Origin of the sequence: Liquorilactobacillus ghanensis DSM 18630 (assembly GCF_001435235.1) — a bacterium.
GTDB classification, from domain to species: Bacteria; Bacillota; Bacilli; order Lactobacillales; family Lactobacillaceae; genus Liquorilactobacillus; species Liquorilactobacillus ghanensis.
In genome coordinates this window covers 1-57,671 of the sequence record NZ_AZGB01000030.1, presented here as the reverse complement: position 1 = coordinate 57,671, position 57,671 = coordinate 1, and the positions used below count along the sequence as shown (strand labels likewise).

Here is a 57,671-nt window from a genome sequence, read left to right as displayed (position 1 = left end):
TGCTGTCGTCCATTGGTTTTTCCCCTCTTTCTAATGAAAACATTGACCTTACTCATCCTAATTAATTACACTGACCTATAATTAATAAAAATTACTTCTCCTTTCTTCCCAAGAATTTTGAACAAAGCAAAAAACGGTTCCCTGTTGATTACTCAACAAAAAACCGTTAACCAGTATTTTACAAATACACAGTGTCAACTTTAACGATTTATTCGTTGAGTTTTGGCACTATATAACGTAAAAAGAATATCTTTTAGCTGCTTTAAAGAAAGCCTTGTATCGACAATCCCTGTTCTACCAATTGGTGTCTCTCGACGTTTTTTTGGCAGCAGCCTATGTTTATATAGGAGCCTCACCTAACAAATCTACTTTATCCACGTGTAATCATAACTGCTTGGCATCTAAAAAGCAATTTAAAAATATCTTAAGAAAACTGGTAAAAGCTAAATTTTGTTTGATTGCAGCTTAATAAGTAAGTAACATCATCCCTAATTATTTGCAACTTAATCGCTCTACCTCAGGCTTAAAAGCGATTTTTTATCAAAAATAACAGCTCTGATTTGGACTGTTCACTAAAACAAAAAATTTAATTTCTGTAATTCATTGCTGATGGTTTTTTTTAACAAATTAAATTAACCGCTAAAATACTTTATTTAATTCGTTGACTTGCAACTGTAAAGCGACTCAAATTTTCGCGGTCAATTTGATAACCTAGACCTGGTTGGGTTGGAACCTTAACGTAAGTTCCGCTGAGTTCAACTAGCGGTTTGATAATATCAGCATCATAATATCTACCGGATGCCGCGATATCGTTTGGCAAAGTATAACCAGGTAAAGTTGCAACCGCAACATTAGCCGCGCGGGCTATTCCCGAATCAAGCATGCCGCCACACCAACAAGCAATGCCATTTGCGGATGCCAATTTTTGAATTTTTTTGGCAATTCCCAAACCACCAACCCGCGCAACTTTGATATTAATAATTCGACCGCTCTTTAATTCAATCATCTTGCGTGTATCTTCAAGCGAGGTAATGCTTTCGTCCAAACAAATGCTAGTCTTCAGCATCCCCTGCAAATGAGCATGATCTAACAAATCTCCCGGTTCCAACGGCTGTTCAATCATTATTAAATCCAAATCGTCTAGTTTTTGCAATAGCTTTGCATCGGCTAATCGATACGCAGAATTGGCATCAGCCATCAGCATTGCATCCGGAAATTTACTTCTAACAGCCGCTAAATATTCATAGTCTTTGCCCGGTTTGATTTTCATTTTGATGCGACGATAGCCTTCATTCAAATAACCATTGACTACTTCGACTAGTTTTTGCGGACTGGCTTGAACCCCGATGCTTACGCCCGTTTCAATTTCAGTTTTCGTACCTCCGAGTGCCCGCGATAAATTTAATTGCTGCTGTTGAGCATATAAATCCCATAGCGCACAATTGACAGCCGATTTTGACATATTGTTCATTCTAATACCGGAAAATAATTTATAAATGTCATCGGGATGAGCAATTTCTTTTCCAACAACTTGCGGTAACAGTTGTTCTTTCAGTAAACTCCAGCTGCCACTGCGAAATTCCTCATTATAAAATGGAATATCAAACGCTGATGATTCCCCAAAACCACTCCGACCAGCATCATCGATCAATTCCAAAATAATACATTTTTTATACTTCATTCTGGCAAAACTTGTCTCAAAAGGATTCCTTAAAGGCAAGTCAACTTTATATAATTTAGCTTCTGTTATCTTCAATTTAACAGTTCCTTTCATTATTTATTTTCGTTAATTACCCGTTGTTGATTTTTCTGCAGTTCTTCGGCATTAAAGGTCAATGAAATTACAAAAGAAAAAGCGGCACAAATGACTAGGAATAAAAAGGCAGCGCTATATGAATTGTTAAAATGTTCAACCAGTGCGCCAATTATGATCGGTGCCAAAAACCCAGCTAATTGACCACCAAAATTAACAATTCCGACCGCAGATCCGTAAGCTTCACCAGTAACTAATTGAGCAAACAATGCAAAACAACCACTAAACGCTAAACCTTTAAAGAAATAAGTCAAAACTTCAAAAATTATAACATTACTCAAACTAGTGGATTTATACATTCCAAACATAAAGATTGTTGCCAACAAACAACTAACGGCAATTAACCATTTTTCTTTCTGTTTGAAAAAATGGACCATTAAATAACCGGTTAAGAGTGCGGCAGCTCCGGCACTAATTGACGGTAATGGAACCAGCCAAGCAATGCCAGCCAAATTAATATGGCGCGCTCGCAATAAATATGTCGGCATCCAAGAATCAAGCCCTTTGGTAATAACACTCAACCCTAAAACTACTAAGAAAAATTGCCAAACAACTGGATTAAGAAGTGAAGCTTTCCAGTTAATTCGTTTAGCAGTCCCGGCAGCAGCTGCCCGTTTTTGTCTGATCGGACGCAACGCCAGATAATAAATGACCACAAAAATCAAACCCAAGATCCCCATTAAATGAAAGGCAACTCGCCAACCCAAACTGGCAATAATTGGTGCGATTATTACCGGTGCAATTGCTGCCCCAGCATAATTTGACGAAATAATGGCTGAGGTCGCTTCTGAACGTGCCTTAAAAGAAAACTCCTCACTGATTTGTTTTAAGCTGGCAGAGGGATAGGCACCTTCACCAATGCCAAAAAGAATCCTAATGACCAACAATGAAGCCAATGACCACGCAAAACCAGTTAAAATGGTAAAAAGAGACCACATCAAGATAGCAACGACTACTGTTAATTTTGAGCCGAACTTATCAGCTAGCCAGCCACCAGGAATCTGCATCAACGAATAGCTAAAAAAGAAAGCACTGGAAACAATTCCTAATTTGGTTGCATCCAGATGAAAATCATTGCCAATATATGACAATGCAATACTGATTGCGGAACGATCGATAAAACAAATAATAAATGCGATATACAATAAGATAAAAACTAATTTTGGCTTTTTTTGGTTACTCTTTTCCATTTATAAAATCCCCCTATGTCTATTGCAAACTAATCCTGATATATTTTGACTAACTGATAAATAATCTTAATTCCCTGCAAAAAGGCAGTTAATTTAATGTTTTCATTGGGTGCATGGTTATGCTGATCAAAATTGGCTAACGGAATCGTAAAAATCTGCGCCTGCAAGTTTTCCTGCCAAACATAATTAGGCACCGTTCCGGGCATGACCGGCTCAATAACCGCCTGCTGATCCACCTGCTGAATTCCCTGAATAACCTGCTTCATCAACTTATTTTCGACACCGGCGTAATACGGCGGGATAACAGCTAAATAATTGATCGAAAGCAGTTTATTACTGATCCATGGAGCTAACAAACGGTTAAGTTCCCGCTGAATTTGAGAAACATCTTGCCCATTTACCAACCGAAAATCAAAACGAACCTTGAGTTGACTTGGAATTATCGTCTTAATACCTTGCCCTAGAAAACCACTTTGAATGCCATTAATATTAAAAGATGGCTCAAACATCAGTCTTTTATAATATTCAAATTTATTTTCCGGTTCCTTGAAAAATTCCGAACTCTGACTAGAATTTAATTTAACTGGCGGCAACTTTTCTAACAAAGCCGCCTCGGTTTGACTCACTTGTTCAGTACCGTCATAAAAATGCGGGATAAGAACCCGTTGCTTTTTAAAATCATATAGTTGCTCAAGTATTTGGTGAAATACTAAAACCGGATTGGGCGAAACATTGCCAAAATTGCCTGAATGCAGATCTGTTTCATTCGTTTTAAAATTGACTTCAAATCCCAAAAGACCCCGATTTCCTAAGCGTAAAACATGCTGTCCGGCAAAACTAAACGACCCATCAATTACAAATACCGTTTTAATTTGCCGCAGCTGCTGTGAAGATAATTGCTTAACAACTTGGTTTAAGTGGACGCTGCCCTTTTCTTCTTCTCCTTCAATTATTAAGTTGATCTGACAAGGGAATTGTTGGTGAAGGCTTTTAAAAGCATATAAGCCAAAAATAACATCCAACAGTTGTCCTTTATTATCCCCCGCACCGCGACCAAACAAACGTCCTTCCTTCAGCGTCAGTTGAAAAGGATCTGTCTGCCACTTTTCAACATCTTCAGCAGCCATTACATCATAGTGACCGTAAAATAAGATTGGCTCCTCACTTGATGAAGCAGCAGCGAAATGACAAAAAATAACTGGAGAACCGGCAGTCGGCAAAATTTCAATTTGACAATCAAAAAGCTCTTTCAGCAAATTACTAAGAAAAGCAACTGCATTTTTTATCTGTGCTTCATCACCACAAATACTGGGGATAGCGACCAGTTGCTGGAAAATTTCAATAAAATGTTCCCTTTTTTGCTGTACAAATTGATCAATATCCGTCAAAAAACCACTCCCTGCTTTCATGAAATAAATTAAATGAATTTAATTTATTTTTAAGTATATTTTAAATTTTACTAATTGTTAAATACTAGTTTTGTGATATTATATAGTGAAAATGTTATGAACCAAGGGGGGATTATTATCAGATTATTACAACTTCGCTATTTTTTAACAACCGCTGAATTGCAAAATATCACTCAAGCTGCCAAAAAATTGCATGTTTCCCAACCTTCACTCAGCAGAACAATTATTGAATTAGAAAACGAATTAGATTGTAATCTTTTTATTAGAAATAGTCGTTCTATCATCTTAAGTGAAAAAGGCAAGTACTTTTATCAGAAAATTAAAAATTCACTGAATATTATTGATTCAGCTGTTCAAAAAGTAAGTACTGATAAAAATCCTTATAAGCAAGTGATCTCTCTTCGCTGCGAAAAATCATCGCAGATTATTCCTGCTGTCATGAATAATTTAAAAAGCAGCTTACCTAATGTAGATATTCAACTGGTGCAACGCGGACTGGAAGATGATTGGATGGATCACTGTGATTTCGAATTTTCTACTCAGAAAATCAAAAGTAATAAGAACTTTTTATTGTTAAAAGAAGAAATCTTTGTTGCTGTCAGCAAAAAGTCAAGCTTAGCAGCCCAAAAAAATATCGCCTTACAAGATTTGAAATATCAAAATATCATTATGTCCCAGCCTAATCCGTTAAGAAATGTCATTGAAAGCTTTTTTTCCAAAAATAATATTACGCTTAAGCCCAAATTTGTTACGAGCGATATTGCAACACAGCATGCTTTAACCAAAAGTAATTTTGGTGTCTGTTTCGTACCGCAGCATACTTGGTTATACAGTGACTTCTCTGATACCTGCTTGCTGCACTTATCCCCGCAAAAAATCTTTCGAAATGTTTATTTGAGTTTTTATCCAAGCAAGGCTAATAAAAAATATCATGCCCAAGCTCAAAAAATAATTATTGATTATTTTAAAAAGCTTGAACAATCAAAAACTGCCAGCCGCCCCTCAATCATAACGGTCAACGAATAATAGTTGGATATAAAAAACGCGGACTATTTCCGCGTTTTTTTGTTGCCCACATGAGGATTATCTTGTTGTTGACTTAGGCTAACTCTTCTTTTACATAATTAATGAGTGGTTGAATCGTCTCTTTATCTGTGTAATCAACATTCTTGCCAGATACATGCTTGATAATTTTCTCAATCTCGCTCAATTCAGAATCAGGCTTTTTTGCGACTGCAACTCTTAATAACTTTAGTAAATTACGATGGATAAATCCCAATTTATCCGATTGTAGTCCACCTCTAAAGTGAAATACTTTATCAGGCTGTATATTTGGGTCGGAAAAAGAGTTGGTCATTATATCTGCAAAATCAGTTGTTTGCGGATCAGTAAGACCAACCGTGAAAACCACTAAACATTTACTCTGATTTTTTGCCACAAATTCAATCCCATTGATCTTACTTGCATAAAGACTGCCACCATAAATAATAATATCGTACTGTTTCAGCATTTCGGAATCAGCAGCCGCTTTCTTGAACAAGTCCGCTCCAAGTGCTTCAGATATCCATGCAGCATACTTTCTCGTGTGCCCATAAGTTGATTTATAAATCACCGCTATCTTAGCTTTCATTAATACCTCTCCTCTTTTTATGTCTTCCACTGCTTAATCTTTAGCAACATTTTCTTGATCTTTGATGTTTTTTACTATCAGATAAAAATTAAACGCTACCACCAGTGTATATAAGGGGAAAATTGTTAAATCAGCAATTGCGACTTCTACTCCATTTGCAATCATAAAAATAATCATGGCATCTAGAGCAATTAACAATGTTAATCCTTTAAAAGTAATAATCGGTGTTAGTAAATACCCCCATGAATGTCTTCTCATTAACATAATCGCTGAAAAAATAATCGTTGGCAATACAATTCCTAAATCTAATGCTTGGATTGGTAAAGTCGTATAATGGTCCAAATATTTTCCGACTTCTGCAGGTGCCAACCGCCTGACCCAGTTAAGCCCAATCAGCAGCGCAAATATGATATTAGAAATTCCTAAATACTTAGTAGGTATTTTTTTATTAAAATTTTCGTTTATTCGGCCTAGTTTAAATGTCGTCATGCAACCAACAAACGCATAAAATGATAATCCCATAATAGCAACATAGCCGATAAACAAGAAATTGTAACTTTCGGCAAAACAATAAATGGTATACGTATAGAGAAAATATGCTAATGCTCCCGTAAGTAAAAATCTTCCCAACAAGGTTTCTTTCTTATTTAATTTTACTGAATATAGTAGAAAAGGCACTCCGAAAAATAACGTAACCAGATCTTGTCCTTTAGCTTGTACTGCCATTGACAGTGAATCATTTTTGTAAACGCCTCTCCCATACAAGTTTATCGTTTGACCGCTGATCGTTTTTATTGAATCACCTGCACTAAAATCTTTGGTATAAAAAAGACTAACAGTGGCAATAATCGTTGAGAGAAAAGCTATCAGGATTACTAAAAAATCTATTTTTTTATTATAAGGTTTCATATATAAGTCACCCAAAGCTTTCCATAAAATAATCGATATGCGTCACTACTGCCTTTTCAATACTAGCTTTATCTTCCGACTGATCATATAGGCCCATTAATAGATAAATCGGTCCAAAGTAATTCAAAGCTAAGATATTGGTATCTTTATGTTCATATTTTGTGCCCACAAAAATTCGCGCCATAATAACTTGGGCATTTTTGATGACACCGTTGGTCAAATATTTATTCAACAGCTTTGCCATTTGGGGATTACGATACTGTTCTAACGTCAATATTTTTCTAAAGTTTGCAGCAAATTCATCTTCTGTCCAATATTTAAAATTTGCGATACTAAATTGCTTAATTCCATTGATAATCTGTTGCTTTGTCAGCTGCTCTTGAGAATTTAAATTTCCAATTAAGGAGTTAAACTCTTTCGTCCTTTTAGCATCAATTTCTTCCATCCGGTTGACAATACTATCAAAAATATCTTGCTTGTTTTTGTAATGTTTATATAGTGCGCCCTTGGTAATACCAAGTTTTTCAGCTATCTTTCGGACAGACACGCCTTCATATCCATCTTTAGCAAATAAGCGAAGTGCAGCTTGTAGTATTTTTTCTTTAGTATCCATGTCTAAAACTCCTTAAACTGTAACTTGCAAAAAAGTAAACGATAGTTCACTTAGTATTTTAGTGAACTATCGTTTACTTGTCAAGTTGTAAATATATTAGTCAATAAATGATTTACATGACTTTCCACCAATAACATATTAGCAGTATTAGTACAAAATTCTCTGCAATCATGTTAAGGCATTCTTGAGCTATTCAAACAATTTAATCTCAGTTTCAAATTGATCATTTTTAAGTTCAATTATCCTAACTCCACGAGCTAAGACACCATAAGTGTTATAACCAGTGACATTTCCATAGCCTAATTTTATGCCATGATACTCACCAACAAAATTATTATCATGATCGTGCCCAGCAAAAAGCGCCTTAACATTTTGTCGCCGAAGTAAACTATAAAATAGTCCTGAGTTAGTTAATGATGAACAAATTTCTTCATTTTTTTCACCCTGAAAAATTTTTTTAGCTGCCAATTTATATTCCGGTAACGGAATATGCAGAAAAACCAAATCAATGTTTCCAGCTTTTCTTTTATATGGCAGCTTATTAAACCAATCTATCTGTTCCGGCTCAATAGCAGCATATTCTTCATAATTTCTCCAATGAGAATAGGCTCCACTATCCCATACATAAAGCAAGTGTACAACATATGTTTACCTAATCACTTGAGAATATCTGCAATATTAATTTTTTAAAATGTGGTATAAGTATATTTAAATGAAAATATGCCTTAAAAATTAAAGAATACTTTTTCAAAATAAGAGTTTGGTAATCATATAGTCTTTTTTAAATAACTATACATATCACCTGACTGAACAAAATAACATGGAATATCACTTTGCAGAGCTTTTGGAATGTAATTTACCATATATCTCATTCCAGCTTCTTCAGTATTGAAATGCCCTACGGTTACAATACACTTATTCTTTCCCAACATACTACTATCACGAATATATTCAGCAAGTGTAAAATCAATTAATTCTAAACCTATTACTAAATTAATATTTTGTTTGTCAATAAATCTAATCTCTTTTTTTGCATCTCCTAAGTTATGATAAGGGATAACCGCTTTCTTTATAATAGTTTCTGGATTTCCTTCAATTCTTGCACCATTTAAATTGAAGGTTTCTATCAATTTGTTTGCTACTTGAAGACCAGTTGTTTGAGGTAAATTAAATACAATCGGTAAAATATCATCATTTTCAGAATTTACCCAATATTTTTCCCATCCTAAATATTTAGCAAAGCCCCAAAAAATACCATCCTTGTAAGTCCCATCAGTCAATGGGATACCGGAATGAACATAATCATGGTTACGCCAGATGGTAACTCCTGTTTCATCTAACAATTTTTTCTTTTCAAAATAGGTTTGATTTTTACTTTCTATAAGCCAGTCTTGTTTATCACCATGATTCCAAAATAACGCTTCATGGCAAATAATCAGATTTGCCCCTAGTTTTACTGCCTTTTTAATAACATCAGTAGTTGCCCAAGTTGTTGTTACTATTCCGGTACACTCAATATCTGTTTTTCCATAAAGTATTTTATCACGAGTTTTATCTTCACTAATTGGTTCCCCATTTAAAACTCCTTTATAATAATTTTTTATTTTACTAACAACTTCAGCTATCTTCAATTAAGACCCCTCCTTAATACTCTATTCATCGCTTTTCTCATCCCATGGATTTACATCTTCATATATTTGATGCAAATGCATTAAAAGATATAATTTTTCAGACTTTGATATTCTATAAGAACAGTAATTATTAAAATATTCAGTAATTAAATTTTCAGATTCAATTAGTTGTGGATACTTATCTTTTATATCAGTATATAAATTATCATCTTGTTCAAATGATCTATCTTCCTCAGAATTCTTATTAAAACTTCTCCGTAGTAAAAAGCGTAGATGTATGGTTAAACGATCTAACACTATAGAATGCATTGGATAACCAATATTATTAATTATTATTGTCAATAAATTATTAATATGCTCATTCTCTATTATCGGATTACTAAGCTCTACTTTTTTATCAATAGGATAAAGTTCATTTTCTACAAAATGAATAGCAATAAAATTTGCTTCGTTAATATGCATTTTTATTTTTATATATTTTTCAATTATTTTTAATGCTTCAATCCCTACTTTATATTCATCTGGATAAATATGTTTCACATCATCCATAGTTACTACCGTTCTAATTTCTTTTTTTGAACGAAAAATAGCAAAGTATATATGATCAGCTAATGAAATTAACAAAAAGGGATTAAACTTAACTCGTAAATTAGCTTCAGCATTATTAATTATCTTTCGTGTTACTAAAATATATTCAAAAGGTATTTCATTAATTAAATTTAAAAAAGAATGCATCCACTCAGGATTTTTGCTCTCCTTTACAAATAATTCTATCCTGTTATCTATCCCAATTTCATCATCCTTACTTTTACCGTAACCTATACCTTTACCTGACAAAATTTTTTTTTCATGATTTTTATCTTCAGCAAGTATAACGTTATTATTGAAAACTTTAATTATTCTCATCGCTAATCCCTTCACAATGTCGAAAATTATTCATCGGATTCCGTATTATTGTTCAAGTAAGTATTCATTAAAACCATTTGTTTTTTTGCATCATTTATAATTTTTTGAATTTTCATCAATGGTATATTTCCTTCTGGTTCTAATACCAAGGAAAGTACTAATGCTAAATTAATGCCAGTAATAACAATTACATTTTCATTATAAACATATTGACTACATTTCTGATTAACACTCCCACCTAATAAATCTGTAAAAATAAATAATTGCGAATTATTAGGTATATTTTTAATGACACTTTCAACTTTATCTTTCGGGAAACTATTCTCTCCATTTTCATAAGATGAAATAGCTATGATGTTTTCCCTATTGTTAGTAAAAAAATTCAGTGTGTCTTCAAATCCAGCAGCTAATGTCTTATGAGTAACAATTAAATATTTTCTCTTCATTTTCCCCACCTATTTATGCCTTAAAAATTCCCAAGGCCGCTCCAATCATGGCAATTACTATAACCGTCAAAATCAAAGTTGTCATTTTAAATCCCTTTTTTAGCATATAATACAGAAATGCAACCAATGCTACCGGCAGAAGAGACGGCATCAATTGATTTAAAACATCTTGACCACTTAGTTTGACTCCTCCTTGATTAAATTCCAAAGCTAATTTGAAATTAATTGTTGATGAAATAATTCCCCCGATTACCGTTAATCCTAGAACAGAAATTGAATCTGTAAATGCATGCAACTTATCCCCCAAACTTGTTATCAGATTAACGCCTTGATTATAACCAAAAATATATAAGTATGATCTTAAAACAAACAACATGAAAAATATTATTACGAACAGCCACATTCCAAATGAATTGCCTTGTTTTCCCATTGACCCAGCAATTGCTCCTAGTATTGTCGGTAACATAACCCATGTTATGGTATCTCCAATTCCAGAAAATGGTCCCATTAGTCCAGCTTTTAGATTTTGAACTGCCTCTAAAGATTTTTTCCCATCTTTTTCTTCCATTGCTAAGGTTGCTCCAGTTATAATTGCTGATAGCCAAGGATGGCAATTATAAAATTTAAAGTGATTATTAATTGAAGCTATTAAATCATCATCATTTGAATAAATTTTTCTTAAAGCTGGATACTGTTCCCAAACAACCGTACTCGCCAAACCAGAATCATAATTATAGGTACTAATTCCAATGTAGTGCCTTAATGAAGCTATTATTAAATCTTTTTTTGTTAGAATACCTGAATTGTTTTTTAAATTTTCTTTTTTGTTACTCATCTTCCATATCCTCCTCATTTAAATTGTTTTTTCTCTCTGCCTTCTTCATTTCATTTTGAGCAACTAGCTGACGATATGTTGGAATTGCGGCTGCAATTCCTAATATACCTAAACCCAAAGTAGCCATTTTTAAATAAGCAGCCAAAACAAAACCGATTAACAACCAATAACCATACTTTTTTAAGGGCATGTACGTTAATAGCATTGCAATTCCGACAGCCGGTAACATCCCTCCTGCAACATTCAAACCAACGGTAAACCATTTAGGCATAAAATTTAAAATTGATTCAACAACTGGCTTACCAAAGACAATAGCCAAGAATACGGGAACTGCCGATTGAAGTGGATAAATTAAAGTCATACATGGAATTAATCGATTCATTTTTTTAAATTCTCTTTTGTTGACATACGATTGTGCTTTGCGAGCAAAAGCTGAATTAATTAATTTTAAAAGAACATCAAAATTAATACACAACATTCCAACTGGAACACCTAATGACAAACCTGCAGCCATACCTTTCCCTGTAGTAACAGCTATCGTAGTAGCAATTATTGCGGCAACAGGATAATCAGGCATAGATGCCCCACCTAAAGCTGCAACACCTAAAGACATAAGCTGCATAGTAGCACCGGTTTCTAGTCCTAATCTAAAATTCCCTAAAATCAATCCTGTAATTGCACCATAAATAATAGTATCAAATGCAAAAATTTGAGTAGTCGATAAATCGAGCGTTTTAAAGTAAGCTAGAGCCGTTATCAAAACTACTTGTAATAAACTTAGACCCATTACTATTCACTCCTTTTAATAAATTTAGATACATCAATTTTTTTATCATTAGGAACATATTGTGATATTATCGTACATTCTTTGTCCAAAATTTGCTGATAAACAGAAAGTTGTTCTTTTTTAATATATGCACGATTTGTTACCTTAATCGCACCTTCATAAGTTAAAGTCCCTCCCAAAATTAATTCTGAAATTTTAACACCAGAATTAATTAAATCCAGAAAGACTTCTGGTGTTTTAGAAACTATAAATACCCGCTGACGATCATACTTGTGTTTTTTAAAATTTTCTAGTGCCACCCTCCTACTTATAATGGAAGTTGCCATTCCCGTTGGTCTTCCAAGTCTCATAGCTTGCTTTTCAACTGGGTTATCTGCTACTTCATCGTCTATTACCATCACCCTATTAGCATTTGATCGTGGTGCCCAACTTGTCGCTACTATTCCGTGCAACAATCGATTATCAATCCTTGCTCCTACTACTGTCATAAAATTGCCTCCTTCATAAAAATAAAAAAACCAAAACCTAATAGTTTGAATATACTTCAAACTATTAAAGTTTTGGTTTCGCTCACTATAGGTGATTGCGATCCAAATACATGAATCATTTATTTACAACTAAAAGATATCATATATTCCATTCAATGTAAAGGCTTTCTTGCGTGCTGAAACTTAGAATTAAGAAAAGTATGCAGCTATGCTGACTGGCAAGCCGACCATTCATAATTGAACTTGTTTTAAACCACGTTATTTAAGATTGGTCACTTAGCCAAACTCCTAGTTTTCACTACAATTCAATAATCAAGAACCCTTTTACCCCCAGTAGGTGTGATACCTAAAGCAATATAAACTGTTTGTCTTTGAACCGTACCACGACGCAAAGATAAAATAAGTGGTATCTAAAAATAAGCAAACATAGTTTTCCTTGATACTCCAACGGTGAGAAGCTTCAATTTATTTAGTCAACTGAGCGGTAATATTAGTAATCCACTTAGAGTAAAGTTGAATAATTGTTGTTTTTAAGGTGTTTGGTCGGTATGAATGCGTTGGGAGTAAATGAACTTACTTTGTCGGTCACGTGGCACAATACTTCTCAACTTACCATATTCAGAGTCAACTAAACGATATGTAAAAATTACTAGAATTTAAGCCGCTACGATCACAGAAATCATATCCAAATAAAATTTTAGTTAAGTCTTTAATAAGCTAATCAATAGGGAGTTCCTCCATTCTGGTTTGGTTTTGTCGCTTCAATCAAATCATATGAGAAAAGGATTCCCTTTTCAATAGGATTTTTATTCATTTGCACAAATTATTTTATACTCTCCCTATAAGACTTCAGTATTAACCAGTCTAAACATTTTTTTATAATTACCAGATAAGTAATTTATAAGATTTTCAGTAGCAATCCTTTGGCAGTCTTCCAGTGATTGATCAGAATAAAAAGCAATATGTGGAGTAATTATTACATCATCTCTGCCAATTAGTGGATTATTTTGCAATCCATGAGGAGATTCATCAGTTAAAACATCTAAAACGGCTCCTCGTACTTTTCCCTGATTCAACGCTTTAATCAAGGCTTTTTCATCAATCATTTGTCCTCTTGCAATATTCACGATAATTGGTTTTTTAAGCATCTGCTCAAATGCTTTTTCATTTAAAATATGAATGTTGTCTTTGGTTAGTCTCATTGTCAATGCAATAAAATCACTTTCTTTGAAAAGTGTTTGTTTATCAACCATTTTTATACCCAATTTTTCTACTCGTTTCTGGGCCCTTGGAGTGCTGTAAGTGATAACCTTAATTCCGAACGCTGCCGCTTTTCGGGCAACTTCACAACCAATCTTTCCTAAGCCCATAATTCCCAACGTTGAATCACTTAACCGCCGAATTGATTTACCAATTTTGAAAGTATAAAGTTTTTTTACATCCGACTGATTTATAAAGTACTTTAGTTGTTTATTCATAGCCATCATCGAAAATACAACAAAATCAGAAACTTCTTCCGTACAATATTCTTGAATAACACTAACACCAATATTTAAATTAGTAGCAACCTGTAAGTTAATATTATTATATCCAGTTGCTTCTATTGAAATAGTTTTTAAATGTGAGCATTTTTCTAATAGTTCAGCATCAAAATTTAGATATGAAGTTAAAATGCCATCTGCATCATGAATAACATCAATTAATTCTTCCCGATTTCCATGATAAACATAGGTAACGATTTTTGTATTAATACCCAATTGATTTCTAATTAATTTTTTTTCAAAGTCTAAGTCACGATCCATTGGTTCTTCAGTATCGGTAATAACCACTTTCAAAATATCACCTCTATTATTTTCTGTTATCAATTTCAACCTGTTTTTTTCGATTAACTTTATAAATTACCCAACTAAACAAACTTGCAACCAAAGCGAAAATTGTTAAAAATAAGAAAACTTTTTTATAACCTTCGACAACACTATTAGTATCTAAAATCTTCCCATAAAGAGTTGGTAGTATTAAATCTGGTAGATATCCTACCAAAGAAACAAATCCCGTTATTAATCCCATTAATTTCAAAGGAAGTTTGCTTTCAGCGATAATTGAAAATTGTATTCCATAAAGACTTAGAGCAAGCATCCCTGGAATCAAAGATAAAAATATCACCATGCCAATTGGCAAATTTTTCAAGAAAACTAGCGCAAGTAAGGAGAACGCTAAAACAATATAGCCAATAACAAACCATTTTAGTGTTGAATGAAATACTCGATCTGCAATTAACCCACTTAAAGGTGCCAATAGTAGGAAAACATAATTTCTAATAATTCCTAAGAAACTACTCATTTGATTCGATATATTAGCTACATCAGCTAAATAAGGTGTCAAATAAGAAACACCCGAGAAAAGGCTGTAGGTCATGAAGAAAATTATTGAAATTAACCATACCACCGGACTTCTCAAAATCTTTTTAATCTGACTAAATTCCACCTTAGTATTTCTTTCAGCAGTTTTTTCATCTTCACTAGGTAAGAAAATAAAAACTAAGATCCCAATTAAACCAATAACTAACGCCATCGAAAAAGTTGCCAAAAGCATTCCAGATTTTGAATTATTTGACTGACCATAAATCCATAATGAAAAGAAATTCAAAAGAGCTGCCGATAATCCATTCGCAGCATAGTAAATTCCGTACATTCGACCACCATTCTTCTCACCACCAACTATTCGGACTGCTTTAATTAGGGCTGACCAAAAGATGAAAGCCGAGCTGAACGCTAATAAAGCCCATATAACAATTGAAATCGTAAAATTCAGTGTTAAGCCAAAAACAATCGCCAAAATTGCTGTCATGATTAATGAGAGGGTTAATGACAATTTTGAAGATATATGATCCGCTAAAAAACCACCTGGAATATAAAGAACCAAACAGCCAACACCATAAATAGTTGTAAGAACCCCCAATTGTGTATTATTAATGTTCATTGCAGAAAGCAGCTGATTATAAAAGATATATTTGATATATGGAAAATCATAAATGGTACCCCCAGCCATTCCTAAAAGAATCAAAAGTGAATATTTTCTTAAATTTGTCATAGAAAAACTCCTTATTTTACTTTCTTTTCTTCAAGTAATGAACAAAATGTTTTCAAAAAAGTTTCATTTTCGGCTGGCGTACCAATGGTTATTCGGACATGGTACGGATAGTTCCATGGCGTACAGTCACGAACTATAACCCCTCTTTTCATCATCTCATCACAAAACCAAGTTGCTTCAAATGGGATTTGCGTAAAAATAAAATTCGCTTGCGACTTAGCTGTTTTGCAGCCCAACTTTTCAAGTTCAACCGTTAATTTATCTCGCTGTTCAATAATTTTCTGCCTTGAAACTGCAACTTCTTCTTTATCCAGTGTCATTGAGGCATAGCTACCTGCTAAGGCTATTCGGCTGGCACTAAACGGCTCAGTAACTGTATCATATGCCTGAACTGTATCCTTATTTGCTATTGCATACCCCATCCTTGCACCGGCTAAACCATAGTATTTTGAAAACGTCCGGACAATAATAACTTTCTTTCCATTTTTAACATAATCAATTACGTCAGGACGATCATCTGGATTTGAAAAATCAGCATACGCTTCATCAATGATTAACTGAACATGGCTCGGAAGTTTCTCAACAAATTTATTGATAGCATGTTTATCAGTTAAAGTTGACGTTGGATTATTAGGATTGCAAAGCCAGATAAGCTTAGTTTTTGACGTAATTACACTAAGAAATTTACTTAAGTCAAATTGATAGTCTTCTGTTAGTGGAATTTCAATTACTTTAGCTCCCATAATTTTAGAAACCTCGCGATAAAGTCGATAAGATTGTTTAGCAATAATAACTTCATCCCCAGTATTCAAAAATGTCTTCGCTAGAATCTCCAGTACATTACCAGCACCACTACCTAATATAATATTCTCCAGCTGTACACCATTCTTTTTTGCTAGTAATTTTTTCAAATTAATAAAATCATTTTCTGGATAGCGATTCAGTGTAACTAAACTATCCTTCATTGCTGCTAGGGCATGTGGAAACGGTCCATAAGGGTTTTCATTTGATCCTAACTTAATAACTTTCGATAAATTATATCTTTCTTTGACATCATCAATAGTTTCACCTTGGATATAAGGCAAACAATCATTAACTTCTTTTCTAACAGTAAAGTCAAAAGCCATTAACAATCTCCCCCTTTTCAATATCTAATACAAAAGTACGATCCTCAAAATTTTAAAAATTGATATATAACATTAAAAAGCAATTCGTTTTTTAATGATTTTTTCATAATTTTAATTATAAGCATAAGAAACGGTATATTCAATGAATTTTTAAATAACGATTCAAAAAAGAAACAAATATCAAAAAAGCCCCTCCGTTGAAAAAGGGACTTTCGGATTTAAACTATTGGAACTACCTTCAATGATTGGTATACGGCTCAAAAATAACTTGATAACGATCATCAATTAAATTGAGCAGTGACCAAAAATTAACCGGAATGCTTCCCAGATAATTGCTGGCCGGCGAAAATGGCAGTGCTGACTTAACAATTTCAACTTCACCAGAATAACGACCAGCCAATTTATTTTCAATCGTAACCATCCCTGGTTGGCGAGCAATTGCTGATTTGATCGGTATTGGTTGCCGCGCAGTCAGCAACCGAATCACTTGCGGGCTTTTCTCAGCTCGAACTGCTAATTTTGTAGTTGCCAATTCTGCTGGTAAATCATCACAGATCAATGGCAAAGTAATGACTTTTTCATTTTCAAAGCGCTGGATACGATTTAAACTGACCGATGAAAGCTGACTGTCCCCAATAAATATGTCATCTACTCCATACCTAAGCTTCATTTCAAGATAAGCTGAATATGAATCTAAACCGCGCTGTGCCTCAAGCGTCGGTATCCCAGCGTAATTAGGATATCTTTTTAAACCATCTCCGGGGATGAATGCCAATTGCGAAATCTGCCATTTTTTCAGCAACCGATTTTTAGCTGCAAAATAATCGCTGCTCAAACCAGTTGCTATCTTCGGGTAAAAATTATAAGCTGCCACGATTTGCGACAGATCGACCCCTGCAGCTGCCAGGTTTTTAAGCAGATCAGTGGTAATAGTAGATGCATTCAAGAAGATTTTAAAATCCTGCTGTAACCGGCAAATCAAAGCCGGATCGTCAAAACCATAATCCAAACGCAGCGAGGTAAAACCTAATTTTTTTAAGCCACTAAAATCACTGGCAGCTAATTGCAGCTTTTTAAAAGCCGCTGGGGAAACATCGACCAATAGCTGCAGCCGATGCGCACTGGCTAATTGCGATAATTTATCAACGCCTGCTGCCAATTCTGCTGCTGAATCTTCTGGTAATTGAAGCGAGGTAAAGACCGCTCGAACCCCATGAGTAAAACAATTTTTTAAGTAATCATCTGAAAAATCTTTAAAATAACAAGAAATTCCGAGCATTAATGTTCCTCCTTTGGCATTGTCTCATCAGTTAACACCAAACTTCGCAATTGCTGAACCAATTGTGGAGTAATCTGCAGCTCTTGTTGTAAATAATCATGTAAATTACCACTTTCTTGAAAAATTTCAAAAATAGCAGCATTCAAATATTCTTCTTTAACTGAGCGCAATGAACGTGTAGTTGCCTGCAGGATCCAGTTAGCATTTTGCTGCTTTAAAACATTGACGATTCGTTTTCTTTCAGTAGCTGTTTGTTGATTTGAAATTAGATAGTCCTGCCTAATTGCTGTAAAGTCAACTCCTAATAGTTTTAATAAATAAACCGTCGCCATCCCGGTTCGATCTTTCCCCGAGGTACAATGATACAATACTCCGCCTGCTGGTAAACGGGTAACGACCAGCGTAAGAAAATCATGAAAGGCTTTTTTAGAAAACGGCTGCTGGACTAATGAGCGATAAGTATTAACCATGTTATAAAATCCTGCTAATGGATTTTGATCGTATTTTTCTCTTAGTTCAATAATTTGCGAATCAATTTGAGCTTGATCTGTCGGGAAAACCGGTAGTTGATAGTAGTACATGTCCGAACTGATTTGATCTGGAAAAGCTTGGCACTCTTGCGGTGAACGCAAATCAATAATTGTTTTGACATTTAGCTTTCTTAAATAATCTAAATCAACAGTTGTCAGTCGATCTAAAGCACTTGAACGAATTAAACGATGTGTTTTGATTTTCTCTCCACTGGCAGTCGACGTTTCGCCCAAATCACGAATATTAAAAACACTTGGACAGCTTAGAATCTTAGTCAAAACTCTCACCTCCCTAAAAATGGGACAAAAGAACAAATATCCAGCCATGAACGAGAAAATTTACTATGTTTATTCTTCCAGCTCACTGCCGCAGATTGCCTTTTGCCCCATCTTTGGATTTTATTTACTTTGTAATAATACTTTTGAAATTATTTTAATTTTATATTAGCAGCGATTGCTCCGCCAGCAATTGTTTTTGTTTGCGTTAAATCAAGTGCTGCCACCTGATCCAGATTTGTAATTACAGTAATTACGGTAGCCGCTTTATTCGCTGCAGCAATTTTTTGCAAATCCATCGTGCCAACTTGCTGGCCGGCAATAACCTGATCACCAGCCTGAATGTCTAAGGAAAAAGGCTCTCCCTTTAATTTTACCGTATCTAATCCTAAATGAACCAAAATTTCAAGACCATTTTCACTTTTCATCGTCCAAGCGTGTTTAGTATCCATCACACTCACAATTGTTCCTGTAATTGGTGAATAGATGGTTTCTTCAGTTGGCTCAACAGCAAAACCGTCGCCGACCATTTTTTTCGAAAAAACACCGTCATTAACATCTGCTAATTTTTCCAATTTTCCACTTACCGGTGCAGTTAGGGTCGCTGCTTTTACTTTCACTGCAGCAGTTGATGTCGTTGTCTTATCTGATGTTTCCAACAATTCACCGGCTTCATTTTTAGCCAGCATCGCTGATTTAGGCACACCAAAGAAGTAAGTAATTAAAAATCCTCCCACGTAAGCCGCTAGTAAACCGAGAACATAACCGAACCATTTGCCATTAGCGATCAAAGGAATTAAAGCCACTCCGGAAGGACCGATCGAAGTTGCACCAATATGACCGATACCGGAAATTACCGCCCCACCGATTCCGCCGCCAATACAAGCAGTGACAAATGGTCGTCCTAATGGCAGTGAAACACCATAGATCAATGGTTCACCGACTCCCAAAATTCCAACCGGCAAAGCTCCTTTGATCAGATTAATCAATTGTTTGTTTTTACGGCATTTGATCCATAAAGCAATTGCCGCGCCAACTTGTCCCGCTCCAGCCATCGCTAAAATCGGCAGTAGTGGTGTATTGCCTAGTTGCTTGATCATTTCCAAATGAATCGGCGTTAAAATCTGATGCAGTCCGAGCATAACCATCGGCAGGAAAACTAATCCTAAAACAAATCCAGAAAATGCTCCACCAACATTTAAGATCCAGTTGATACTGCCAACTAATGAACTGGAGATCCAACCAGCTGCAGGCATAACTAGAAAAATGGTAAACAATCCCATTACTAATAAGGTTAAAAATGGCGAAAAAATTATATCAACAGAATCGGGGATGTGTTTATGAAACCACTTTTCAACAAATGCTAATATCCAAACTGAAAATAAAATACCAATAATGCCGCCTGATCCAGCTGTTAAGGCCGTTCCAGTAAAAATATTCGGTAACGTACTTGGGGCAACTACTCCTGGCAAATAAACCAAGCCGCCAATAATACCACCTAATCCCGGCGTTGCTCCAAATTCAGTCGCCGTATTAATTCCGACGTAGATGTTCAAATAGATAAATAAGCCACCGTAAATTGCTTTCATTGTCAGAATTATCGTTGACCATTCCGGTCCAAGCAAATGAGCAGTCTGCATATTGCCTAAAATGCCAGCAATTCCGGAAATTAAACCGGCACCTACAAAGGCTGGAATTAATGGAATAAAAATCGAACTAATATGCTTTAAAGCCATCCGCCACCAAGTTTGCTTCAGCTTAGCTTTATGCTCCGCGTGAACCTGAGCTGCTTTTTGAGTAACTGCTTGCTTATCAGCGGCATAATTTGAAGATTGCTTAGCCAGTTGATCGGGAAAATCCTGTCCAAGTTCAACTCCAACTTGAGCAACCATTTCCTTAGCAACTTTATTAACTATCCCGGGGCCTAAAATTACTTGATAAGTATCTTCTTCGGCAACTCCCAAAACCCCAGGTACTTTTTTCAAACCAGCAGTTTCTGCCTGGCTTTCATCTTTCAATGTTATCCTGAGTCTTGTCATACAATGAATAATCTTGGAAACATTCTGTGGGCCGCCAATATGAGCATAAATTTGCTGCGCCAACACTTGGTATTTGTCTTCAGCCATGTCAATCATCCTTTCCAAATAAACTTGAATTAATGTTTAAAATTAAGCGTTTACATTTAGTTAGAGAACTAACCTTAAAATTAATTTGAGGATAGTTCTTGTTCCCGTTGCCACTGCTGGATCGCGACAGCAACCTGATTAGCATTTTTCTTCAAGTAAGCTGCCGCAACCGGATACTCCATGCCGGTTTTACCCATGACAATTGCAACCGGTACTCGCTGTTTGGCTGCAGTCAATAGCTGTTTGGCTGCCTGGTGATCCTTGCCAGTAGTTGCCTGAATAATCCGAATGGCGCGATTAACCAATTTTTCGTTGGTCGGCAAAACATCAACCATCAAATTTTGATAAACTTTACCGGCTTTGATCATGACACCGGTTGAAAGCATATTCAAGACCATTTTCTGAGCAGTGCCAGCTTTCATGCGAGTTGAGCCGGTAATAACTTCCGGTCCAACAATTGGTGCAATGGTTAAATCAGCCTGCTTTTCCATTTCACTTTGCGGTACACAAACGACCGCAATCGATTTTGCCTTCAGCTGGTTACTATATTTAAGCGCTCCAATCGCATACGGCGTCCGGCCGCTGGATGCGATTGCAATCAACGTATCCTGCGCCGAAAAGTTAATGTGTTTCAAATCGCTAACTGCTAATTCGGCTGAATCCTCAGCGCCTTCAACAGCTTGAAACATGGCCTTCTGACCCCCGGCAATCAATCCAATCGCCTGATTGGGATCCAAGCCGAATGTCGGAACCAATTCTGCAGCATCAAGTACTCCCAACCTGCCGGACGTACCGGCACCGCAATAAACCAACCGACCACCCTCGCTAAAACGCTGGCTAAGTAAATCAACTGCTTGAGCAATAATCTTCGTCTGTGTGGCGACTGCCGTGGCAACTTTTTGATCTTCTTGATTAATTGTTTGAATAATTTCTCTGGTCGACATTTGATCAATTGCAACAGTCGCAGGATTTCTTTGCTCAGTTACTAATTTTTCAACTCCCATAAAACACCAACTTCCTTTTTACCTGAATGACTAATAAATAATCCTAACAACTTATTTTATTTTCCAAAAATATCATAGCATAATATTAGTAGTTTTGAAATATGATTTCATTATTTAATAATATAAGTTGCAAAAAAGGATATTTTATTTCAAAAAATCTGTAAAAAACTTTATTAAACAAACTCTTGGTTAATAAAAAATTGGATTTCTTGCCGTTTTTAAAACCTATTAGTTATTCTTGCAAAAAAAATTGTGAGTTCTATAATATTTGATACTGATAGAAATAATTTTCGATTAGCACCAATCTTTATTTTATGCTTTATATAAAAAGAGACGGGGTGGCAACCTCACCTCATCCCTAAAAAAATGTCTTCTTCATGATTATTGAACTCGTTTTTTATGTTGTTTCACCTATTCCAACTTGATCAATAGAAAATCAAGTTTATTAAAATCAGTTGAAGTCCAACACCTTTAAATTGTTTTCCATTTTCTGAATTTGTTTTTTAAAATCTAGATAGGTTTTATAATTTTGAGGTACAAAAAATTTGTAGCTAAACATTTCTCCGCCACCATATAGTTCACCAAGTAAATTCAATCCTTGCATATCTGAATTATCAGTTGGTTGCAGGAACACACCTTTGCTCGCTTTCATGATGTGAATATAGGTAGCTAACTGATTATAGTCGTTTCGCTTATCTATATTTCTTTTATACTTTGTGTCGATTGGTATCCCGTTATCCTCAAAGTCAGGATAACGATGTTGTTGATTTTCTATACCTAATTTCTGGAAAAGATTTTTAGTTGCCAATTCCTCTTTTCTACCATAATGTTTCCAACCAGTAATTTTACAAATGTATTCTTCCCAAAGCCAGGCTACATCAATGATGATTCCATAGACTTGACTTCCATCATCCCCAAATCCTATTTTTTCCTCAGTAAGTATTTGAATACACAATCGCTGCAATTCAGCATACTCTTTAAAATATCCATATTTCACCGGATTTAAAATATTATTCTGAACAATATTTACTCTATCCATTCGTGAGTATGAATTTGTGATTTGATTGATGATCCTAACGTTTTCTTTGATAGTTTCACTGCTTAAAAGCAAAAAATTGTGTTCCAATTGAATTTTCTCAACCGTATGGCGAATTAATTCTGTGATATTGTTATCGTAACTAAATTCACGCGTTCTATAGGCTACTTTACCAACAAAAGGAATATTATTTTTAATCTGCCTAGCAATGTCTATTGGACCTTTAATGTTAACATCATTATATTGTCGTTGCACATATTCTTTATAAACACCCTTTGCCAGAGCTTTATTTAAATAATAAGGAAACAAAAACACCAGTAAATCGTAATAAGACACCTCTTGTGATTGATTCAGTTTATTATTTACCACATTATAATTCAAAACTTGCTGTATCATGTAACGTAAAAAATAATTTCGCCGATCATTTTTACTAAATCTTGAATTAATATGGAATTCATCTTGACCGTCACCAATAATACCTACAATATTGCAAGTTCGGGTTTTGCCATTTCTTTGTTGAAAAATATAGTTATCTTGATCCAAATCATCAGAATCTTTTAGCTGCTGTGGAAAAATAATAAAATTTTCCTTGTCCAAAGTAGCTAAATCCTTATTTGCCAATTTAGTAACAATTGAATGGGATCCAAGTTCATCAATAGCTGAATTATCTTCCAACGTAAAAGAACTCATAAAATCAGTCCTCCTTGTTTTTGGAAAAATAACTCTTACTAATTTTGGCTAATTTACTCTTGGCTTCACGTTCACCACGGAAATAATCTTTTAGTAATGGATAAAGTTTGTTATTCCATAACGGCGCATTTGCTTTAGTAACTTCTGGTGAAACTAAATTCTTAAAGTAACTTGCCCCAATTTGGTAATCTGTTGTTAATCCCCCTTCTTTAATGATAGCTTTATTAAGTCGCTGCATTTGCTCTTTGACTTCAGTATTAAGATTCATGTTTTCGGCTGATTCTTCAGCAGTTATTTCAATGAATGTAAAACGACGTCGCATAGCAAAATCAAAGGTATCAACTGAGCGATCAATATCATTCATAGTTCCAATAATATAAACATTGCCGGGAACATAAAACTTTTCTTCAGTATTTTTGTGAAGATTAGCGTATTGTGTAAAAACACCTTCTTCATTATCACGATATTCTGGATCTATTGAAAAGAAAAGTTCGCCAAATATTTTAGAAATTTCGCCACGATTTATTTCATCAATAATAAAAACATATTTTTTCTCATTCGATTCTGAAACCACTGATGGTTTATAAGCCTTAAGTCCGTATTTAGCTTTTAAGTGAGCTACAATAGCTTTTCGATATGAATCTAAACCACCTTTGGGAACGCCTGGTAGTCCACAATATACCCTATAAATTTGATCATGATTCCAATACATCGTTGTCTTATCTGGGTATACTCCCTGCATTCCATTTCGATCATAAGATACGAGATCTTTGATTGGTTTTCCCGTTAAGGTTTTTAATTCATTATAACCAGTACCATCAATCCCCTGATCTGTTACTTCAGAAAAGAATTTTTGCCATGCTTCCTCAAAATTATCTTGTCCATTAACTAATTTAGCTGCCTTTGCTTTTTCGACAAAAGACATAAAACTACCTGATTTCAAGTAAAAGTTAACCACGCCATCATCAGAAGTTGCTGGTCTCAAACCTTCGACAAAATCTGTGTAATCGTAGCTGGGATGAAATTGAACAAAACCAATTCTTTGTTTTTGTTCACTGGTTAATTTGGCTACATTAGTTGTCAGACCATCTGAAACAATGTCAGCTGCAATTTGGTTTGCTAAGTACGTTTTACCGGTACCGGGTGCACCATGGAAAACAACATTTTTTTCATTTAATACTACTGTTGAATATTCGTTTTTATATGTAATCATATTATCTTTTTCTTTCTTATCAGCACTTAATTTATTTTTGTTAGTATCTTCATCTGGTAATACAGCATTTCGATATTGCCAAAGAATACTACTCAGTAAACGCCCATCTAACTCAGGATACTTATTTGCAATAGCCGCTGTTATGTCAAAGTTTTGTTTATACACCCACCCGTTTTTATTTAATTTAATGAGCCTGCCCCATAATTTTTTCTGATCTTTGTTCATATTTATTCCAGAAAAAATCTTTCCTTTAGAATAGGCACAAAGTAATTTTGTTACTAGCGCTGGGCGATTGAAAAATGAATTTGCTCGGATAGAACTATTGAATACATCATCAGAAAAATTCGCATTTATACCCTTCTCAAGAATCAATAACAAATCTTTTTTTAGCAACGTAAATTTTTCATCTAATTCATCAGCTGGAATAGCTTGGTTGTTTTGATTATAGTAAGTTTGCGCTTTTTTACTCCAATAAATTCCAAACTTACCAGCATTTCCTCCTCCTATTCCGAGATACATTTTTGCATACTTTCCATTCTCTATTTCATGGCATAAGGATCTATTTTTTGACCCCTTGCCAATTACATATTCATCAAGGTTTAATGTCTTTAGTCTTTCAAGTGACCATTCTTCTAAAAACTCTGAAGTTAATTTTTCATTCTGCCTTTTCCACTCGTTAGCTTCTTCCAATAACTTTGATTTATTTTCTTCATACCATTTTGAAAAACCATCAAAACTAATTTCAGGTTTATCGATTTGTAAATTCGTAGGTTCTTCCATGATATAGCTCCTTTTTTATATTTAAATAAAAGTAAACACATTGTATCACATATTAAAGAGTCACGTTATAAACTAAATATTAATTGTATGCGTGCTACGTAGGCGGTACCAATAGCGCCTTACCTATATGAATTTTTCCCCTCAAATTAAAAACTTGAACTACAAAAAAGCTGCCCTTTTAAATTATGGACAGCTTACTTATGGTTATTTGATAACTTGATAATTACTTGTTTTTCCGACTTTAACTGGTGAATGTTCCTTCAAATAATTAATTAGCAGTCTAGGCATTTCAATTGGGATTTCTTTAATTATTTTAGCAGCAGAAAACATTTTGAAATCACCGCCGCCTAATGCTCGATATTGATTTAATACTATCTTTAACTGTTCGTTAGCAGCAATCGGATGGCCGTGATAATTTAACTTAATAATTCGACTGCCGATCGGCCGACTGACTTTTATCGTATAATCGATTCCACGATAAATATCATAATTAAAATGTTGGATCTTTGGGAAAACATAAGCCGGATTGACAATTATTTGATCATTTCTTAAGCTCCAATAGCTGGCGCATTGTTCCAACGCAGCCTTTAAATCCGCACCAGAAATCTGTAAGACAGCTAAGCCATTATTAAACGGATAATTAGCCTGAATCTGGCTAATAGTTACCGGATCAGAAAAACCCGGTTGTTGATTATTAAACAGGGCCGCTGCCGAAATATCAATTTCAGTTGCTGCTGACTGCACTTGGTTAATGAATTCAATAAAGGGGTGTCCCTTCAATCTTGCCTGAAAATGATCATGAATTTCTAATTCATTAGTTTCAGTCTTACCGACTGGTTGCTCCAACCAAGCAGCTAACTTTGATTTAACTTGTTCTAACTGTTGAGTTAAAATCGGATCAGCCTTCTCTTTTTCAACTGAAAGCAGTTTAGGTTGAGAATTGATAACCTTGCCAGCCTGAATTTCAAATACGATCTCACCTACCATTTCTCCAAAACAGCCCGGTTGGATCAAAGGGATACCATTAATATAGTCGGCAATTTGACGATGCTGATGTCCAGTAATTAAAGCATCAATTCCCGGCAATTTTGCTAACTCAGCTGCTTCATTCTCACCGGTCAACGGTTCGGTCAACTGATTTGTTTTTAAATCCCGTTCCAATCCACCATGATAAGCAACCAGAATAACATTAGCTTTTTGCCGCAGGATCGGTAGGATTTTTTTAGCCGCTGTAACTGCTGAAACAAACTTCAAATCTTTAAGATGAGCAGTTGGCTCCCAATGGGGAATATATTGAGTTGTCAATCCTAAAATTGCTACTCGATATTGGCCACATTTCAAAATTTTATAAGGTGTCCCAAAATAAGGTTGACCATCATTCCCCAAAATATTTGCACATATAATTGGTGTGGTACGGAAAGACAAGGATTTTTCAAGGAAATTCTTGCCATAATTAAATTCATGATTGCCAAGAAGCGAAACATCATATCCGACTGAATCCAAAGCTGCTTCTAGAATCTGTGGTTGATGAATTTCTTCATTCACAAAGTAAGCCAATGGTGAACCCTGAATAAAGTCGCCATTTTCAATCGTGATTATTTGTTCATCAGGTAAAGCTGCTTTTTTCAAACGTTTGATTAAAGCGGCCTGTTTTACTAATCCACCCTGATCAGTAGCTAGCAAGTGTCCATGGACATCGCTGGTTTCTAAAATTCGCAGAATCATTTACTTCCCTCACTTAAACAGATATTTATGATTCAACTCCGGTAAAAAAGTTACTAGTCCATTGGCTTCTAACGCTGCTTCAGCCAGTTGCGGTTCAAAAGAATGCCAAATTACCGTTTTTTGTGCCCGAACCATTTCAGCAACCTTAACGAGCTCTCGTTTTGAAGCGTGACCTGAAGTACCGATACGCTGAAAAGTAGCATTTTGTCCGACTAAAAAAGCTTTTAACTGTAGATAATCAGGATCGTAATCGCCTAATGGACCACCATCAGCATGCAAATAAGCAAATTTGTTCAACTTAACCAGCTGCTTTAAATTAGTAAAACTATTTTGAACAGCATATTCTTGCGGTGCCGCATTAATTTGTTTCCAAGTAACAACCGTTGTTCCAGTGATCCCCGCGGTCTGCGTAAATATGGTTTCTGCCGGTAAATAATGCTTTAGCAAACGAGCAAAAGCCGGTTCCCAGACAATTGGCCGTTGATTGGCCAAGGCAAGTTTTTGAAATCTAACCAAACGTTCAATATTTCGCGGATAAAGATTAACTACCGGTACTGCTGTTAATGATTTTAAAGCCAATGCGAATCTTTGACCGCATTCAACTTCTCGATTAACTTCCGGCTGCAGTTGTTCAAGTTGACCAGCTTTATCATCAGGAAAACTAAAGCTGGTTCCTTCAAGTAAAAATAAGTCTAAATGCAAGCTATTAAATTTTTTTGTCCATTTTTCCACTTCATCATAATGATCGCCGAATAATCGAATGTCTCCCGAATGCGCAAAATTATGTTTGCCATCGCTGATTAAAAGCGAACTAATACCTACAATATCGTGATCACTGGCAAAACCGGTAACTGTTAAATTACCGATTTTTACCGGTACTTCGGGGTCAAAAACCTGAAAATCAAGCTTTAAATTTGTTGCTAAGCCTGACTTAACTAATTGTTGATACAATTCATAGCTCGCTCGTGACATATAAACGGGAATATTTTTTTTCAAATATTCTAAAGCTGCTGTATGATCTAAGTGCAAATGTGAAATAAAAATCGCTTGATGAACATATTCCTCTTTATTAATTTGCGGCAAAAAAAGTTCCGGCACTGCAGGTAAATCGTGTTTTGCCAATAAAGTTTTTACGTCTGCCTGCGAAGACTGCTGCGTTAATCCAAAATCAGTAATTATTCGAGAGTTACCCTGACTTATTTCCACAATGTTGCCGCCAATTGTTTTTAAGCCGCCTAAAAATCTAACAAAAGTCAATTAAAACCCTTCTCTATTTTTTAAAATAATTAATTTCCTGCTAAGGTTGTTTTAGTCTGTTTAGCTAAGTTGTCAAGTGCTTTTTTAGCAGGAGTTTTCTTGTTCAGCATACTATCAAATGCTGTATTTGAATCAGTGTAATACTGGTTAAAACCGACAAATGCTTTTTGTGAAAATGAATCGGGCAGTGAATCTACCGCCGCCTGATCATACGGATTATCTTTCAAAAACTGTTGAAATGATTTTGAGGCAACAGCTTTTTTGGAGACTGGAAGATAACCGGTTGCTTCAGCCCATTTTGCTGTAACGTTTGGTTTAAGCAGATATTTCAAATATTTGTAAGCACCGGATTTTTCAGCTTTGCTTGCTCCTTTAAATAATACTAAATCATTGCCGGCAACTTCTGTACCAGATTTTCCTTCATATGATGGAACAACTGCAGCACCCCAATTAAATGACTTTTTAGCTGCTTCTTTGATTGAAGCAACGGCAGCTGAAGACCCAATGTAAAAGGCTGACTGGCCATTAACAAAACTCTGTGTCCAATAAACATCTGATCCAGCTGATTTAGCTGTCCCATTCTTAACCATATCAAGGACAAAGTTAGCCGCTTTAATTGATGGTTGCGAATTTACAGCAACCTTTTTACCAGAAATTGGTGTTACTCCCGCAGCATGCAGCATACCTTCCCATTCCATCTGGAAACTCTGATCAAATCCATATGCATAAATTTGATGTTCTTTTAATTTTTGCCCATCAGCTCGCAGCTGATTCCAAGTTTTAGGTACTGCTAAATTATATTTTTTCAAAATATCTTTGTTGTAGTACAAAATACGTACCGATTTTGATAAGGGAACTGAATAATAATTGCCGTCAACTTTGGATCCATCACGGAAAGAAGCATATATGTCTTTAACATTCTTTTTCGGCATACTCTTGTATAATGGATCAAGACTTTGAATAAAACCATTATGCTTGTAATCCGGTAGGCTGGTATATAGTGCCATCCCCAAGACTGGAAGATTGTTGGATTTAGCAGCAGCCATAACTTTTTGGTTCATTTTGTCATAGGTACCTTGCGATGTTAAAACCACATGATATTTATTTTGCGATTTGTTGAATCCATTAGTGATTTTTTGTAGGTTTTTTTCATAAACACCAGTCAATCCAGTCCAAAGAGAAATTTTCGTCTTTTTAGTTGAAGCAGCTTGAACATTGGTACTGGCTCCACCCAAAGTCACTATCAAACTAACTGCTAAAACTGCTAAAAAATACTGTACCAGCTTAATTCTTTTCATTATTTTCTTCTCCTTTTTAATGTAAAAGTGTTAAAAATAAAAACCACAGCATAACATTTGAATCTAAGCATCACCTCCTTTAAAATAAATAATTTGTCCGCTCAGCCTTTTAGCCCGGAACGACTAACTCCGGCAATAATGTATTTTTGCAAAAAAATGTATACCAGCAGCATCGGAATGATAATGATCGTTGAAGCTGCCATTAATAATTGAAATTGCGTTCCGGCATCTGTTGTAAAATTACTTAGTCCGACTGGCAAAGTACGCATCTTATCAGAATTAGTTACGATCAATGGCCACATAAATGAATTCCAACTATTGATGATCTCCAAAGCTGCCAGCGCAATAATTGTCGGTTTGGCTAATGGAACCAACATATGCCACAGAAAATACCAATCACCTGCCCCATCAATCTTGGCTGAATAATAAATCTCGTCTGGAATTGACATAAACGTCTGACGCAGAGTAAAAACCGCAAAGAAACTGGCTAACCAAGGAATAATCAATGCATAGTAAGTATTGATCATATGAAATTTCGATAAAGTAATGAAATTAGGAATAATCAGCATTTCTCCCGGAACCATCATGGTCGTTAGACAAATCATAAAAACTATTTTCTTCCCATAGAATTCCAGCTTTGCAAAAGCATAGGCGGCTAAAATCGTTGTAAGCAGCTGACCGCAAGTAGTAATAACTGTAACAATGACACTATTAATGAAATACCGAAGAAACGGTGCCGCATGCCAAGCGAGCACGAAATTCATCCATTGCAGTTTCTTGGGGATAATCACTGGCGGAATCGTCATTGCTTCCGAACCGGATTTTAAAGCTGTATCAAGCATCCATAAGAATGGAATCAGCATTAAAATGCCGCCAAAAATTAGAATCAAATATTCGAGTAAGCGACTGATTTTTTGTTTATCCATGCCTGACCTCCTAAACGTAATAGATATGTTTGCGACTGTATAAATAGTTGATCACCGTAACGATTAAAATCAGGAAAAATAACACCACCCCTGAGGCCGCAGCCAATCCATATTGCCACTCCGTGTAAAACTTCTGATACAGATAAAAGACAAGCGTTAATGTAGCCTGTCCCGGTCCTGGAGAGCCGCCAAACAAAACAAAAACCTCATCAAAAACTTTGAATCCGCTGATAATACTCATCACGGTAACTAAAAAAGTCATTGGCGATAACAGTGGGAAAATTATATAGCGAAAAGTTTGCCACTTGTTAGCACCATCAATTTGGGCTACTCGCTCATAACGTTGATCAATATTGCTGAGTCCGGCTAAAAACAAAATAATATTAAAACCTAATCCCTTCCAAATTGTCATTATAATCAGTGCCGGCATCGCCCACTTCGGATCATTCAGCCAATTAATCGGTCCGATCCCTAAATGTCGCAAAAATAAATTCAACAAGCCATACTGATCGTTATAGATCCACTGCCAGACTAAGGAAATTGCAACTGTGCTGGTTACAAATGGTAGAAAGTAAACTGTTTTGAAAAATCCGGCTAAAAAACGGATATGATTAAGCAGCAAAGCAATCCCTAACGACAAACAAATTGAAATTGGAACAACACCTATAACAAATATCAAAGTATTTTTCAATGCTAACCAAAAATTGGGATCAGAAAAGAGTGTTTTAAAATTCCCCAAACCGATTTGACCAATTTGATTGGTGTAAAAATTGTATTTGGTAAAAAAACTCATTGCGAAAGAATCCAAAATTGGAAAAATATTAAAAACTAGCAAAATTAGCAACATTGGAGCTAAATATAAAAATCCAATTAAAGTTGATTTCAAAGTTGGTTTCTTAATCATCATTGACTATCCTTTCTCCATCAGCTGACCAGATGATCTTTCCAGCTTGATCACTTAGAAAAACACCGGTTGTTTTAAGCCGGAAATGAATAGATTCGCTTTTTTGTTCAAGTTTTTCTTGGAGAATCGCAGTTGCTAAAATCGTTTCCCCTTGAAAATTCATTCTAACGGCCGTTTCTTTGCCAAAGCGACTAGCACTCAATAATTTTCCTTGAAAATTAACTGGCAGAAGTTTCTGAGTCGAATCAGCTGAAACAATACTTTCTGGTCGAACGATTAGCGAAACAGCATTTTTCAAAATATCATTAGGAATAAAACTGGCAAACTCACTTTTAAGATCTGCCAAAGGAATTACATTGACCTCTGGATTACCAATAAATTTAGCCACAAATAAGTTACTAGGTCGATCATAAATTTTATTCGGTGTTGTGTACTGCTGGACTTCTCCCGTATCTAAAATCATTATTTTATCGGCAATATGCATTGCTTCATCTTGATCATGCGTAACAAAAACTGTAGTAACACCAGTCGCCACCTGAATTTTACGAATTTCGTCACGCATTTCAACTCGTAAACGGGCGTCCAAGTTAGAAAGCGGTTCATCTAATAGTAGAATTGAGGGTGATTTTGCTAAAGATCTGGCAATGGCCACTCTTTGTTGCTGTCCACCTGAAAGTTCTCCGGGATGTTTATCCAACTCATTACTAATATGTACAAGCTTTGCCAATTCTTGCGCACGTTTAAGCTGATCCTTCTTTTTGACTTTTGCCATTTTTAATGGAAAACAAATATTTTCTAGTACTGTCATGTGGGGATAAAGTGCATAATTTTGGAAAACCATTCCAACGCGGCGATCTAGCGCATCCTTTTTGGTTACATCCTGCTTATCAAAATAAATTTTTCCTGCTGAAGGCAGCAACAAACCACTAATTAAATTTAAAGTAGTTGATTTTCCACAGCCGCTGGGACCGAGCAAACAAGTCAGCTTGCCATTAGGAATTTCAAAATTTAGATTATGCAATACTTCTTTTTGCTTGTCATAGTTCAAAGAAACATTTTCAAAACGTACTTTCATGAATTAAGCACTCCTCATATTTTTTAAATGCCTGTTTTTATTGAAAGCTATTAGCAGCAAAACTTTTCAGGCAAGGATTCTAATTATAAAGAATCAACGTTATGGTATTGTGTTGTTTATGTAAAGGTTGTGTAGCGGTCACAATTCAAGTATTTGTTTGCTATAAAAAAACGATCAAACTACCGCTAATCTTACGTTGATAGTTTGATCATTTTATTTTGTATTAATTTAATTTTTACTCCAAGATCTGCAGCAGATCTTCCTTGGTTAATTTGCCACTGGTAATTTTTTCATTATTCAATAAATTATCAGCTAATTGTTGTTTAGCTTGCTGCAGCTGCAATACTTTTTCTTCAATGCTGTCCTTGCTAATTAAAGAATAAACATTAACTTTGTTTTGCTGACCAATTCGATGCGCCCGATCAGTTGCCTGGCTCTGTGCAGCACTATTCCACCAAGGATCAAAATGAATTACTATATCAGCTCCCGTCAGATTTAAACCGGTTCCGCCAGCTTTTAATGAAATCAAAAACACTGGGACTTGATCTTGGTTAAACTTTTCTGCCAATATTGTCCGCTGTTTTTTGGCGGTACTGCCGAAGATTTCATAAAATTTAAAACCGGCTGTCTGCAAATCTTGGGCTAACATTTTCAATAGTGAGACAAATTGTGAAAAAATTAAAATTTTGTGACCGTCGCTGACTGCCTGCTCAACTAAATCCAAACAAGCTTGCCGTTTAGCAGACATTTGCTGATAGTTAGTAAAAACTAATGCGGGATCACAACAAATTTCCCGCAGTTTTGTCAAACCGGCAAGAATTTCAAGTTTGCTTTGGTTAAATTCCTGCTCGCTTTGCTGTTCAACCTGTTTCTTCAGCAAACTCGTTTGCGCTTGATACAAAGCTCGTTGTTTTTTCTCCATTTCGACTAGATAAACCTGTTCCGTTTTTTCCGGTAGATCTTTAAGCACTTGCCGCTTTAAACGGCGTAAAATAAATGGTGAGACCAGCTGATTTAATTTTTGCTGTACTGATTTTTGCTGATCCTTGATAATCGGATTTTCATAGTTGCTGCGAAAATCATGGTAGGTTCCTAGAAAACCCGGCATTAGAAAATCAAAAATACTCCAAAGTTCACTTAACCCATTTTCAATCGGCGTGCCGGTCAAAGCAAAACGAATCTGACTTTTAAGCTGCTTGACCGCTTTGGCTGCTGCAGTTCGCGGATTTTTGATGTACTGTGCTTCATCAATAATTTCAAAAGCAAAATCAATGTCTTGGTATTCTTCCAGATCGCGCTTTAACAAATCATAGGAAGTAATTACAATATCTGGTTTAGTTGCTGTTAACGACTCCAATTGCAGCTGACGTTGTTTTTGTGTTCCAGCAATCAAGGCAACCTTCAATTGTGATGCAAATTTGGTTAATTCAGCTTGCCAATTGTAAATCAATGAAGCTGGTGTGACGATCAGCGAACTTGGTTGTTTAATAACACCTTCTGTGCGATTGGCTAATAATAATGCAATTATCTGTAAAGTCTTTCCTAAGCCCATCTCATCTGCTAAGATTCCGCTAAAATGACTAGCCGTCAGCAGCCGCAGCCATTGATAACCAACTTTTTGATAAGGTCTTAATGTTGCCTGTAATTCCATAGGCAAAGCAAACTTTTGGCGCTCAACTTTCGCAAACTGTTTAACCAACTGTTCAAATTGCTGATTCGTTTTCAAATTCAAATTGACTTGGTTGTCCTTGAGAAACTGATCCAAAAAGAATGCCCGATTGGCCCCCAGTTGCTGATCACTTACAAATAACTCTTTAGCTGGTAATTGTAAGCTTTGTTGCAATTGGTTAATTTCCGCAAAATTTCCCTGTGCTAAATTCACTAAACTACCATTAGGCAAACGATAAAACTTCTTTTTTAGTCGATATTGCTGAAAAAGTTGTTGTAGTTCAGCTGCAGAAAAGTCTTGGCTATCGAATTGTAAATTCAGCAAGTTTCCCTGCAATTTAACACCAACGGAAACCTTTGGAGCAGAAACAAGCGAGACTTTTTTTAACGCAGTCGAAACTTTAACCGTTCCGTAAGTCTGCAATTTAGGGATTATTTGGGTCAACAGTTGAAAGAGCCGTTCATCTGAAAACTCTGCTTGATAATTCATCTCTGCTTGATCAACTTGGTTAAAAAACTTCATTAAATCAGTTTCAATTCTTTTTTCACGACCATTCTGGTGAATTTGCAGTAAACGCAACCGATCCAACAGATTCTTTTCTTGTCCATTCCTATTAACAATTACCTGACAGGTTAAATATTGCTTTGTTTCATCCAGCAAAAAAGTAAAAGTTTCTTCAACAGGTAATTCACCTGCTGCTAGTTTAGGCTGGTTCACAGTAATATTAGGATCATTTTGCCATTCTGGCAGTTGCTGATAGTAAAATTCAGCTAAATTCTGTTTACCAATTAGCGCATCAATTTTATCTTCAAAATTACCATGGCTCAATATTGCCCTAACTTGACTTTTCTGGGATAAATTCGTACGGTAAAAGAAGCCATCTGTTACAAAATAAACTGCTTTTTTGCCAAAATACAATTTTGGTAGTTTAGATTCAACTTTTAAGCCCTGAAAATTCTTGGTATCATCATAATATTTTTTCAGGTTAATATTTAAATTCACTTGACCATCACTTAATTCCAAGTCGCTTATATCTTTGGAATAATCATCAATGAAAAATACTTTCTGACCATTGAATGTTTGAAAAAAATCGTCAAGTGTTGCCGGTCCCAGCAATAAGGCACTTGAACCATACCCATGTAATCCAAACGCCGCGCTTGAAAATGAATTCTCCAGATATGTTTGTTGAAATCCCTTTTGCAGATCAACAAGTGGTGCGACGTTGCGCTGCAAAAAATCATAGAGCGGTAAAGAATCTGGTGTCAGACTGGCAACTCGTAAAGAAAGTCGCTGCTTTCTACCTAGACGCATTGTCGCTTGACGATCAAAATCCTGTAATAACTGCATTAAATTTCTAACTTGGTAAAATCGTTTACCGGTTTCAGCAATTTTCAGGCGCAATGCCAGTAACTTGTCATCTAATATAATAATTTCTGGGCGCAAGGAGATCGATTGGTGTTGGTTTGCAGTAGTCAATTCAGCTTGATTTTGCTTAGTTTTTGCTTCTTCCCAACTATTCAAAAGTGATACGCCTGAATAATTAGTAAAATCGCCCGGATTATTTTCAATAATTTCATCAGTCAACTTCAATAATAAAACAGTTGTATGTTCACAAAACCTATCCTCACGATAACAAATCTGACAGCCAACTTTAATCACGCGATCACGTTTAACTGACAAATAAGCAAGTTTGCCAGTTTTGCCAAAGCCTTTACTATTAATGATCTGTTCGTATACCGGCGGATATTGCCTATTTTGTGGATCCTGATCATAAGTCAACGCTAACTGCTCAGGAATAAAATCGCTTTTCTTGGCTACATCAAGTCCTTTTTGAAAAATTTCATCATCAATGTCAATCCCAGCCAAAATTTTTCTTAAATCAAAATAATAATCATTTGTAACTTGCTGATCGACCCGATGTTTTAATTTTGTCAGTAATTTATGCGTTGGTGCCGGGGCAGTTACATGGTGTTTTTTGGTCAATACCTTACCTGCAGTTAATGTATAAAGAACAGCCGCTAGATGTTTACATGGATTCCCCTGCTTTGCAAATGGACAGGAACAGCTTAAATTAACAAATTCACCACGATCATCCAAATTAATCTGAACATGATAAAGACGACGACCTTGAACAGCTGCTGTCCAAGTCCGTTGCTGCTTGTTATAAAGCAAGTCTTTTACCCGGCTTTGTTTAAAATATGATTTACCACGAGTTAAAATTCTGTCTGCAAAAAAGTCTTGCCATTCTTCCATAATCAGTTCTCCTGTTAGGGTAATTGTTAATATATCTTCTTTTTATAAAGCTAACCTTACTCAATTATCGGCAGATATACAAGTCCGGCAATCATAAAGAATAAATGGACTCCAGCAACTAAATTGGTTTTCATTATTAAAGTATTTTTGAGACTATTTTTTATTTAGTTTAGTAATTTTGCTATTTGGTATTGCATTAACAATAAGAAAGTAATAATATTATATCGTTATGGTTTAAATAAAAACATATGTTAATACATACATTATATGGCTATGGTTGTTTAACGGGGGAATGACTAGTTATGGGGAACAAAAAAAATTAAAAATCTCTTAGGCTTAGTAGTTGTGGTTTGCCTTTTAATGGGAATTATTCTTATTCGAACTTTTTCTGGCTTAAATGCAGATGGTGTAAAACCTAAAACAAATTCAAATAGAACACGTACATCACAGTTAAAATATTCAAAGAAATCAAGCGCAAAAAAGCTAACCACATCAAAGTCACATAAAAAAGCAAAACCCTCGGTAATGAGGACACCAATCAGTTGGCGGGCATCTTCTGAGACTGTTCCTTATCCCAATGTTAATAAATATCCGAATCTATGGATTCACGTTTCAATTGAAAAACAACGTATGTATTTAATGAACAATAATCAAACTCTTTATACAATGTATGCTTCTACTGGTGTACAAACGCCGGATCGTGAAACTCCAACGGGAACTTATTATGTTCAAGCTGAAAGAGGTTATTCCTTCTATAACTCTAGCGTAGGTGAAGGAGCTTATTATTGGGTATCTTGGTTGAATCACGGTGAATATCTATTTCATTCCACGCCAACTGATGCTCAAGGAAATTATATTCAATCTGATGCTAATGATTTAGGCAAAAAGCCGTCTTCTCATGGTTGTGTTCATCTGAGTGTTTCCGACTCAAAATGGGTTTATGAAAATATTAAATATGGAACAAAAGTTGTTATTGACTGATTCAATAACAACTTTTGCTCCTTTTTTCTAACTCTTCCTTTCATCTGTATATTTCACCAATCAAATTTGCGGATTATTTCCCTAATTGCTATTATTTCAGCTATCGCTTACAAAATATTTATGATCTATAACTAAAAATAGCCCGTAAAAAAATTACACCTGTTATTCAAGTGTAATTTTTTTAATCACTAACGTATCCCCCGAAGAATCTTCCCAATTTGACTGACTATCATAGTGTTTACCATAGCTACTCTGAACGGTTACTTTGTTTAATTCAACATCCAGAGTGGCACTTTACTGGAAATAACTCTGAAAAATTATGAATAAAGTCAGTATAATTTGTTAGGTATTAACTACTTGGAAGATTCTATATGATGCTGGTAATTACTATGCCTGCACACAATCTAGGACTTAGTTTCCCTTAGCAAAGCTATGATTTTAACCTATTCTGTTGGATGACGTTCCCCCAACAGATAGTTTTCAACGTGTTCAAACATATAACGAACCGAGATTGGTAATCGAGCGCATAAACTGCTGAAGTCACTAGCCGAAACATCTAGGAATCCTTCACGAACAGTTGTTCCAAAGGTTACCATTCCTTCAGAAGTTGCTTTGATCGGGCTTTTAGAAAAATCGCCATCCGTATTGCGTGGTACACCAATACTATCAAAATAATCAAATAGTTCTTGATCGGTTCGCGGAGTATAAGTAATATTTTGTCCAATAACATTATTAGCAATTTTTAAAAAACTACTATAATTTAAAAGTTCCAAACCATTAATGTTCAAAGCTTCCCGATGAATTAGATGAGTATTTAAAGCACAAGCAGCTGCAAATGCCGCATCTTGTCGTGAAATGAATCCAACGCGACCATCACCCATATTTTTTTCGATTGTATTTTCTCCCGACTTTACAGCCCGCATATAATCGCTTATAAAAGCTTCAGCAAAAAGCGAGTTTCTCAAAAAAATATAGTCAATTCCACTATTTTGAATTAACGCTTCTGTATAACCATGATCAACATTTTCAACACTAGGATTCAGCGGATTTCCAGCAGATAAAACCGATGTATAAATAATTTGCCGAACACCAGCCGCTATACAAGCATCAATTGCATTTTTATGTGCTTGTCTCCTTTTCTTACCAACAAATGGCATTGAAATCAATAAAACTTTTTCTGCTCCAGTAAACGCACTGGTCAGATTTTTCATTGAATTAAAATCAGCTACTCGACATTCAATTGCTGTTTCTGAATAATCTGTAAGCTTTTTTACACTTGGAGCTGTAAAAATTAACTGATTATCTGGTAATAATTTCCTGATATACTGTGCAACATATCCACCAAAGTTACCATCGACGCCATTTACTACTACTTTTCCCATTTAATCACCACCCTCCATTGATTGTAATATAAATCACAATCTACCGCAATTATCTATTAAAATATTTTCTTATAAAACACCGATTAGATATAAATATCAGAAAAAGGTTCAAAATAAGTAATTGTGAATAAGAGAACTTTTACTTTAATCAAAATTGCATTTTCTTAATAATCCTTATTTTTCGATCTTGAATTGTTCAATTAAGAAAGCAATTGGTGAATGATATAGTGTTAAATCATAATAATAATTGCTCCTAGTACTATAAACAACAAACTGCTCCAAAGTTTCATCTTAGATGTACCCTGTCTTTCCTTTAACACGTAAACACCTAGAATTGTTGCAATTATGATATTACTTTGCGACATCAAAAAAGCATTTACCATTCCATTAACAGAAATAGATAAAAGATAGGCAAAAGCTGCAAAACCGAATAAACACCCCACTGCCAAATTACAAATAGATACAGTTATACCAGTTTGTGAATTTTGATCAACTAAAAGGATTAAAATACCAGCCACAAAAACCATACCTAAAGCCTGAGGTAATAAAAAAGCACTTAATTCAATATGCGTGTTATTAGCTGTAACTAATTTAGGAAGTGCAGAATATAACCAATATCCGCTAGTTGTAAATATTAAAATCAAATAATAATAGTTACTGCGTTTAATACTGTCTGGTTGTTTTTTATTATTACTAAAAACAATTCCCATTAAAATTAAAAAAATACCAATTAATCCTTTGAGTACTTGATAACCATTAGACCATTCATTAAAAATTATTCCACCGATTAATGAATTACCAACAATTTGCAAACCAGTAGATATAGGAAAAACTTTACTAACTCCTAACGATGTATAACCGATATATTGCCCATACTGACCGATTCCCCAAGCTACACCAGAGATGAAGAAAATCAAAAAATTCCCAGTTCCAATCTCTTTATCTTTAAAAGCAAAAATTACAAGAGAAATTATACAAATACCCAAAGTTGTCCCCGAAAGCTTTTTCAATGAACTAGTTGGAATATAATACAACAATAACGGTGCCGTTCCCCAAATAACCCCTGGAAATAATCCAATTAAAATGTTTTGCATTTTATTCTCCTTCAAAAATAAATAGGATATTATTCTCTTTCAGAAAATAATTGTCCTATTGTATATAATTTAGAATGAATTATTTTTTAAATTTCAAACTTATAAGATCATAACTGGCAACAAATCCTGAATAGTTTTTCTTTTGATCACAAGCATCAACAACTTCGGCGTTGTCAGGTACTTTATACAAAATATTTTTCTCAGTTGGATTAAACAATCTAATAATTACCGCACTTTTATCAAAGTAATCAGGATAACAAGCACTGACGCATAAATTTATTTCTTTATTAAATAAACTTAATTCACGTGGTAATTTTTTATGGGGTACCAAATCATCTTGTAATTTATTATCCAATCGATTAGCAAATAAATTTAAATTTTGCATTTGATAGGTTAATGCTGAACTTTTCAATAAGTAGCTTTGGTTTGCAATTTGTTGTGGCATAAATTGTTTACTAAATTGAATGTCAAAATTAAATTCAAATTTACCATGATATTCTGCTTGAGGTGTAGCGAGTAAAGGATGTCCTACTTTGGTAGTATCACCTGAGGCTCTACCTGGTCGATTAATAAGATTCGGCTTACCTAATTGATTGGTAGTAGCTAGTAGAGTAAATTTTAAATAATTACCATTTTGCTCGTATTCCTTAATATCACTTGTATAGATTGTAATCGCTCTCTGACCGCTTGATAAAGAAACACTATTATCCAATGGCCAAACATTTACCGGCTTTTCACTATACTTGGTTTTCCAGTTTTTTAAATTTTCAGTTTTGTGTTTAATAAATCCATATGGAACAGATCCAATTGCGGTCTGGTTTAAAATCCCAGTATTGATTACCAAACGCAAATAGTGATCATCAATCTGATTATTAATCTTAACTACTATACCTAGATGTTGATTTTTATCAAGAGTGATTACAACTGAATATTTTAAACTACCTGTTTTTTTATTTTGTTGCCGCTCATTCAAATCAGCTGCCAAGGTTGTCTCACCAAACAATTTAAGTTGTTGTATGCCATTTTTAGTTGTAGTTGTTTTTGCTTGATTAAAATGCAGTTTTAATGGTTCATCATTTATAAGAGGTGAATAATCATAAGTGTCGCCAGCATTACCCTGATCTTCAAAATAAATAAAATCATTAATTGATTTATTATCTATTGTTAGAGAAACAATTCCTGATTCAAATTTCAATTTTAAATTTTTACTTGCAACTATTTTTGTCGATTGATTTGATTTTTCTAAAAACTTATCTACTTCATGCACTTCATGAAATGTCAACACTTGATAACTTAATGGAAATAACTTCTTTTTTACCAAATACTCACTGCAGAAGTACCCCGGTTCATTAATATAATGATCTCCATCGCTACTTTGCAGTAAAATATGTGCTCGTGCTTTTACATAAGTCTGATTAAATAAAACTGTTTCAGCTGCATTTTCAAATTCAACATATCTAGATGAAGTAAAAACTTTAATTTTATGATATCCATCGTTTTCTTTTAATGCTGGATTAAAAATCAAAACTTGATTTGGCTTTAAACGCAATTTTAAAGCTAACAAACGTTGAATCGTATTGATAATTCCATCAGCTAATTCATTTCCTTCTTTAATCCGATGTCGAATATCTTCCGCAACACTATCACTGATACTACCAGCTAAACTATCATGGGCTTGACTTTCTAAAACTTTTTTCCAAGCTTCAACCAATAAATTATTACTTAAATCGATTTCGCAAGTACGGGCCATTACTAAAAGTGGTTCTACTTGATAGATTAATTTATTTTCAAGACGAACAATTTCCAACTTTAAAGGCATTCTACTTGAGCCACAAGTTCGGTGAATACGAGCAAAAATTGGTTCAATCAACTCACCTGAATATTTTGGTAAGTCATATTTACTAATTTGATTTATAAATTGTGAAAAGCTACTTGAATAGTAGTGATATTTACCAATTTTATTAATTTGAGTTATTTTTTTAGAAAAATCATGAATAATTGACATTTGATCATTGCCTGTAGGAATCAGAACTTTTGAAAAGTTAGCAGGTAGATACTGCTTAATAAACTCAACTGCCGGATCAAGTTTTTTGTTAACATAACTTTTAGTTGGTGCTAGTAGCATCCCAGTTCCATAACCTTGTGGCATATTAACTGCAATCACATGGCGACTTTTTGATAGATTGTACCAATTGAAATATAAACTCTTAGTTTGATCTGGATTGATACCACGCCAAAATATAAAACTTTCCATACCTAATTCAGAAATGATAATTGGTAATTGACTATTAAAACCAAATGTATCTGGTAAATACCCAATATTCAATGTTTTCCCATATTTTTGACTTGTTAATTTACCAATCATTCCATTGCGCAATAAAGATTCCCCTTGCGTATGCAATGCATCTGGTTGAGTAAACCATGGTCCAATCAAGAGTCTATTCTCTTTAACGAGCTTTCTAATTAAAGTCAATTTTTCAGGATGTAAATTAAGATAGTCATCTAGGATTGACAACTGTCCATCTAGAGTAAATGAAACTTCGGGTTGTTTGTCTAATTCATTAATTATATCAGTAAATAGCAAATCACTTAGTACCAAAGAATCTTGATGGGAGAAATACCACTCACGATCCCAATGGGTATGATTTACTAAATAGACTTCAATTTCATCAGTTTTCCCATTCGTCTTCTGAGAAATATTTTCCATTTGTTTCATCCTTTTCCTCCACTTGATCATCAGGTTTAATTATTACATTTTTTCGGAATAACAAAGTTAGCCCTGTAACAATCAAAGTTCCAATAATAATTGATAAAATATAAAACCACCATTTTTCGACAGCAAACCATCCATAAAATCCAGAAATTGGAGCATGATTAACGGCTCCTAATCCAACTGCCAAAGCACTCCCAACCGCTGATCCAACAACATTAGCCGGAACAACTTTCAAAGGTGACTCAACAGCGAATGGAATGGCCCCTTCGCTTACACCAATCAATCCCATAACTAAAGCTGCATTACCTGCTTCTTGAAGCTCTAAATTAAATTTTTTCTTATTAATAACCGTTGCAAGACCTAAACCTAAAGGAGGAATAATAATTGCTACCTGAGCAGCAGTATTAGGATCGTAAACACCACTTGTTACAAGAGCCATAGCTGTTGTAACTGCAGCTTTGTTGACGGGTCCTCCTAAATCAAATCCAACCATCCCACCAACAATTGCGGCTAATAAAATCCGGTTGGTTCCGGTCATACTTTTTAGCCAAGCAGATAACCCTGAGTTTAAATCCGCAAACGGAACACCAATTACATATTGAACTAAAAATAAAGTAATAAATGTTCCCAAAACTGGCACAATAAATACCGGTAAAACTGACTCAGCAGCCTTAGGCAAATGAATATATTTAATCATTAATTTAACTGAATAACCAGCAATCAATCCTGAAACTAATGCTCCTAAAAAACCTGCATTCATATTCGCTACAAGAGTTCCACCAATTATCCCTGGGGCAATGCCGCCTTTATCAGCTATCGAGTACGCAATATAGGCTGAAATAACTGGAAACATCAAACCTAAAGCAACGCTACCCCAACCATCATCCGTATGCAAGAAACGAATCATAAAATTTGCACTATCTGCCCATTTATTATCCCAGATTGTTGAAATACCATAAAATGAAGCACCTACACGACTAATCGCCATTAATACAGCACCTGCAATTACAATTGGTATCATGTAAGAAATACCAGTCATAATATTTTGCTCTAGTATTTTCCCTATCTTTTTTAAACTCATGATATCACTCCCTTTCTAGATTATTCATCAGCTACTTTTAAAGCTTTTTCAATAACTCCTTTACCATTTTTTATTGGCTCACTGACCCCAATTTGTAAAATTTTTTTACCGTCAAATCTCTCGGCATCACGAACTTTAGTATCAGTTGCAAAAATAACCGCTTCTCCAATTGAAACATCTTTACTAGTTAATCTATTTCCTATTCCTGTTGCACCCTGAGTTTCAACTTTAATCAGTACGCCTAATTCTTTAGCAGCCTTAATTAAAGCTTTTTCCGCCATATAAGTGTGAGCAACACCAGTAGCACACGCAGTAACTGCAATTAATTTTCTTTTCATAATTGATCGACCCCTTTTTTAAAAATATTTATTAAATCAACCTTTGACTTTGATTTTTCTAATTGTATTCTGACATCATCGTCCATTAGTAGTCCTGCCAGTTGTGAAAGAATTTTTAAATGCTCTTGATCACCTTCATCAGGAATTGCTAATAGAAATACGTATTTAACTGGCAGATCATCTAGTGAATGCCATTCAACCGGTTCTTTTAATTTAGCAATCACAACAGCAGATTCTTTAACAGTCTCTGATTGTCCATGTGGTATAGCAATTCCATCACCAATTCCAGTTGTTCCTTCTTCTTCGCGTTTCATGACTGAAATAATATATGCTTCTTTTTCTTGAATAACACCCGTTTTTTGGTATAAATCCGCCAATTTATTTATTACTTCTTTTTTAGTGTTAGCTACTAAATCATATAAAACTAAATTGGGTTTTATTACTTGTGATATATTCATTTGTTCATCAACCTCTTTAAATATTGAAATAGTTCGGCAGTATCATTAAAAGTCGATAATTTCTTCAATAATTTTTTTTCATCCAATATGCCGCATAATTTATCGAAAATAAGTTCAATTTCTTTGGGAGTAAAATCTTTTGTAATTGCCAAGAAAAAGACGACAGAAATTTCTTGGTTCCCCCATTTGATAGATGGATTTAAAGTACATACAGCAATTGACGGTTTAATAATCAATTCTGGTGAAGCATGCGGAGTAGCATAATTTCCAAAACTGGTAAAAGATAAATTTTCCCGATTTAAAGCCGATTCAGTAACACCTTCTTTTGCTATTTTTTGGATAACTAACTGTTTTGTTATCCAACGAAGAGTAGCCTGCCAATCAGTAAAAGATTGCTGACACCAAACCAAATGAGGATTTAAAATTTTAGCCGGATTAAAAGTATTTTTCTTGTTTTGTTTTATTTTTTTTACAGTTTGATTAATAAAACTTATATCAGTTGCTTGAAGCAGTGGTGAAACTGTTACCGTTGGAACAATAGAGTTGCGAATTTCAATCGTACTAATGATCAAATCTGTCTCCTCGGTAATAGAAGTTTGAAGTTCATTTAAGGAATAAACTCCAAGAATTTTTATTTCGGGAAATTCCGATCTAATTCTTGCTGCTAACAACTGTGCTGATCCCAACCCTGTACTGCAAACTATCACAACCTTTAAACGATCATCATCTTGATGATTTCTTTCTAGATAAGCTTGAAGATGTAACGCCAAATAAGCAACTTCATCATCATTTAAAGAAATATTTTCTTTTTTTTCATAAAAGCGAGCTATCTGTAATCCTTGATCAAAAGCAGCAGGATAATTTTGCTTGATCGTGGCAGTAAAAGGATTAGCAATTGACGCATTAAAATGCAATCTTTTACTAGCTGATTTAAGATGAACAGCCAATCCCCGCAATAAATTCGCATCATAGCCAAATTTCTTCAAAAGCAATTGCAATTCCACATAAGCTTCATCATTTGGAGAAATATTTTCAAATGTAATTCCTCCTGAAGTAGCCGCAATTAAATGCAATTGTAAATATTTAATCTCAGCTGAAGGTAGTTCAATTTTGAAATCTCTTTCAATCATACTTGCTAAAAGCTGTGCTTGAGATAATTGTTGTTTTTTTAGATTTTGAATAGGTAATTCAGCGATCATTTTTCCTGATTTTATTCGTTGAATAGCAATTGCTAAATGGATTGTAAGTGACTGAAATTCATAGTCGTTCAATGATACTTGAGAAACCGTCTCAAATTGATCAACGATTTTCAAAACTCGCAGAACAATTTGGTTATCTAGAAGTGAATTAGCTGCCAAGTTATGATAAACAATTTTATTCTTATGATTAACTGACCATTGTTCTCCCCAAAAATTGTTTAATAATCTAAAAATTAATTTACGTCGCTGCTCTTCGTTAGCAATTATTTTGATTCCTTGACTAGATTTACGATCTAATTTCACACTAAAAGAATTTAAATATTTGGCTATCTGATTAAGATTCTTTTCAATAATTCGTGAACTAATAAAAAGTTGTTCTGACAAACTGGAAATAGTTAAATATTGATTGGTTTCCAACAATTTAGCTAAAATATAAACAATTCTTTGGGAATCATTATTTGGAACATTAATCCGTTTTCTATCAGTTAATAAAAAAATCGACAGTTTTTTTAAATTCCCATGTAATTCAATGCCAGTTCCCGGTTTTCTAGTTACTTTAACTTGATGCTTTCCTAAAAAATCAGCAACATTGTCCAAATCTTGATAAATAGTTTTACTAGAAACATTTAAATAAAATGCTAATTTAGCTGCTGTAGTATTCTTAATTTTCATCAAATATTTGATTAATTTCAACTGGCGTGAATTTAAATCATCCATAAGTTTTCCTCCTTTCTTCAACTTTAATTATATGTATAAATACAAGCGCTTACAATTAACGGATTTTCCAGAACGTTCTGGAAGTTGAAAGGTGCTTTTAGTTCAATCCTTTACAATTAACAAAATTACTTAATATCAATTTTTATTGTAAAAAAAGAGTGGCTTTCACCACTCCCCAAAACATAACTTTTATAAAGTCACTATAATTAGATGGCTTAATAAAAAAATTATTATTTTAACCTTTTATCTGACCAACGACTTTAACTTTAACTCTCACAGTATCATTTGGTGCATAAGCTAAAGGAATTTCTTCAATTTCGACAGTCCTAATGCCATTTTTGCTCGCTCCAGCACCAATTGCTTGATTAGTAGCTTCATTTTTTGATTCATTTAACGCTTTTTCTCTAGGAATCAGATCATATTGATAAATTTTCTCAGATTCACCACTAATTTGAGCAATCGTCGCTCCAATTGCATTTGCAACACTCCCATAACGATCCTTAAAAATTTGTGAAATACCTTCAATTACAAGCGGAGCGATTATAGCCCCACCACCAACCAAAATAAGATTAGTTTGTTGAGAGCTAGTTTTCATTTTATCTAATGCTTCACTTAGTATACCTTTGATCGTTTCAAAAGCTTTTTTTGCCAAGCTTAAATTGATTTTCTTTGTTAAAGAAGAATCTCCAATCTTAACCATACCTAATTTAACAGCAATATCAGTTGCAGTAATTATATCGCCGCCAAATACTATAGCTTTTTCTTCGATTTCATAGCCTACGCTATCTGGTCCAACCGTTACAGTCCCGTCGGATTTTTTTCGAACAATGCTCCCTCCTCCCAAACCAACAGAGAGTATGTCTGGCATCCGAAAATTAGTTTTAACACCGCCAACTGTTTCCGCAATTGATGATTCACGTGGAAAACCATTACTTAAAACCCCAATATCAGATGTTGTTCCGCCAATGTCCAATACTAATGCATCTTTCTTCTTAACTAGGTAGGATGCACCACGAATACTGTTAGTTGGACCACTACCGATTGTTAAAATAGGATATTTTTCAGCATAATCAGTCGACATCAAGGTTCCATCATTTTGACAAATAAAAATGGATGCATTAGTTACTTTTTGTTCAGCTAAAGCTCCCTTGAACCCCTCGCAAACACGATGGATTACATTATACAGTGATGAATTCAAAATTGTTGCATTTTCTCTAGTAATTAACCCTAAAGATCCGATTTTAGATGATACTGAAATGGGAATTTCTGGTCCTAAAACCTCTCTAACTAACTGAGTAACTTCATTTTCCTGTTTGTTATTAATAGCTGAAAAAACTCCTATAATGGCAACACTATCAATTTTATTTTTCCAAGATAATAAAATTTTCTTAATTTCTTGAAAGTTTAAATCCGCAATAGTTTCGCCATTAAACTCATAACCACCGCTAACAATTGCAAATTTTCCAGAAAGCTTCCGTGTAATATCATCAGGCCATTCTGTATAGGGTTCTACTGACTGAGTTGCTGGAAATCCCAAGCGTAAAACCCCTACCCGTGCCAAATCCTTACGTTCAACAATCGCATTAGTACATTGTGTTGTGCCTAACATTGCTTGCTTTATATCATTAGGATCAACATTACTCTTTTTTAAAATTTTCGCGACTGCTGTATTAATACCACTTTGAATATCCTTCGTAGTATGTGTTTTGATTGCTTCAATTACTTTATCTGCTTCGTCCAATAAAACAGCGTCAGTATTGGTACCTCCAACATCAATTCCTATTTTTATCATGAAAATTTTTTCTCCTTTATCATTTGAATTCTTTAAATCGTTTTTCAACTGGTTGATAATCAATATCATAATGAAAATAACGTGGCCCAACCAATTTAATACCATCCTTAGTTCGCCATTTATCAGAACAAGGAATACCTATTACAAAAACCCTTTTTCCATATTTAAGTTCTTCATTTGTAACAGGATTTAAGCTTTCAACATCTAAAAACGTTATAATATCTGGAGCCGTAATTGCGACAAAATCATTTAATTTAAATACAATATTTTCATTCTGGAAATCAACTTCGCCTTTTTCTCCCTTTGAAGACTCGAATCCCTCTAATTTTACAGTTCCAAAATTGAAACCTGCTTTAGTTTCGTGATTTATATCAACAATCTTTGCTTCCATAAAACAAAATCCTTTAGTTAATTCAAGTAAATGGTTCAAAGCATCTTTAACTGTCAAAAAGTTATTAATATTAGAAACAATTTCACCGATTTTTTCGCAAAGTGAAACAACTCCTAAAATCCCAGCTTTTGAAAGGTCTTTAGCATGTAATGGATAACTTGCCACTGTTGCCGTTGCTCCCATCTTAACGGCTATTGATCTTGCAATTCTTTCAGTCCAATAATTGTCAATAGTTTCTAGTAGGGCACCATTCCCCTTCTCATCAACAACGGACATTGGTGTTGCAGTATGTCCATACAACGTAAATGTTGACATTTGTAATTCTGGAAGAGCACGCCCCATGCTATCTGCATCAATCAACGGAATTCCTGTCTTAGCTGCTACCATAATTGGAATCATTGAATTTACACCACCTGCTTCAATAGGAAAAGTTGCCTTAATTTTTTGGTGTAGGTGTGACTCCAATAAATTAAAAGCTTTAATAAACTCCTTACCACTAGGAAATTTTTCCAACTGAACAGAAGGTGCACCCATCACTGAAATGGGAACAACTAAAGCCTCAGAATCAATCTCATCCACTGAAATTAATTTTGCCTTACCATATTTTCTAGTAGCATTAATTGCCATTAGCTCACCAATAAAGGGATTTCCTCCACCACCAGCACCTAACATTGCAGCTCCAATAGAAATATTTTTAATGTTTTCGATTGAGAGATATTTCATTTTATTTCTTCTCCTTATAAAAAATCTTGATACCAATATAGTAAATAACTGCAGCAACTATAATTGAAGTAATCGACTGAATTCCAACTTTGATATAAAAACCAGCAGCACTTCCAATGATCCAAGCAATTAAAGTAACCGGATTTAATTTTTCTGCACTTTCAGGAAGTTTACCTAGGCGACGAGATTCATCTAAAAGATGACGACTTCTTTTTAGAAGAAAATAATCTACAAACATAATACCAGCAATTGGCGGGAAAATTATTCCTAAAAAGCTAAGAAAGGATTCAAACTGTTGCATGATACCCATTAATGATAAAATCGTACCTAAAACACCAATAATTACCGTCATAACCGCACGATTCACATTAATATTAAATACCTGTTTAAGAAAGTTTACGAAACCCAAACTTGAGGAATAAAGATTAATATCATTAACCTTCAAAGTTGAAAAAACTACGATTAGTATTCCAAAGATTCCTGTTAGTTTGTAAATAATTGGCATAATCTCAGAAGTTCCAATCGCATGAGCCATTAAGACGGCTAAAAGATTGACACCTAACTCTCCAAGCATCGTACCAATTAAAGTTGCCCAGAAAACATCGTGAGAACTTTTTGCAAAACGAGTTATATCTGGAGTAATAATACATCCAACAATAAAGCCGCCAGTAACCATCGTAACAGCTGCAGAGAAAGTCAAAGAATTTGACGGAGGAGCCATAGTCACTAATTTAACCAAGGAGTGGCTTTGCAGCATATTATATGATCCGATACCCATAATTAATAAAAAACCTGGAACTGCAATGTTGGCTGTCCAACTCATACTTTTAAACCCAAATAAAACGACTAAAGTAACAGCAATTCCTGTAATTGCTGAAGTAACAGCCAAATTTGCGTGATTTCCCAAAATAGAAACTATACCTTGAGCAAAAACTGAATTTTGAATTCCAAACCATCCAGTTAAACTAATGGCAAACGCCAATCCTACCAAAGCCGATCCATAAATGCCAAAACCAGCCCATTTTGATAATAAACTCGTTGATAACCCTTCTCTTTGACCAGCAACACCTAAACCATAGGAAATAAACTGTAAAACTACACTTCCAATCATCGTTGCCCAAAATGCTTGTGAAAATGTCAACCCATATCCGAGTTCTGCTCCAAGCATAAACTGTGAAACACAGGTTAAATTACCAATTCTGATCAGTAAAATTTTCCACATTGGATCACGTTTAGAATCGGGAACTCGACTTAAAGAAAAATCATCATTAAGCTTAGATGCTTCATCATTCACTTCTGTTTTACTGTTCATATAATCCCTTTCCTTTCTCAAATGCAATAATCAATGTACTAATTTATAACATATGACAATATTGATTCACTGTACATTGTAAAAAAAATAAAAAATTAGATTGCAATTTGTTAAAATTAACAAATTGCAATCTAATTCAAATCTATATTTAATATAAAGCTAAAGCATTTTTAATTATCTTGTTTGTAATTAACTATTCTTTCCAGCGCTAAAGCCGTTGTTAAATCTCCTAACATTATTGGGTTATCAATTGAAAATCCCAATAAATTTTCAATTCGATCCAATCGATACTTAATCGTATTGCGATGAACACATTCTAGTTGCGCAGTAACCAATATATTAGTATTAGCATCTAAAAAATAAGTTGTTAATGTTTGAAGCAAACTTTTATTTTTTGAAATTGGAGCAATTATTTTTGAAAAATTTGTGTAATTTTTAGTTTTAAATATGTCTTTACACCTTTTCACAAATTTAAGGTCTTGAATTCCAAATATTTTTTTATGTGGAAAAATTTTCACTATATATGGTTTTACCAGTTCTAACAACGAAAAGTACTTATTATAAGCTGAGAAATTTCCCAAATCTAAAAAATAATTCAAATAGATACCTTGTCCCTGTTTCTCTTTTACATTCTCAAAACAACTCAAAATTTGTTCACCCCAAATCATTAAATCATCCAAATTTACTCTTTTGGAAAACAGAATAACAATTCTATTTTTGTAAGCTTCACACAAAATTTTATTCGAAAACATTCTTGAAAGATCTCTAATTACATCAATTAAATGCTGATTTTTTAAATCACTAGTATTATCAATCAACCAAAAATTTTTAAAATCAGCAACCTTAATCTTCAATTGTTTTGCAATCTGAAGTGCCTTGGTTTCTTTACCATTCAATAATGCATCTATCATATCTTTATTATTAATATAAATTGTTTCATTTTGATGATACATATTCAACATAATTTTAATAAATTGTAAAATCTGACTTTCTTGAAAATTACTCAAACGTTTATTAGTCATTAAAGTAAATAAATATAATTTTTGTCCATTATTTACCATGGCTTGTTTTTCGCAGACAAGATTATTCCGACTAATTACATTTTGAGTTTTAAATAATGGATTCTTCACGATTGTTAACCATTCAACCTTACTTCCTTGTGGCCAGTTTGATTGATTCAACAAAATCATTTGCTGATTAAAAATAGCTAGAGAAATACTAAATTTTCTACTAATAATCTGTAAAGCGGCATCCAAATTTCTTTTTTTATCCGATCTGCTATAAAAGTCTTTTAGCATCTCCACAGCTAAATAAGGATGCTTAAGTTGATCATTAAAAATCGCGTTTGAAATTTCCATAATTACATCACTGTACGCAAGTGTAGGGTTATTTAATGGCATACAAATTATAGCAATATTTACTTCATCAGCCGTTTGAATCAAACGAGAATCAACTGTAGGCATTACAATTCCCACATAAAACAATATAATAGCAACTTCCCCTAGCTCAGCTTGATATTTTATATTTCTACATTGAGCTATGACATCATTTTTAACACCAGCAAAAGAAGTCAAAACTATTTCATTACCTCGATAATATATATTGTCCTGTAACTTTTTTTGCACGTTATTTATTTTTGAATGTTCCAAAACCGTAACCGAAGTAACTGTTTGGTTTAAATCACTTTTACTAGTTAAGACCCTTGAACCCTTCATTGAGGGTAATTGTAGTATATTTGTAATCTTCACACTCATAATTTCCCTCCAAATTTTTTCAGTTGAACACTATATTTGTTAATAAGAAAAAAATTTAAAAAATTATCAAAACAGTGTTAAGGTGAAATTATCCATTAATAATTAATCTTAGGCTAAGCGTTTAAAGCCTCTCAACAACTCTTTGTCTTCCTTAATATGAACTTTTACAAAATTTTACAATAATAAACACTTCCTTCAAAATTGTCTTAGATATATCATACATCCTACAGTTTTACATGAATAATCACAATAAAATCGTATTTTCTTATGATTTACAATTACAATACTATTTGAATAAATAACTTTATTTATATAAAATATCATTTATAGCATATAAATTTTGAAATTAAAAAGAGCAAACCAATAATCAAAAGTTTTCAAATATTAACACAATTATCAAAAAATGTGTTAAAAAAAGAAATTGACTATTGTTTTACTCTTTAATATCAAGAATTTCAACTGCTATAACCCTAAGCTTATTAATTTAAATAATTATAATCTAAATTCAAAAGAATTAAGTTAGAAAGAATAGTGTATTAATTTTTCATATTTATAAAATAATTTCTTGTTAAGCTCATCGCCACCATCCATATTCGCACTATAAAAAATCGGTAGTTCATCAATTCCATCATTTGCAAGTAACCGGCAAGCTTCAACCACAATACAATTTAAAATCCCACTACCTGTTATTGTTGAGGATGGAGCAATTTTTTGTTGATATCCCGAGATTTTGCACATTGCATCACCAATTTCTCCATGATTATCAATCACAATATCAGCTAATTGATATAACTTTTTTCCACTACTATGTCGTGAAGTAATTCTTTTTGAATACTTTAGATTTGTGATTGCTATTATTTTTACACCAGCATTTCGAGCAACTAGTGCCATTTCAATCGTTACTGGATTACGTCCAGAAACAGAATGCAAAAATAATAAATCATTTTTTTGAAAATCAATTGTACTTGCCAGATCTGTTCCGTACCCTTCTAATCGCTCCATCTTACTAGTTAAAGTTACTGGTCTATTATTCAGCATAATTTCTGTGCCAAAAATTGGATTCATCGTTATTAATCCTCCAGCTCTATAAAAAGCTTCTTGAGTCAAAATTCCTGCATGGCTGGCTCCAAAAATATATGTCGAACTTTGATTTTCAAGTGTTTTAGCTAATAGTACAGCTGCATTAAAAATATTATCCTTTTCATCCTTTTCAACAGCCTTTAATTTTTTTGTTATTTCATCAAAATATTGATACACAAAAAACCATCCCCTCAATAAATTTATAACCAGCTTGCCAAAATTTTACTAATAATTCCCATTAGCGATAAATCATTACCACCAAAAATTAAAATCCAGTTTTGAATAGTTGACCCAAACATCGTACCGGAAAATCCAACCAGAATTACCATTAAAATTGCTGCGCTTGCAGTTCCCAAAATTGAACCACGGAGTCCACCTTGACCTTCACCAACAATTGCTGCACCACCACACTCGAAAAATGAAGTTATTACTAGAGGAACAAGCATAATATGAAAAATATGAAAACTATCAGAAAAAATAACTAATATAGTTGACGTGATCATAGCCGTGATAAAACCTACAAGGACAGCATTTGGCTTATAGTTAAAAAGAACTGGAACATCAAATGCTGGCTTAGCATTTGGAATCAATTTTTCTGAAATTCCTTGAAAAGCCGGAATAATTTGATTAATTAATAATCGAACTCCATAAAGCAGTATCAATAATCCGGCTGCAAATGTTAAACCTTGATTAATCGAATTAAACAACAAATTTTTCTTTCCTGGCAAAGAAGGAATAATAAACGAAACAATTACATACATTAAAAAAATGACAATAGATCCAGTAACTGAAATTTCACGGAAAAAAGATAACTTCTTTGGAATATTTATATTTTCAGTTGAATGTTCCTTATTTCCAAGATGTTTAGCCACAAAACCAGACAAAAGACTTAAAATTCCAGTAGGATGTCCAATCAAAAATGATTCATCTTTAGTTGCCGCCCAAACAAATTTTCGCATTAACCAAGGCATAATTGACCAATAAAGAGCTGATAATATAGCTGAAAATACAATCAATTTCCAACCATTCAATCCACCTTCAACACCGCCTGCAACTATAACAAAGGGAAACCACCAAAGCATATGACCTGTTAAAAAAATAGTTTTTATTGGTGTAAAACGTGCAATTATTAGGTGAATGATCAGTCCCAAAAACATTGCTAAACCAACTTCTCCACCAAATTTAGCAGTAAATGTTACATCATTTAAACTATTTGAAGAAGTAACTCCTAAACTTTTTTGAAAAGCTGTATTTATAGGTGAAATAACTCCAGTTAACATATTTACACCTTCAGTTAAAGCAACCATTCCAAAAGAAGCGGTTAGTGTTCCTTTAACCAACTCAGAAATACCCTTTTTTTGCAGTAATAAACCAATTAAAGCGACCAATCCAATTAAAATTGGCGGATTTTGCATAATGTTATTGATAATTATATTTATAATCCCCATTTAAGTTCACTCCTTAGGTCAATCATTCTGATTACTTTTAGTTCGAAAATCCATCAAGCATTGTTTTACTTCTTCCTTATCCATAAATTTTTTCACAGAGTATACTGGTGCGTTAACTGAGTGAACAAGTTCAGTTTTTAGTTCCGCACTTGTTAAATACAAATCAGCAGGGGTTGCTTGCGCAGTAGATAAATCAGTATTCTCAACTTCTGCATTTATATCCAATTCCTTAACCGCTTTTTCGGCTGTCATTTTCAACAACATTGAACTACCAACACCAAAACCACAAACTGCTAAAATTTTCATTTTTTTCCACCATCCATTTCTTTCTTTTGAAATAAATCTATAATTTGAGACTTAGTGCCTTTTAAAATAAGTTCGAAATTACATTGATCCATTAAAACTCCAGCCACTTCTTTTAAAGTTTTAATATGTGATTTGCTATCAGGACAAGCAAGAATTAGAAAAATTTTGACCTTTTTTCCTTCTAAATCAATTGGTTCTTTAACTACTAATAAACTCATTGCAAGTTGGTTAACACCTTCTCCCGGTTTAGCATGCATCAAGGCGAAATAATCTGTTAAAACCATGTATGGTCCATATTTTTTGACACTTTTAATAATATTGGTTACATATTTCTGAGTTATTTTTTTTTCTTCAAGTAACGGTTGACAAGCAATTTCAACAGCTTTTTGCCAATTATCAATTTGAGAAATAATTTTTATGTTTTCCTCAGAAAAAACATTTTGCATTTAATTTCACCTCCTTTAATTGAAATAAATAGTTCCTTAAGTCTTTATTTTCGTTTTCATTAATTTTGTCCATTAAAAAACTCATTAACTTTTGTGAATGACTAACATCTGAGGATTTGATGCCTAGAAGCAAAACAACGTTAACCATCTTGCCTTGCCAATCTGTATCTTTAGACAAAACTAAAGCTATCAAAAAACTTTTTTTAACCAAACTAGGATTTCCATGTGGTAAAGCTGTTTTTCCAGACAAATATGTTGACATTAATTTTTCCCTTTTTAATACTGATTCTCTGAAACCTTTTTCAATAAATCCATTTTCATTTGCCTTGCCAATCAAAAAATTCAAAATATCTAAATACGACTTAAAATTACCTTGGAAAATATTTTGACCTATTAGATGATTTATATACATCACATCTTGTTGTTGGTTTATATATAGATCTTGTATTGCGTATTTACGATATAAAGACCTCACATAAAGTTCACTAATCTGTTTTAATTCGTTAAAATTAATTAAGGTGGAAACTTCTAAAACTGGAAGTTTATAGTTTTTCTTTAAAGAGACGGTCGATAAAATAAAATCAAAATTATCTAGTGTCATTATGTCTAGATCTCGAGTATTGGCTAAATGAGCACTAATATTTGGAAAAAATTTGCTGATTTGTGCTTTGACATAAGCACTTGTACCAATTCCATTTGGACAAACAATCAAAGCATTAATTGTTTGTATACTGCGATCAAGTGAAGTTTGAAAGTGTAGTGTAATAAAAGCTACTTCGTCAAGTGTAATTTTTATGTTATATTCTTCGATGAATTGGTTAACAAACAGCCAAACAACAGCAAATAGACTTGGATACTTATTCCGAATATCTTTTAACAAAGGATTCTTTATTTGAAAATTTGATTTTGCACGATAAATTAATTGATAAAGATGCAATTCTAAATTATGAAATAGCCTCTCATCAGAGATGAAATCGATTTCTAAAGCTCTTCCAACAGAATTAATTAAATCAGCTACCTTTAATTTAAATTCTTGAGAAAAATGCATTGAATTTTTCAAACCAAAACCAAGTCCAATAAAAATTGACGTGATTAAAAATATTTCATTTGATGAAAAATTATGTTTAAAATCATCCTTTAAACAATTTAATAAATTATAAATTAGCGGATATTCAGCTAGATTAGTTATTTTTAAATCTTGCTTTAAATTTTCTTCCAAAAGATGATTATTCGCTGCCCTTTTTACAATTATTAAAATGGTCAACGCCAAAGTATTTAAACTTTCATCGGAATATGAAAAATTATTTCGAACAAAAAAATCAATTAATTTATCATGAATCACTGACATTCTTTGTGATCCAATCCATTCTGTAAATTGATTTTCAAAGAAAATCAGTTTACGCGGCTCACCTGTCAATTGATTACTTATTATTTGTCTAATAAATTGCTGTTTATCAGATTCCTTCCCAGATATGAAACTGCCTGTTGAGAGTATAAAATAGTTTGTGTAAATGAATAAAATCCTATTGAAAAGGGAATCC

Annotated in this window: 48 protein-coding genes, 1 pseudogene and 1 riboswitch (1 of these 50 running past the window's edge); of the genes and pseudogenes, 2 read left to right on the top strand and 47 right to left on the bottom strand. The window is 34.0% G+C overall.

The window, feature by feature from the left end; genetic code table 11:
- The 4 genes from FC89_RS12920 to FC89_RS11915 form a co-directional block, all read right to left on the bottom strand.
- Positions 1-13 carry the beginning of a hypothetical protein gene (locus FC89_RS12920; RefSeq protein ID WP_268872029.1) on the bottom strand. 116 nt of this gene lie to the left of the window's left edge, so 13 of the gene's 129 nt are visible here — the first part of the coding sequence; its start codon is at positions 11-13; its stop codon lies off the left edge, out of view.
- A gap of 187 nt (positions 14-200) precedes the next feature.
- Positions 201-371: riboswitch (M-box (ykoK) riboswitch) on the bottom strand.
- Between the two features lie 278 nt (positions 372-649).
- Positions 650-1,756 carry an o-succinylbenzoate synthase gene (menC, locus tag FC89_RS11925; RefSeq protein WP_057872814.1) on the bottom strand — a complete coding sequence of 369 codons (1,107 nt, stop codon included), beginning with the start codon at positions 1,754-1,756 and terminating at the stop codon, positions 650-652.
- Positions 1,757-1,773: 17 nt separating this feature from the next.
- Positions 1,774-3,003 (bottom strand): MFS transporter, encoded by a 1,230-nt coding sequence (locus tag FC89_RS11920; protein ID WP_057872756.1) that lies wholly within the window; start codon positions 3,001-3,003, stop codon positions 1,774-1,776.
- 29 nt (positions 3,004-3,032) lie between these two features.
- The gene (locus tag FC89_RS11915) at positions 3,033-4,391 is read right to left on the bottom strand and encodes a M20/M25/M40 family metallo-hydrolase (RefSeq protein WP_057872755.1); all 1,359 of its coding nucleotides are present in this window, start codon (positions 4,389-4,391) and stop codon (positions 3,033-3,035) included.
- A gap of 117 nt (positions 4,392-4,508) precedes the next feature.
- On the opposite strand from FC89_RS11915, the gene FC89_RS11910 reads away from it, so the two are divergent.
- A complete protein-coding gene (locus FC89_RS11910; protein WP_057872754.1) occupies positions 4,509-5,438 on the top strand; it encodes a LysR family transcriptional regulator in 930 nt (309 codons plus the stop codon).
- A 73-nt stretch (positions 5,439-5,511) separates the two neighbouring features.
- On the opposite strand, the gene FC89_RS11905 is transcribed toward FC89_RS11910, so the two are convergent.
- The 27 genes and pseudogenes from FC89_RS11905 to FC89_RS11780 form a co-directional block, all read right to left on the bottom strand.
- A complete protein-coding gene (locus FC89_RS11905; protein WP_057872753.1) occupies positions 5,512-6,042 on the bottom strand; it encodes a flavodoxin domain-containing protein in 531 nt (176 codons plus the stop codon).
- Positions 6,043-6,075: 33 nt separating this feature from the next.
- Positions 6,076-6,951 carry a hypothetical protein gene (locus FC89_RS11900; protein ID WP_057872752.1) on the bottom strand — a complete coding sequence of 292 codons (876 nt, stop codon included), beginning with the start codon at positions 6,949-6,951 and terminating at the stop codon, positions 6,076-6,078.
- Between the two features lie 7 nt (positions 6,952-6,958).
- On the bottom strand, positions 6,959-7,564 hold the full coding sequence (locus FC89_RS11895; protein WP_057872751.1) for a TetR/AcrR family transcriptional regulator: 606 nt from the start codon (positions 7,562-7,564) through the stop codon (positions 6,959-6,961).
- 189 nt (positions 7,565-7,753) lie between these two features.
- Entirely contained in the window at positions 7,754-8,197 is a 444-nt protein-coding gene (locus tag FC89_RS11890; protein WP_057872750.1) for a metallophosphoesterase family protein, read from the bottom strand.
- Between the two features lie 134 nt (positions 8,198-8,331).
- Positions 8,332-9,195 (bottom strand): Nif3-like dinuclear metal center hexameric protein, encoded by an 864-nt coding sequence (locus FC89_RS11885; RefSeq protein WP_057872749.1) that lies wholly within the window; start codon positions 9,193-9,195, stop codon positions 8,332-8,334.
- Between the two features lie 21 nt (positions 9,196-9,216).
- Positions 9,217-10,101, bottom strand: a complete 885-nt coding sequence (locus FC89_RS11880) for a PRD domain-containing protein (protein ID WP_057872748.1) — start codon at positions 10,099-10,101, stop codon at positions 9,217-9,219.
- Between the two features lie 26 nt (positions 10,102-10,127).
- Entirely contained in the window at positions 10,128-10,547 is a 420-nt protein-coding gene (locus FC89_RS11875) for a PTS sugar transporter subunit IIA (protein WP_057872747.1), read from the bottom strand.
- A 13-nt stretch (positions 10,548-10,560) separates the two neighbouring features.
- Positions 10,561-11,382: a PTS system mannose/fructose/sorbose family transporter subunit IID gene (locus FC89_RS11870; RefSeq protein WP_057872746.1), complete on the bottom strand. Its 822-nt coding sequence runs from the start codon at positions 11,380-11,382 to the stop codon at positions 10,561-10,563.
- Positions 11,375-12,169: a PTS mannose/fructose/sorbose/N-acetylgalactosamine transporter subunit IIC gene (locus tag FC89_RS11865; RefSeq protein WP_057872745.1), complete on the bottom strand. Its 795-nt coding sequence runs from the start codon at positions 12,167-12,169 to the stop codon at positions 11,375-11,377. Before FC89_RS11865 ends, FC89_RS11870 begins: the two co-directional genes overlap by 8 nt.
- A 2-nt stretch (positions 12,170-12,171) precedes the next feature.
- The gene (locus FC89_RS11860; RefSeq protein WP_057872744.1) at positions 12,172-12,657 is read right to left on the bottom strand and encodes a PTS sugar transporter subunit IIB; all 486 of its coding nucleotides are present in this window, start codon (positions 12,655-12,657) and stop codon (positions 12,172-12,174) included.
- Between the two features lie 308 nt (positions 12,658-12,965).
- Positions 12,966-13,350 (bottom strand): annotated as a pseudogene (locus tag FC89_RS13040) (transposase); the annotation flags it as partial.
- A 146-nt stretch (positions 13,351-13,496) separates the two neighbouring features.
- A complete protein-coding gene (locus FC89_RS11855; protein ID WP_157060733.1) occupies positions 13,497-14,522 on the bottom strand; it encodes an NAD(P)-dependent oxidoreductase in 1,026 nt (341 codons plus the stop codon).
- On the bottom strand, positions 14,506-15,747 hold the full coding sequence (locus FC89_RS11850) for an MFS transporter (RefSeq protein WP_057872742.1): 1,242 nt from the start codon (positions 15,745-15,747) through the stop codon (positions 14,506-14,508). The genes FC89_RS11855 and FC89_RS11850 overlap by 17 nt, the downstream gene beginning before the upstream one ends.
- Before the next feature lie 11 nt (positions 15,748-15,758).
- Positions 15,759-16,874: a histidinol-phosphate transaminase gene (hisC, locus tag FC89_RS11845; RefSeq protein ID WP_057872741.1), complete on the bottom strand. Its 1,116-nt coding sequence runs from the start codon at positions 16,872-16,874 to the stop codon at positions 15,759-15,761.
- 238 nt (positions 16,875-17,112) lie between these two features.
- A complete protein-coding gene (locus FC89_RS11840; RefSeq protein WP_057872740.1) occupies positions 17,113-18,153 on the bottom strand; it encodes a MupG family TIM beta-alpha barrel fold protein in 1,041 nt (346 codons plus the stop codon).
- Positions 18,153-18,962, bottom strand: a complete 810-nt coding sequence (locus FC89_RS11835; protein ID WP_057872739.1) for a tyrosine-protein phosphatase — start codon at positions 18,960-18,962, stop codon at positions 18,153-18,155. Before FC89_RS11835 ends, FC89_RS11840 begins: the two co-directional genes overlap by 1 nt.
- A gap of 149 nt (positions 18,963-19,111) precedes the next feature.
- Positions 19,112-21,085 carry a glucose PTS transporter subunit IIA gene (locus FC89_RS11830; RefSeq protein ID WP_083485493.1) on the bottom strand — a complete coding sequence of 658 codons (1,974 nt, stop codon included), beginning with the start codon at positions 21,083-21,085 and terminating at the stop codon, positions 19,112-19,114.
- A gap of 80 nt (positions 21,086-21,165) precedes the next feature.
- Entirely contained in the window at positions 21,166-22,089 is a 924-nt protein-coding gene (murQ, locus tag FC89_RS11825) for an N-acetylmuramic acid 6-phosphate etherase (RefSeq protein WP_057872738.1), read from the bottom strand.
- Between the two features lie 451 nt (positions 22,090-22,540).
- Complete coding sequence (locus tag FC89_RS11820) at positions 22,541-23,815, bottom strand: 5-methylcytosine restriction system specificity protein McrC (protein WP_057872737.1); 1,275 nt, start codon at positions 23,813-23,815, stop codon at positions 22,541-22,543.
- Between the two features lie 4 nt (positions 23,816-23,819).
- Positions 23,820-25,808 carry an McrB family protein gene (locus tag FC89_RS11815; protein WP_057872736.1) on the bottom strand — a complete coding sequence of 663 codons (1,989 nt, stop codon included), beginning with the start codon at positions 25,806-25,808 and terminating at the stop codon, positions 23,820-23,822.
- A gap of 204 nt (positions 25,809-26,012) precedes the next feature.
- The gene (locus tag FC89_RS11810; protein ID WP_057872735.1) at positions 26,013-27,533 is read right to left on the bottom strand and encodes a bifunctional metallophosphatase/5'-nucleotidase; all 1,521 of its coding nucleotides are present in this window, start codon (positions 27,531-27,533) and stop codon (positions 26,013-26,015) included.
- 9 nt (positions 27,534-27,542) lie between these two features.
- The gene (locus tag FC89_RS11805; RefSeq protein ID WP_057872734.1) at positions 27,543-28,790 is read right to left on the bottom strand and encodes an MBL fold metallo-hydrolase; all 1,248 of its coding nucleotides are present in this window, start codon (positions 28,788-28,790) and stop codon (positions 27,543-27,545) included.
- Between the two features lie 29 nt (positions 28,791-28,819).
- Positions 28,820-30,088 (bottom strand): ABC transporter substrate-binding protein, encoded by a 1,269-nt coding sequence (locus tag FC89_RS11800; protein WP_057872733.1) that lies wholly within the window; start codon positions 30,086-30,088, stop codon positions 28,820-28,822.
- A gap of 101 nt (positions 30,089-30,189) precedes the next feature.
- Complete coding sequence (locus FC89_RS11795) at positions 30,190-31,014, bottom strand: carbohydrate ABC transporter permease (protein WP_057872732.1); 825 nt, start codon at positions 31,012-31,014, stop codon at positions 30,190-30,192.
- Positions 31,015-31,024: 10 nt separating this feature from the next.
- On the bottom strand, positions 31,025-31,921 hold the full coding sequence (locus tag FC89_RS11790) for a carbohydrate ABC transporter permease (protein ID WP_057872731.1): 897 nt from the start codon (positions 31,919-31,921) through the stop codon (positions 31,025-31,027).
- Positions 31,911-32,993 carry an ABC transporter ATP-binding protein gene (locus tag FC89_RS11785; RefSeq protein ID WP_057872730.1) on the bottom strand — a complete coding sequence of 361 codons (1,083 nt, stop codon included), beginning with the start codon at positions 32,991-32,993 and terminating at the stop codon, positions 31,911-31,913. The genes FC89_RS11790 and FC89_RS11785 overlap by 11 nt, the downstream gene beginning before the upstream one ends.
- A gap of 235 nt (positions 32,994-33,228) precedes the next feature.
- On the bottom strand, positions 33,229-36,915 hold the full coding sequence (locus tag FC89_RS11780; RefSeq protein WP_057872729.1) for a DEAD/DEAH box helicase: 3,687 nt from the start codon (positions 36,913-36,915) through the stop codon (positions 33,229-33,231).
- A 360-nt stretch (positions 36,916-37,275) separates the two neighbouring features.
- Here FC89_RS11780 and FC89_RS11775 point away from each other — a divergent pair, with 360 nt between their 5' ends.
- Complete coding sequence (locus FC89_RS11775; RefSeq protein ID WP_057872728.1) at positions 37,276-37,896, top strand: L,D-transpeptidase; 621 nt, start codon at positions 37,276-37,278, stop codon at positions 37,894-37,896.
- A 443-nt stretch (positions 37,897-38,339) separates the two neighbouring features.
- Here FC89_RS11775 and FC89_RS11770 read toward each other — a convergent pair whose 3' ends face one another.
- From FC89_RS11770 to FC89_RS11695, 16 genes are all read right to left on the bottom strand, one after another.
- Positions 38,340-39,278, bottom strand: coding sequence for an NAD(P)H-binding protein (locus FC89_RS11770; protein WP_057872727.1), 939 nt, complete (start codon positions 39,276-39,278; stop codon positions 38,340-38,342).
- A gap of 230 nt (positions 39,279-39,508) precedes the next feature.
- On the bottom strand, positions 39,509-40,372 hold the full coding sequence (locus tag FC89_RS11765) for a GRP family sugar transporter (protein ID WP_057872726.1): 864 nt from the start codon (positions 40,370-40,372) through the stop codon (positions 39,509-39,511).
- Positions 40,373-40,451: 79 nt separating this feature from the next.
- A complete protein-coding gene (locus FC89_RS11760; protein ID WP_235804425.1) occupies positions 40,452-43,088 on the bottom strand; it encodes a glycoside hydrolase family 38 N-terminal domain-containing protein in 2,637 nt (878 codons plus the stop codon).
- The gene (locus tag FC89_RS11755; protein ID WP_057872725.1) at positions 43,042-44,166 is read right to left on the bottom strand and encodes a PTS fructose transporter subunit IIC; all 1,125 of its coding nucleotides are present in this window, start codon (positions 44,164-44,166) and stop codon (positions 43,042-43,044) included. Before FC89_RS11755 ends, FC89_RS11760 begins: the two co-directional genes overlap by 47 nt.
- Before the next feature lie 20 nt (positions 44,167-44,186).
- On the bottom strand, positions 44,187-44,504 hold the full coding sequence (locus FC89_RS11750) for a PTS fructose transporter subunit IIB (protein ID WP_057872724.1): 318 nt from the start codon (positions 44,502-44,504) through the stop codon (positions 44,187-44,189).
- A complete protein-coding gene (locus FC89_RS11745; protein ID WP_057872723.1) occupies positions 44,501-44,962 on the bottom strand; it encodes a PTS sugar transporter subunit IIA in 462 nt (153 codons plus the stop codon). The genes FC89_RS11750 and FC89_RS11745 overlap by 4 nt, the downstream gene beginning before the upstream one ends.
- Complete coding sequence (locus tag FC89_RS11740) at positions 44,959-46,878, bottom strand: BglG family transcription antiterminator (protein ID WP_057872722.1); 1,920 nt, start codon at positions 46,876-46,878, stop codon at positions 44,959-44,961. Before FC89_RS11740 ends, FC89_RS11745 begins: the two co-directional genes overlap by 4 nt.
- A 235-nt stretch (positions 46,879-47,113) precedes the next feature.
- Entirely contained in the window at positions 47,114-48,670 is a 1,557-nt protein-coding gene (locus FC89_RS11735) for a hydantoinase/oxoprolinase N-terminal domain-containing protein (protein ID WP_057872812.1), read from the bottom strand.
- A 19-nt stretch (positions 48,671-48,689) separates the two neighbouring features.
- Positions 48,690-49,784, bottom strand: coding sequence for a DUF917 domain-containing protein (locus tag FC89_RS11730; protein WP_057872721.1), 1,095 nt, complete (start codon positions 49,782-49,784; stop codon positions 48,690-48,692).
- A 1-nt stretch (position 49,785) separates the two neighbouring features.
- Positions 49,786-51,096, bottom strand: a complete 1,311-nt coding sequence (locus tag FC89_RS11725) for a purine-cytosine permease family protein (RefSeq protein WP_157060732.1) — start codon at positions 51,094-51,096, stop codon at positions 49,786-49,788.
- A 170-nt stretch (positions 51,097-51,266) separates the two neighbouring features.
- On the bottom strand, positions 51,267-52,850 hold the full coding sequence (locus FC89_RS11720) for a PucR family transcriptional regulator (protein ID WP_057872720.1): 1,584 nt from the start codon (positions 52,848-52,850) through the stop codon (positions 51,267-51,269).
- 519 nt (positions 52,851-53,369) lie between these two features.
- Positions 53,370-54,107, bottom strand: coding sequence for a sugar isomerase domain-containing protein (locus tag FC89_RS11715; protein ID WP_057872719.1), 738 nt, complete (start codon positions 54,105-54,107; stop codon positions 53,370-53,372).
- A gap of 23 nt (positions 54,108-54,130) precedes the next feature.
- Positions 54,131-55,369 carry a PTS ascorbate transporter subunit IIC gene (locus tag FC89_RS11710; protein WP_057872810.1) on the bottom strand — a complete coding sequence of 413 codons (1,239 nt, stop codon included), beginning with the start codon at positions 55,367-55,369 and terminating at the stop codon, positions 54,131-54,133.
- Between the two features lie 27 nt (positions 55,370-55,396).
- The gene (locus FC89_RS11705) at positions 55,397-55,684 is read right to left on the bottom strand and encodes a PTS sugar transporter subunit IIB (RefSeq protein ID WP_057872718.1); all 288 of its coding nucleotides are present in this window, start codon (positions 55,682-55,684) and stop codon (positions 55,397-55,399) included.
- Positions 55,681-56,130, bottom strand: coding sequence for a PTS sugar transporter subunit IIA (locus FC89_RS11700; protein ID WP_057872717.1), 450 nt, complete (start codon positions 56,128-56,130; stop codon positions 55,681-55,683). Before FC89_RS11700 ends, FC89_RS11705 begins: the two co-directional genes overlap by 4 nt.
- On the bottom strand, positions 56,111-57,671 hold a 1,561-nt coding region (locus FC89_RS11695), incomplete at its 5' end, for a BglG family transcription antiterminator (protein ID WP_057872716.1). The genes FC89_RS11700 and FC89_RS11695, both read right to left, overlap by 20 nt.

Excerpts from the sequence above, each read along its gene's own strand:
- FC89_RS11755 (WP_057872725.1), bottom strand. The coding sequence starts at position 44,166 with ATGAGTTTAAAAAAGATAGGGAAAATACTAGAGCAAAATATTATGACT.
- FC89_RS11820 (WP_057872737.1), bottom strand. The coding sequence starts at position 23,815 with ATGAGTTCTTTTACGTTGGAAGATAATTCAGCTATTGATGAACTTGGA.
- FC89_RS11905 (WP_057872753.1), bottom strand. The coding sequence starts at position 6,042 with ATGAAAGCTAAGATAGCGGTGATTTATAAATCAACTTATGGGCACACG.
- FC89_RS11770 (WP_057872727.1), bottom strand. The coding sequence starts at position 39,278 with ATGGGAAAAGTAGTAGTAAATGGCGTCGATGGTAACTTTGGTGGATAT.
- FC89_RS11850 (WP_057872742.1), bottom strand. The coding sequence starts at position 15,747 with ATGACAAATTTAAGAAAATATTCACTTTTGATTCTTTTAGGAATGGCT.
- FC89_RS11860 (WP_057872744.1), bottom strand. The coding sequence starts at position 12,657 with ATGACAGTAGTAGGAGCAAGGATTGATAATCGATTGTTGCACGGAATA.
- FC89_RS11740 (WP_057872722.1), bottom strand. The coding sequence starts at position 46,878 with ATGGATGATTTAAATTCACGCCAGTTGAAATTAATCAAATATTTGATG.
- murQ (WP_057872738.1), bottom strand. The coding sequence starts at position 22,089 with ATGGGAGTTGAAAAATTAGTAACTGAGCAAAGAAATCCTGCGACTGTT.
- FC89_RS11765 (WP_057872726.1), bottom strand. The coding sequence starts at position 40,372 with ATGCAAAACATTTTAATTGGATTATTTCCAGGGGTTATTTGGGGAACG.
- FC89_RS11880 (WP_057872748.1), bottom strand. The coding sequence starts at position 10,101 with ATGAGAATAATTAAAGTTTTCAATAATAACGTTATACTTGCTGAAGAT.
- FC89_RS11745 (WP_057872723.1), bottom strand. The coding sequence starts at position 44,962 with ATGAATATATCACAAGTAATAAAACCCAATTTAGTTTTATATGATTTA.
- FC89_RS11750 (WP_057872724.1), bottom strand. The coding sequence starts at position 44,504 with ATGAAAAGAAAATTAATTGCAGTTACTGCGTGTGCTACTGGTGTTGCT.
- FC89_RS11840 (WP_057872740.1), bottom strand. The coding sequence starts at position 18,153 with ATGCTCGGAATTTCTTGTTATTTTAAAGATTTTTCAGATGATTACTTA.
- FC89_RS11895 (WP_057872751.1), bottom strand. The coding sequence starts at position 7,564 with ATGGATACTAAAGAAAAAATACTACAAGCTGCACTTCGCTTATTTGCT.
- FC89_RS11730 (WP_057872721.1), bottom strand. The coding sequence starts at position 49,784 with ATGAAATATCTCTCAATCGAAAACATTAAAAATATTTCTATTGGAGCT.
- FC89_RS11705 (WP_057872718.1), bottom strand. The coding sequence starts at position 55,684 with ATGAAAATTTTAGCAGTTTGTGGTTTTGGTGTTGGTAGTTCAATGTTG.
- FC89_RS11815 (WP_057872736.1), bottom strand. The coding sequence starts at position 25,808 with ATGGAAGAACCTACGAATTTACAAATCGATAAACCTGAAATTAGTTTT.
- FC89_RS11725 (WP_157060732.1), bottom strand. The coding sequence starts at position 51,096 with ATGAACAGTAAAACAGAAGTGAATGATGAAGCATCTAAGCTTAATGAT.
- FC89_RS11790 (WP_057872731.1), bottom strand. The coding sequence starts at position 31,921 with ATGATGATTAAGAAACCAACTTTGAAATCAACTTTAATTGGATTTTTA.
- FC89_RS11720 (WP_057872720.1), bottom strand. The coding sequence starts at position 52,850 with ATGAGTGTGAAGATTACAAATATACTACAATTACCCTCAATGAAGGGT.
- FC89_RS11900 (WP_057872752.1), bottom strand. The coding sequence starts at position 6,951 with ATGAAACCTTATAATAAAAAAATAGATTTTTTAGTAATCCTGATAGCT.
- FC89_RS11775 (WP_057872728.1), top strand. The coding sequence starts at position 37,276 with ATGGGAATTATTCTTATTCGAACTTTTTCTGGCTTAAATGCAGATGGT.
- FC89_RS11920 (WP_057872756.1), bottom strand. The coding sequence starts at position 3,003 with ATGGAAAAGAGTAACCAAAAAAAGCCAAAATTAGTTTTTATCTTATTG.
- FC89_RS11795 (WP_057872732.1), bottom strand. The coding sequence starts at position 31,014 with ATGGATAAACAAAAAATCAGTCGCTTACTCGAATATTTGATTCTAATT.
- FC89_RS11760 (WP_235804425.1), bottom strand. The coding sequence starts at position 43,088 with ATGAAACAAATGGAAAATATTTCTCAGAAGACGAATGGGAAAACTGAT.
- FC89_RS11780 (WP_057872729.1), bottom strand. The coding sequence starts at position 36,915 with ATGGAAGAATGGCAAGACTTTTTTGCAGACAGAATTTTAACTCGTGGT.
- FC89_RS11735 (WP_057872812.1), bottom strand. The coding sequence starts at position 48,670 with ATGATAAAAATAGGAATTGATGTTGGAGGTACCAATACTGACGCTGTT.
- FC89_RS11865 (WP_057872745.1), bottom strand. The coding sequence starts at position 12,169 with ATGGGTCTAAGTTTATTACAAGTAGTTTTGATAACGGCTCTAGCTTAC.
- FC89_RS11785 (WP_057872730.1), bottom strand. The coding sequence starts at position 32,993 with ATGAAAGTACGTTTTGAAAATGTTTCTTTGAACTATGACAAGCAAAAA.
- FC89_RS11700 (WP_057872717.1), bottom strand. The coding sequence starts at position 56,130 with ATGCAAAATGTTTTTTCTGAGGAAAACATAAAAATTATTTCTCAAATT.
- FC89_RS11870 (WP_057872746.1), bottom strand. The coding sequence starts at position 11,382 with ATGAGTAACAAAAAAGAAAATTTAAAAAACAATTCAGGTATTCTAACA.
- FC89_RS11875 (WP_057872747.1), bottom strand. The coding sequence starts at position 10,547 with ATGAAGAGAAAATATTTAATTGTTACTCATAAGACATTAGCTGCTGGA.
- FC89_RS11910 (WP_057872754.1), top strand. The coding sequence starts at position 4,509 with ATGAACCAAGGGGGGATTATTATCAGATTATTACAACTTCGCTATTTT.
- FC89_RS11800 (WP_057872733.1), bottom strand. The coding sequence starts at position 30,088 with ATGAAAAGAATTAAGCTGGTACAGTATTTTTTAGCAGTTTTAGCAGTT.
- hisC (WP_057872741.1), bottom strand. The coding sequence starts at position 16,874 with ATGGCTTTTGACTTTACTGTTAGAAAAGAAGTTAATGATTGTTTGCCT.
- FC89_RS11810 (WP_057872735.1), bottom strand. The coding sequence starts at position 27,533 with ATGATTCTGCGAATTTTAGAAACCAGCGATGTCCATGGACACTTGCTA.
- FC89_RS11830 (WP_083485493.1), bottom strand. The coding sequence starts at position 21,085 with ATGGCTGAAGACAAATACCAAGTGTTGGCGCAGCAAATTTATGCTCAT.